The organism is Promicromonospora sp. NPDC057488 (assembly GCF_042802395.1).
Lineage (GTDB): Bacteria > Actinomycetota > Actinomycetes > Actinomycetales > Cellulomonadaceae > Promicromonospora.
In genome coordinates this window covers 1-57,671 of sequence record NZ_JBHVEG010000010.1, presented here as the reverse complement: position 1 = coordinate 57,671, position 57,671 = coordinate 1, and the positions used below count along the sequence as shown (strand labels likewise).

46 protein-coding genes and 1 pseudogene (1 of these 47 running past the window's edge) are annotated in these 57,671 nt (G+C 72.8%); 21 read left to right on the top strand and 26 right to left on the bottom strand.

What is annotated here, in order from left to right:
* From ACFU5G_RS03835 to glpK, 3 genes are all read left to right on the top strand, one after another.
* Nucleotides 1-1,160 carry the 3' portion of an FAD-dependent oxidoreductase gene (locus ACFU5G_RS03835; protein WP_377240952.1) on the top strand. It extends 586 nt beyond the left edge of the window, so 1,160 of the gene's 1,746 nt are visible here — the last part of the coding sequence; its start codon lies off the left edge, out of view; its stop codon occupies nt 1,158-1,160.
* 109 nt (nt 1,161-1,269) lie between these two features.
* Nucleotides 1,270-1,998, top strand: coding sequence for an MIP/aquaporin family protein (locus ACFU5G_RS03830; RefSeq protein ID WP_377240950.1), 729 nt, complete (start codon nt 1,270-1,272; stop codon nt 1,996-1,998).
* 47 nt (nt 1,999-2,045) lie between these two features.
* Nucleotides 2,046-3,560, top strand: coding sequence for a glycerol kinase GlpK (gene glpK, locus ACFU5G_RS03825; RefSeq protein WP_377240948.1), 1,515 nt, complete (start codon nt 2,046-2,048; stop codon nt 3,558-3,560).
* Nucleotides 3,561-3,632: 72 nt separating this feature from the next.
* On the opposite strand, the gene ACFU5G_RS03820 is transcribed toward glpK, so the two are convergent.
* Together ACFU5G_RS03820 and ACFU5G_RS03815 are read right to left on the bottom strand one after the other, a co-directional pair.
* On the bottom strand, nt 3,633-4,226 hold the full coding sequence (locus ACFU5G_RS03820; protein WP_377240946.1) for a TetR/AcrR family transcriptional regulator: 594 nt from the start codon (nt 4,224-4,226) through the stop codon (nt 3,633-3,635).
* On the bottom strand, nt 4,210-4,917 hold the full coding sequence (locus ACFU5G_RS03815; RefSeq protein ID WP_377240944.1) for a hypothetical protein: 708 nt from the start codon (nt 4,915-4,917) through the stop codon (nt 4,210-4,212). The genes ACFU5G_RS03820 and ACFU5G_RS03815 overlap by 17 nt, the downstream gene beginning before the upstream one ends.
* 92 nt (nt 4,918-5,009) lie before the next feature.
* On the opposite strand from ACFU5G_RS03815, the gene ACFU5G_RS03810 reads away from it, so the two are divergent.
* Entirely contained in the window at nt 5,010-6,314 is a 1,305-nt protein-coding gene (locus ACFU5G_RS03810; RefSeq protein WP_377240942.1) for an alpha/beta fold hydrolase, read from the top strand.
* A gap of 102 nt (nt 6,315-6,416) precedes the next feature.
* Here ACFU5G_RS03810 and ACFU5G_RS03805 read toward each other — a convergent pair whose 3' ends face one another.
* The 4 genes from ACFU5G_RS03805 to ACFU5G_RS03790 all read right to left on the bottom strand — a co-directional run bounded on the left by ACFU5G_RS03805 (nt 6,417) and on the right by ACFU5G_RS03790 (nt 10,996).
* Complete coding sequence (locus ACFU5G_RS03805) at nt 6,417-7,805, bottom strand: hypothetical protein (RefSeq protein WP_377240940.1); 1,389 nt, start codon at nt 7,803-7,805, stop codon at nt 6,417-6,419.
* Between the two features lie 62 nt (nt 7,806-7,867).
* Nucleotides 7,868-8,626, bottom strand: a complete 759-nt coding sequence (locus ACFU5G_RS03800) for a DUF2306 domain-containing protein (protein WP_377240938.1) — start codon at nt 8,624-8,626, stop codon at nt 7,868-7,870.
* Nucleotides 8,627-8,724: 98 nt separating this feature from the next.
* Entirely contained in the window at nt 8,725-9,399 is a 675-nt protein-coding gene (locus ACFU5G_RS03795; protein WP_377240936.1) for a hypothetical protein, read from the bottom strand.
* Between the two features lie 106 nt (nt 9,400-9,505).
* Complete coding sequence (locus ACFU5G_RS03790) at nt 9,506-10,996, bottom strand: helix-turn-helix domain-containing protein (protein WP_377240934.1); 1,491 nt, start codon at nt 10,994-10,996, stop codon at nt 9,506-9,508.
* A 188-nt stretch (nt 10,997-11,184) separates the two neighbouring features.
* Between ACFU5G_RS03790 and ACFU5G_RS03785 the strand changes: the two genes are divergently transcribed.
* On the top strand, nt 11,185-13,107 hold the full coding sequence (locus ACFU5G_RS03785) for a phosphoenolpyruvate carboxykinase (GTP) (RefSeq protein WP_377240932.1): 1,923 nt from the start codon (nt 11,185-11,187) through the stop codon (nt 13,105-13,107).
* 130 nt (nt 13,108-13,237) lie between these two features.
* On the opposite strand, the gene trpS is transcribed toward ACFU5G_RS03785, so the two are convergent.
* Complete coding sequence (trpS, locus tag ACFU5G_RS03780) at nt 13,238-14,395, bottom strand: tryptophan--tRNA ligase (protein WP_377240930.1); 1,158 nt, start codon at nt 14,393-14,395, stop codon at nt 13,238-13,240.
* Between the two features lie 285 nt (nt 14,396-14,680).
* Here trpS and ACFU5G_RS03775 point away from each other — a divergent pair, with 285 nt between their 5' ends.
* Together ACFU5G_RS03775 and ACFU5G_RS03770 are read left to right on the top strand one after the other, a co-directional pair.
* Nucleotides 14,681-15,652: a zinc-binding dehydrogenase gene (locus ACFU5G_RS03775; RefSeq protein ID WP_377240928.1), complete on the top strand. Its 972-nt coding sequence runs from the start codon at nt 14,681-14,683 to the stop codon at nt 15,650-15,652.
* A gap of 119 nt (nt 15,653-15,771) precedes the next feature.
* Nucleotides 15,772-16,251: a tRNA (cytidine(34)-2'-O)-methyltransferase gene (locus tag ACFU5G_RS03770; protein ID WP_377240976.1), complete on the top strand. Its 480-nt coding sequence runs from the start codon at nt 15,772-15,774 to the stop codon at nt 16,249-16,251.
* Between the two features lie 92 nt (nt 16,252-16,343).
* Here the strand turns inward: ACFU5G_RS03770 and ACFU5G_RS03765 are convergent, their stop codons facing one another.
* The 6 genes from ACFU5G_RS03765 to ACFU5G_RS03740 form a co-directional block, all read right to left on the bottom strand.
* Nucleotides 16,344-17,096 (bottom strand): hypothetical protein, encoded by a 753-nt coding sequence (locus ACFU5G_RS03765; protein WP_377240926.1) that lies wholly within the window; start codon nt 17,094-17,096, stop codon nt 16,344-16,346.
* 43 nt (nt 17,097-17,139) lie between these two features.
* Nucleotides 17,140-17,490, bottom strand: a complete 351-nt coding sequence (locus ACFU5G_RS03760) for a type II toxin-antitoxin system PemK/MazF family toxin (protein WP_377240924.1) — start codon at nt 17,488-17,490, stop codon at nt 17,140-17,142.
* Entirely contained in the window at nt 17,477-17,698 is a 222-nt protein-coding gene (locus ACFU5G_RS03755) for an antitoxin (protein ID WP_357482094.1), read from the bottom strand. Before ACFU5G_RS03755 ends, ACFU5G_RS03760 begins: the two co-directional genes overlap by 14 nt.
* Before the next feature lie 67 nt (nt 17,699-17,765).
* Nucleotides 17,766-18,434, bottom strand: a complete 669-nt coding sequence (locus ACFU5G_RS03750; RefSeq protein WP_377240922.1) for a ThuA domain-containing protein — start codon at nt 18,432-18,434, stop codon at nt 17,766-17,768.
* A 100-nt stretch (nt 18,435-18,534) separates the two neighbouring features.
* Complete coding sequence (locus ACFU5G_RS03745; RefSeq protein WP_377240920.1) at nt 18,535-19,506, bottom strand: NAD(P)-dependent alcohol dehydrogenase; 972 nt, start codon at nt 19,504-19,506, stop codon at nt 18,535-18,537.
* Nucleotides 19,503-20,051, bottom strand: coding sequence for a nitroreductase family deazaflavin-dependent oxidoreductase (locus ACFU5G_RS03740; RefSeq protein WP_377240918.1), 549 nt, complete (start codon nt 20,049-20,051; stop codon nt 19,503-19,505). Before ACFU5G_RS03740 ends, ACFU5G_RS03745 begins: the two co-directional genes overlap by 4 nt.
* Before the next feature lie 104 nt (nt 20,052-20,155).
* Between ACFU5G_RS03740 and ACFU5G_RS03735 the strand changes: the two genes are divergently transcribed.
* The gene (locus ACFU5G_RS03735; RefSeq protein WP_377240916.1) at nt 20,156-20,905 is read left to right on the top strand and encodes a TetR/AcrR family transcriptional regulator; all 750 of its coding nucleotides are present in this window, start codon (nt 20,156-20,158) and stop codon (nt 20,903-20,905) included.
* A gap of 25 nt (nt 20,906-20,930) precedes the next feature.
* On the opposite strand, the gene ACFU5G_RS03730 is transcribed toward ACFU5G_RS03735, so the two are convergent.
* Both ACFU5G_RS03730 and ACFU5G_RS03725 read right to left on the bottom strand, forming a co-directional pair.
* The gene (locus tag ACFU5G_RS03730; protein WP_377240914.1) at nt 20,931-22,169 is read right to left on the bottom strand and encodes an NAD(P)/FAD-dependent oxidoreductase; all 1,239 of its coding nucleotides are present in this window, start codon (nt 22,167-22,169) and stop codon (nt 20,931-20,933) included.
* 213 nt (nt 22,170-22,382) lie between these two features.
* Nucleotides 22,383-23,438, bottom strand: a complete 1,056-nt coding sequence (locus tag ACFU5G_RS03725; protein ID WP_377240912.1) for an aldo/keto reductase — start codon at nt 23,436-23,438, stop codon at nt 22,383-22,385.
* Between the two features lie 63 nt (nt 23,439-23,501).
* Here ACFU5G_RS03725 and ACFU5G_RS03720 point away from each other — a divergent pair, with 63 nt between their 5' ends.
* Nucleotides 23,502-25,664, top strand: coding sequence for a hypothetical protein (locus ACFU5G_RS03720; protein WP_377240910.1), 2,163 nt, complete (start codon nt 23,502-23,504; stop codon nt 25,662-25,664).
* Nucleotides 25,665-25,869: 205 nt separating this feature from the next.
* Here ACFU5G_RS03720 and ACFU5G_RS03715 read toward each other — a convergent pair whose 3' ends face one another.
* Together ACFU5G_RS03715 and ACFU5G_RS03710 are read right to left on the bottom strand one after the other, a co-directional pair.
* A complete protein-coding gene (locus tag ACFU5G_RS03715; protein ID WP_377240908.1) occupies nt 25,870-26,808 on the bottom strand; it encodes a glycoside hydrolase family 19 protein in 939 nt (312 codons plus the stop codon).
* Between the two features lie 278 nt (nt 26,809-27,086).
* The gene (locus tag ACFU5G_RS03710) at nt 27,087-28,133 is read right to left on the bottom strand and encodes a LacI family DNA-binding transcriptional regulator (protein ID WP_377240906.1); all 1,047 of its coding nucleotides are present in this window, start codon (nt 28,131-28,133) and stop codon (nt 27,087-27,089) included.
* Between the two features lie 308 nt (nt 28,134-28,441).
* On the opposite strand from ACFU5G_RS03710, the gene ACFU5G_RS03705 reads away from it, so the two are divergent.
* The 3 genes from ACFU5G_RS03705 to ACFU5G_RS03695 are packed head-to-tail and all read left to right on the top strand — an operon-like array spanning nt 28,442 to nt 34,519.
* Nucleotides 28,442-30,760, top strand: coding sequence for a discoidin domain-containing protein (locus ACFU5G_RS03705; protein ID WP_377240904.1), 2,319 nt, complete (start codon nt 28,442-28,444; stop codon nt 30,758-30,760).
* 49 nt (nt 30,761-30,809) lie between these two features.
* Nucleotides 30,810-32,291, top strand: coding sequence for a DUF1996 domain-containing protein (locus ACFU5G_RS03700; protein WP_377240902.1), 1,482 nt, complete (start codon nt 30,810-30,812; stop codon nt 32,289-32,291).
* Nucleotides 32,288-34,519: a discoidin domain-containing protein gene (locus tag ACFU5G_RS03695; RefSeq protein WP_377240900.1), complete on the top strand. Its 2,232-nt coding sequence runs from the start codon at nt 32,288-32,290 to the stop codon at nt 34,517-34,519. Before ACFU5G_RS03700 ends, ACFU5G_RS03695 begins: the two co-directional genes overlap by 4 nt.
* A gap of 67 nt (nt 34,520-34,586) precedes the next feature.
* Here ACFU5G_RS03695 and ACFU5G_RS03690 read toward each other — a convergent pair whose 3' ends face one another.
* From ACFU5G_RS03690 to ACFU5G_RS03675, 4 genes are all read right to left on the bottom strand, one after another.
* Entirely contained in the window at nt 34,587-36,182 is a 1,596-nt protein-coding gene (locus ACFU5G_RS03690) for a UxaA family hydrolase (RefSeq protein WP_377240898.1), read from the bottom strand.
* Between the two features lie 119 nt (nt 36,183-36,301).
* The gene (locus ACFU5G_RS03685; RefSeq protein WP_377240896.1) at nt 36,302-37,651 is read right to left on the bottom strand and encodes an ABC transporter substrate-binding protein; all 1,350 of its coding nucleotides are present in this window, start codon (nt 37,649-37,651) and stop codon (nt 36,302-36,304) included.
* A gap of 49 nt (nt 37,652-37,700) precedes the next feature.
* Nucleotides 37,701-38,681, bottom strand: a complete 981-nt coding sequence (locus ACFU5G_RS03680) for a carbohydrate ABC transporter permease (protein ID WP_377240894.1) — start codon at nt 38,679-38,681, stop codon at nt 37,701-37,703.
* Nucleotides 38,674-39,597: a carbohydrate ABC transporter permease gene (locus ACFU5G_RS03675; RefSeq protein ID WP_377240892.1), complete on the bottom strand. Its 924-nt coding sequence runs from the start codon at nt 39,595-39,597 to the stop codon at nt 38,674-38,676. The genes ACFU5G_RS03680 and ACFU5G_RS03675 overlap by 8 nt, the downstream gene beginning before the upstream one ends.
* A 282-nt stretch (nt 39,598-39,879) precedes the next feature.
* Between ACFU5G_RS03675 and ACFU5G_RS03670 the strand changes: the two genes are divergently transcribed.
* Genes ACFU5G_RS03670 through ACFU5G_RS03660 form a run of 3 tightly spaced genes read left to right on the top strand, consistent with a single transcriptional unit; the run spans nt 39,880 to nt 44,199 of the window.
* The gene (locus ACFU5G_RS03670; protein ID WP_377240890.1) at nt 39,880-41,916 is read left to right on the top strand and encodes a DUF6807 family protein; all 2,037 of its coding nucleotides are present in this window, start codon (nt 39,880-39,882) and stop codon (nt 41,914-41,916) included.
* Nucleotides 41,913-43,130 (top strand): Gfo/Idh/MocA family protein, encoded by a 1,218-nt coding sequence (locus ACFU5G_RS03665; protein WP_377240888.1) that lies wholly within the window; start codon nt 41,913-41,915, stop codon nt 43,128-43,130. The genes ACFU5G_RS03670 and ACFU5G_RS03665 overlap by 4 nt, the downstream gene beginning before the upstream one ends.
* Nucleotides 43,131-43,158: 28 nt before the next feature.
* Nucleotides 43,159-44,199 carry an AEC family transporter gene (locus ACFU5G_RS03660; protein WP_377240886.1) on the top strand — a complete coding sequence of 347 codons (1,041 nt, stop codon included), beginning with the start codon at nt 43,159-43,161 and terminating at the stop codon, nt 44,197-44,199.
* Nucleotides 44,200-44,342: 143 nt separating this feature from the next.
* Here the strand turns inward: ACFU5G_RS03660 and ACFU5G_RS03655 are convergent, their stop codons facing one another.
* The 4 genes from ACFU5G_RS03655 to ACFU5G_RS03640 form a co-directional block, all read right to left on the bottom strand.
* On the bottom strand, nt 44,343-45,743 hold the full coding sequence (locus tag ACFU5G_RS03655) for a Gfo/Idh/MocA family protein (RefSeq protein ID WP_377240884.1): 1,401 nt from the start codon (nt 45,741-45,743) through the stop codon (nt 44,343-44,345).
* A gap of 125 nt (nt 45,744-45,868) precedes the next feature.
* Nucleotides 45,869-46,909, bottom strand: coding sequence for a 3-oxoacyl-[acyl-carrier-protein] synthase III C-terminal domain-containing protein (locus ACFU5G_RS03650; RefSeq protein ID WP_377240882.1), 1,041 nt, complete (start codon nt 46,907-46,909; stop codon nt 45,869-45,871).
* Nucleotides 46,910-46,913: 4 nt separating this feature from the next.
* Complete coding sequence (locus tag ACFU5G_RS03645) at nt 46,914-47,528, bottom strand: SprT-like domain-containing protein (protein ID WP_377240880.1); 615 nt, start codon at nt 47,526-47,528, stop codon at nt 46,914-46,916.
* A gap of 124 nt (nt 47,529-47,652) precedes the next feature.
* Nucleotides 47,653-49,962: an LLM class flavin-dependent oxidoreductase gene (locus ACFU5G_RS03640; protein WP_377240878.1), complete on the bottom strand. Its 2,310-nt coding sequence runs from the start codon at nt 49,960-49,962 to the stop codon at nt 47,653-47,655.
* A 120-nt stretch (nt 49,963-50,082) separates the two neighbouring features.
* Between ACFU5G_RS03640 and ACFU5G_RS03635 the strand changes: the two genes are divergently transcribed.
* The 3 genes from ACFU5G_RS03635 to ACFU5G_RS03625 all read left to right on the top strand — a co-directional run bounded on the left by ACFU5G_RS03635 (nt 50,083) and on the right by ACFU5G_RS03625 (nt 54,341).
* Nucleotides 50,083-50,589 carry a MarR family winged helix-turn-helix transcriptional regulator gene (locus tag ACFU5G_RS03635; protein ID WP_377240876.1) on the top strand — a complete coding sequence of 169 codons (507 nt, stop codon included), beginning with the start codon at nt 50,083-50,085 and terminating at the stop codon, nt 50,587-50,589.
* A gap of 211 nt (nt 50,590-50,800) precedes the next feature.
* Nucleotides 50,801-52,918, top strand: a complete 2,118-nt coding sequence (locus ACFU5G_RS03630) for an adenylate/guanylate cyclase domain-containing protein (RefSeq protein ID WP_377240874.1) — start codon at nt 50,801-50,803, stop codon at nt 52,916-52,918.
* A complete protein-coding gene (locus tag ACFU5G_RS03625; RefSeq protein WP_377240872.1) occupies nt 52,911-54,341 on the top strand; it encodes a mechanosensitive ion channel domain-containing protein in 1,431 nt (476 codons plus the stop codon). Before ACFU5G_RS03630 ends, ACFU5G_RS03625 begins: the two co-directional genes overlap by 8 nt.
* Here ACFU5G_RS03625 and ACFU5G_RS03620 read toward each other — a convergent pair.
* Nucleotides 54,311-55,009, bottom strand: coding sequence for a FadR/GntR family transcriptional regulator (locus ACFU5G_RS03620; protein WP_377240870.1), 699 nt, complete (start codon nt 55,007-55,009; stop codon nt 54,311-54,313). The genes ACFU5G_RS03625 and ACFU5G_RS03620 overlap by 31 nt on opposite strands.
* Nucleotides 55,010-55,080: 71 nt before the next feature.
* Here ACFU5G_RS03620 and ACFU5G_RS03615 point away from each other — a divergent pair, with 71 nt between their 5' ends.
* The 3 genes and pseudogenes from ACFU5G_RS03615 to ACFU5G_RS03605 form a co-directional block, all read left to right on the top strand.
* Nucleotides 55,081-55,866, top strand: a complete 786-nt coding sequence (locus ACFU5G_RS03615) for a (Fe-S)-binding protein (RefSeq protein WP_377240868.1) — start codon at nt 55,081-55,083, stop codon at nt 55,864-55,866.
* Nucleotides 55,863-57,380, top strand: a complete 1,518-nt coding sequence (locus ACFU5G_RS03610) for a LutB/LldF family L-lactate oxidation iron-sulfur protein (RefSeq protein ID WP_377240866.1) — start codon at nt 55,863-55,865, stop codon at nt 57,378-57,380. Before ACFU5G_RS03615 ends, ACFU5G_RS03610 begins: the two co-directional genes overlap by 4 nt.
* Nucleotides 57,377-57,671, top strand: a pseudogene (locus ACFU5G_RS03605) (lactate utilization protein C); the annotation flags it as partial. The gene ACFU5G_RS03610 and the pseudogene ACFU5G_RS03605, both read left to right, overlap by 4 nt.

Here is a 57,671-nt window from a genome sequence, read left to right as displayed (position 1 = left end):
ACGGCGCGCACGCCGCGAGCCGCACCCAGGTGGTCAGCCTGACCCAGGGCGCGACGGGCGCGGTGAACGGCGCCGTGGTCGCGGACCTGGAGACGGGCAAGGAGATCACCGTCCGGGCGCGCGCGGTCATCAACGCGACCGGCGTCTGGACCGAGGACACCGAGGCCCTGGCCGGCTCGGAGGGCGGGCTGCGCGTGCTCGCCAGCAAGGGCGTCCACCTGATCGTGCCGCGGGAGCGCATCCGCGGGCACGCCGGGCTGATCCTGCAGACGGAGAAGTCCGTGCTGTTCGTCATCCCGTGGAGCCGGTACTGGATCATCGGGACCACGGACACGCACTGGAGCCTCGACCCCACGCACCCCGTGGCGACGAGCACCGACATCGACTACGTGCTCGACCATGCCAACGCGGTGCTCGCACATCCGCTCACCAGGGAAGACGTGATCGGCACGTACGCGGGCCTGCGCCCGCTGCTGCAGCCGGGCACCAAGGCCGGCACCAGCTCCGCGAAGGTCAGCCGCGAGCACACGGTCGCGTCGCCGACGCCGGGCCTGACCGTCGTCGCCGGCGGCAAGCTCACGACGTACCGGATCATGGCCAAGGACGCCGTCGACTTCGCGATCGGGCAGCGCGCCGCCGCGCTCCCCTCGATCACGCACCAGATCCCGCTCACCGGCGCCGTCGGCCTGCGGGCCGTGCAGCGCCAGGCGCGCACCTGGGGCAAGCGGTTCGGCTGGGCGCCCCCGATGCTGGACCACCTGCTGCACCGCTACGGCGCCAACCTCGCCGAGATCGTGGAGCTGTGCGACGCCGACCCGTCGCTCGCCAAGCCGCTGGAGCACGCGTCCGCCTACCTGCGCGCGGAGGTGCACTACGCGGTGAGCCACGAGGGCGCCCTGCACCTGGAGGACGTGCTCAGCCACCGCACCCGCCTGGTCTACGAGGTGCCGGACAGTGGCACGGCGGCCGCCGAGGAGATCGCCGCCGTCGTCGGCCCGCTGCTCGGGTGGGACGCGGCGGACGCCGAGCGCGAGGTCCACGCCTGGCAGGCGCGGATCGACGCGGAACGCCAGGCCGCGCAGGAGCCTGACGACGAGGGCGCCGAACGCGCGCGCCTGACCACACCGGACGTGGCGGCCATGCAGCCGCTCCGAAACTAAAGGGAAAGCGAAGGAACACACCTACTCACAAGCCGACGGGTCACCGTAGCGGGACCGCCGGGACTATCTCCGTACGCCGACAGAGCAGTCGGCAGAAAGCGAGTCAGCGATGAACGCATTCACGGACATCATGGTGCCGGAGTTCCTCGGCACGATGATCCTGCTCCTCGGCGGTGCCGGTGTCGTGGCCAACGCCATCCTCCCGAAGAACAAGGGCTTCAACGGCGGCTGGCTGATGATCAACTTCGGGTGGGGCCTCGCGGTGTTCGCGGGTGTCTTCGTGTCGCTGAAGTCCGGCGCGCACATCAACCCGGCCGTCACCCTCGGCATCCTGGCCAGCGGGGCCGAGGAGTTCGCCCCGGGGGTCGCCGCCGACTTCGGCAACATGCTCATCTACTGGGCCGCGCAGCTCTGCGGCGCCTTCGTGGGCGCGATCCTCGCGTACCTGGCGTACAAGCAGCACTTCGACCAGGACGCCGACCCGGCCGTGAAGCTGGGCGTGTTCTCCACGGGCCCGGCGATCCGCTCGTACACGTGGAACTTCGTCACCGAGGTCATCGGCACGTTCATGCTGGTCTTCGTCATCCTGTCGTTCGCCAACTGGCCCGGGGACATGGGGCCGCTGGCTGCTGCCCTCCTCGTGACCGGCATCGGTGCGAGCCTCGGTGGCCCGACGGGGTACGCGATCAACCCGGCACGTGACTTCGGCCCGCGGATCGCCCACTTCGTCCTCCCCATCCCGGGCAAGGGGTCGAGCGACTGGGCCTACTCGTGGGTCCCGGTTCTCGGCCCGCTGGTCGGCGGCGCGCTGGGCGGCCTGCTCGCCGCGTCGCTCTGAGCCGAACCCCCAGGCAGACCTCGACACAGACAAGGGAGTCAACTCCGATGGCTGACTACGTACTCGCGATCGACCAGGGCACCACGAGCACCCGGGCGATCGTGTTCAACCACGCCGGGACCATCGTGTCCAGCGGCCAGATCGAGCACGACCAGATCTTCCCCAAGGCCGGCTGGGTGGAGCACAAGCCGGACCAGATCTGGGACAACACCCGCCAGGTCGTGGGCCTCGCGCTGACCAAGGCGAACATCAACCACACCGACCTCGCCGCGGTGGGCATCACCAACCAGCGCGAGACCACGGTGGTGTGGGACAAGACGACGGGCAAGCCCGTCTACAACGCGATCGTCTGGCAGGACACGCGCACGCAGGCGATCGTCGACGAGCTCGCCGGCTCGGAGGGCGCGGAGAAGTACAAGGCGATCGTCGGACTGCCGCTCGCCACCTACTTCTCCGGCCCCAAGGTCAAGTGGATCCTGGACAACGTGGAGGGCGCCCGCGAGGCGGCCGACCGCGGCGACCTGCTGTTCGGCAACACGGACGCGTGGGTCCTGTGGAACATGACGGGCGGGGTCGACGGCGGTGTGCACGTCACCGACGTCACGAACGCGTCCCGCACCATGCTCATGGACCTGGACACCCTGTCCTGGCGCGAGGACATCGCGGCGGACATGACCATCCCGCTCTCCATGCTCCCCGAGATCCGCTCCTCCTCCGAGGTGTACGGCACCGGACGCCCCCGCGGCATGGTGCCCGGCGTGCCCATCGCCGGCATCCTCGGCGACCAGCAGGCGGCGACGTTCGGCCAGGCGTGCTTCGAGGTCGGTACCGCGAAGAACACGTACGGCACCGGCAACTTCATGCTGCTCAACACGGGCACGGAGAAGGTGCCGTCCGAGAACGGTCTGCTCACCACGGTCTGCTACAAGATCGGCGACAGCGCGCCGATCTACGCGCTGGAGGGCTCCATCGCCGTCACGGGCTCGCTGGTGCAGTGGCTCCGCGACAACCTGGGCCTGTTCACCGACGCCCCCGACGTCGAGTGGTACGCCCGCAAGGTCGAGGACAACGGCGGCGCGTACTTCGTGCCCGCCTTCTCCGGCCTGTTCGCGCCGTACTGGCGGCCCGACGCGCGGGGCGCGCTCGTGGGGCTCACCCGGTACGTCAACCGGAACCACATCGCGCGGGCCGCGCTGGAGGCCACGGCGTACCAGACCCGCGAGGTCATGGACGCCATGAAGGCGGACTCCGGCGTGGAGCTCACCGAGCTCAAGGTCGACGGCGGCATGGTCGCCAACGAGCTGCTCATGCAGTTCCAGGCCGACCAGCTCGGTGTCGACGTCGTGCGGCCCGTCGTCGCGGAGACCACCGCGCTCGGCGCGGCCTACGCGGCGGGCATCGCCGTCGGCTTCTGGAAGGGCGAGTCCGACGTCACCGCGAACTGGGCCGAGGACCGGCGCTGGACGCCGGACATGGACGAGAAGGAGCGCGACCGGCTCTACCGGAGCTGGAAGAAGGCCGTGACGAAGACCTTCGACTGGGTCGACGCCGACATCGGCTGACCGCACCACCCCTGTCAGACGCTCAGGTCACTCCCGTGACCTGGGCGTCTGACACGTTTCCGGGGCGGGCCGTCACGGCGCCAGGAACCGGCGCGCCGTGTCCACGAGCGTCTCCGTCTCGCCCTCCACCGTGAACCCCTCGTCGACCGCCACGCGACCCAGGAAGCCGTCGGTCAGGAGATACAGCCACGAGGTGATGCGGGCGGGCGTCAGGTCGGTCCGGATCTCGCCGGCCCGCTGGGCCCGCTCGACCCAGGGCCGGATCAGGTCCTGCTGGACGTTCGCGTCGTCGTCGAGCCGGGCCGCGACCTCCGGCAGGTGCATGACGCCGCCCACCGCGCGCACGAACCCGGGCATCCGGGGGTCCGCGGCGTCGTCGGCGCCCTGCCGCACGATGTCGAGGACGACGCCGAGGGCGTCCGTCCGGCCCGCGTACCGCGCCTCCGCCTCGCCGGCCTCCTGGGTGCCGAGCGTCAGGATCGCGAGCAGCACGTCCAGCTTGGTCGGGAAGTAGTGGAAGAACGTGCCCGACCCGATGCCGGCCTGCTTGCAGATGGCCGCGGTGGTGGTGCCGTCGTAGCCGCGCTCCGCGAGGACCGTGAGCGCGGCGTCGATGATCACCAGCCGGCGCGCCTCGTGCCGTTCGGGGTCAACGGTCCGTGCCACGCGCGCCCTCGGTCGTCGCCGTGCGGCGCACCTGGATCCGGTCGTCCCGGACGCGGGCCACCAGGCCGAGCGCGGCGAGGTCCTCGTCCGCCTGGCGGCGGGCGTCGGCGTCCTTGCGCTTCTCCAGCCGACGGCGGAGCGCCTCGTGCTCGGCGGCGGTGAACCCCGGGCGGCCGTCCACCCAGCGCTCGTAGTGCTGCTCGTGCGGGTCGGCGTCGTGCCAGGGCCAGCCGTGCCCGGTCAGCGCGTCGCGCACCTGCGCCGCCGACAGGGTGTCGGTGTCGAGGCGGGCGCGCAGGGCGCCGTCGGGCCGCAGGAGCACCAGGTCCGTCTTGTCGGGGAACGCCGCGCCGACGTCGGACCGCTCGATCCAGACCTCGCGCTCCTCCTGCCTGTGCTCGACGTGGTCGTCGGCGACGGAGAGCGCCGGCGCCTCCCCCACCGTCATGAAGGCGATGAAGCCGCCGCCCAGCAGGCCGAGCCCGCCCAGGATGCCGAGCGTCCAGGGCAGGGTCAGGGACTCGATCAGTGTGATCAGCCGCGGCACGGGCAGCGGTGTGGCGTCGATCAGTCCGGCCAGCCCGCCGGCCAGCGGCGCGGCGAACCAGCCGACCACGAGGCCGAGCGCGAGCACGCCCAGGCCGAGCACGACGGGGAGTGCGGGCGGCTGGCGTACCTCGGTGGTCGTCATGGCTCAATTATTAGAGCAGCCACTCCACTAATGCAATCAATATCGCGAACGCGGCGCTGCGGCGGCCCGGCGTGCGGTCGTAGGCTCGGCGCGTGCCCATCAGCTACACGCTTCCCGGTGTCCATGTCACCGACCACTCCGTCGACGTCCCGCTCGACTGGTCCCAGCCCGACGGGTCCCCCACGATCTCCGTGTTCGCGCGCGAGCTAGTGGACCCGACCCGCCGCACCGAGGACCTGCCGCTCCTCGTGTTCCTCCAGGGCGGCCCCGGTGGCAAAGGCCCCCGCCCCACCGGCCCGGACGGCTGGGTCGGCGCGGCCCTGAAGCGGTTCCGCGTCGTGCTGCTGGACCAGCGCGGGACCGGGCGGTCCACCGCCGTCCGGGCGGAGGCCCTGACCGCGATCGGCACGCCCGAGGAGCAGGCGGAGTACCTCGCGCACTTCCGCGCCGACAACATCGTGCGCGACGCCGAGCACGTCCGGAAGACGCTGTTCGACGGCCGGCGCTGGACCTCGCTCGGCCAGTCGTACGGCGGCTTCATCACGATGACGTACCTGTCGTTCGCCCCCGAGGGCCTGAACGCGAGCCTCGTGACCGGCGGCCTGCCGGGGCTGACGGCGTCGGCCCGGGAGGTCTACGAGCGCACCCAGCCGCGCGTGGTGGCCAAGAACGAGCGGTTCCGTGCGCGCTACCCGCACGTCACCAAGGCCCTGGGCCGCATCGCCGACCGCCTCTCGACCGGCGAGGTCACGGAGCCCGGCGGCGACGTCCTGACCACGCGGCGCTTCCAGACCCTCGGCATGGACTTCGGCATGCAGCCCGGGTTCGAGCGCGTGCACTGGATCGTCGACGAGGCGTTCGACTCCCTGCACGGCGGCCCGCTCAGCGACACGTTCCGCGCGACGGTCGCGGCCGAGACGTCCTTCGCGACCAACCCGCTGTACGCCCTGCTGCACGAGTCGATCTACGCCCAGTCCCACACGGGCCCCACCGCGTGGGCGGCCCAGTCCGTGCGCGACGCCGACCCGGCGTTCGGCGAGGACGCCCGGCCGCTGCTGCTGACCGGCGAGATGATCTACCCCTGGATGTTCTCCGAGATCAGCGCCCTGCGGCCGTTCGCGGCCGCCGCCGACGCCCTGGCGCAGCGGCAGGACTGGGGCGACCTGTACGACCTGCACCGGCTCGCGGACAACGAGATCCCGGTCGAGGCCGCCGTGTACTTCGACGACATGTTCGTCGACGCGTCCCTGTCGCTGGAGACGGCGGCGCACGTGGGCAACGTCGAGCCGTGGGTCACCAACGAGTTCGAGCACGACGGGCTGCGCCTCGGCGACGTCCTGCCCAAGCTCCTGGACCGGCTCGACGCGCGGGGCGGCCCGCTGACGTCGCCGAAGTAGCCGCTGGTCGATTACGAGGCGGCACCCCTCCCCTTCGAGGCCTAAGTTTCTTCGCTTTGCGGCGTCGCAGAGCGAAGAAACTTAGGCCTCAAAGGAGAGACGTCAGTACGTGTACGTGTTCAGCGTCCGCACCGCCGCGGCCGGGTCGCCGACGTCGTAGCGGTCCACCGCGACGAACGTCGGCTTCTTGCGGGCCGCAGGCTGGCAGAACCGCTGGGCCCGGTCCAGCAGCCGCTCGTTGTCGGTCCGGGCCGTCACCTCGACCGGCACGTCCCGGAAGTGGTTCATCACGAACAGCGGCCGGAACCCCGCCCCGGGGCTCGTGAGCGGGATGTTCGTGCCGGCGTCGTACCAGCGGCTGTAGCAGGCCCAGTCCGAGTCGCCGATGCCCGGGCCCATGGACCAGTAGTTCTCCACGGTCCACTCCCGCTGGTACATGACGCCGAAGCTCTCCCGGGTCAGGCCCGCGCCCTCGTCGGCGGACCGGCTGTGGTCGCTGAGGATCAACAGGCGGTCGTTGTCGGCGACGAGCCGGGACATCGTGGGCCAGCCGTCCTCGCGGACGCCGGTGCGGTCCGGCCGGTAGAGCACGTCCGCCAGCCCGTCGACGCGGTCGAGCTCGGCACGCAGCACGGCGGGCTCCACGTAGTCCTCCAGGAACACCGTGACGAACTGGTCCGGGTGCGCCTGAAGGAAGTCGACCATCCGCTGGAGGTCCACCCAGAGCGCGACGGGGCTGCTCACCAGGGTGCAGCTGTTGTGGCACAGGATCGCGCCGTCGCCGGTCTGGTGGATGTCGAGCTGGAACCCGCGGACGCCGTCGGCGAGCTGCTGCTCGATCCCCCGCGTCTGGTTCGGCGCGAGGTTCACGAACGGCGGCGCGAAGCCGCCGTCCACCCCGTTCGCGTACGCGTTGTGCGCGGTGAGGAACGTCATCTGGTCCAGCGTGCGCTGGTCGGCCGGCGGCAGCGGGCCGGTCACCGGGCCGACGGGCGTCAGGTACCACTGCGCGAGCGACCCGTCGCCGCCCACCGCGAGCTGGGCCGGGTAGTTCTCGCCGCCCGGCCTGGGGCTCACGGTGAGGTGGTCACCGGTGCCGGGAGCGCGGAGCAGGTACCGGTCCCCGCCCGCGTCGAGCACCTCCCAGGCGGCGTCGGCCTGGTCGCAACCGACCGTCCGCGCCTGCCCACCGGAGCGGCCCAGGCAGGTCCCGGCCGCATCGGTGCTCTCCAGGACGTGGGCCGATCCGGCGGCACGCAGGGTCCACTGCTGCCGGTCCTCGTCGCCCTTCGGCCGGTGCTGCTCGACGGCACCCCCGGCGTCCGCCGCGTTGAGCCCCGTCGTGGCGCTCTGCACGTAGTAGGTGCCGGACGGCGGCGCGGCCTCGGCCGTCACGGCCGCCGGGACAGCGGGTGCGGCCGCCGCCGTCGGCAAGCCGAGAGCGCCCGCGGCCAGTACCGCGACGACGAGCAGGGAGCGGGAGGTTCTCATGGGTGGGACCGTCCTCGGGGATCGCCGTGAGCCGCCGGCCGGACGCGCGGGGCCGGGTGAAATCACACCAGGCGGGCCCGCGCCCTGTCATCAGTGGTTCCCCCAACGGTCCGGCGGCGGCCCGGCCGCCGGCTCAGGAGCCACGCCTCCGCCACGACCAGCGGCACCGTCCAGCCGAGCCAGTTGGTCAGGGCCATCTCGGTCTGCATCATCGCGACCTCGCTGCCCTGGAACCAGGTGTCCACCCGGGGCCCGAGGACCGGCATCCACACGAAGTGCCACAGCCGGTTCGTGACGATCGACATCGTGAGCACGTAGCTGCGCACCATCCACTCGCGATGCTCGTCGAACCGGCGCTGCCGGGCGGCACGGAACCCGGCCACGGTGCACGCGAGCCACAGCACGGCGAGAAAGACGTGGCTCACGGCCGACATCGGACCGAACGGCGACGCCGCGCCGATGACTCCGGCGAGGATCGCCGCGGGGACCACCCCGCCGAGCACGTACACCCGCCCGAGGCGCCGGTGCGCTACCCGGAACCGGCGCCGGAACCAGGGCCACACCTGAAAGAGGCCGGTCGCCATCGCCACGGTCGCGAAGCCGATGTGGCTCACGAGCAGCACGTAGTGCCCCGGGAACGTGGACGGCACGAGGGAGAGCCCCGGATCGAGGACCAGGTACCGGGGCAGCGAGACCGCCAGGAAGGCGAGGACGACGACCGCCAGGACCGCCGTCCACGGGCGCCGCCACCACGGACGGCCGGGCGCACGAGGGCCCACGGAGCCGAGGGCGGGAGCATCTTTATGCAGGTCAGAGGGCATGCACCGACCGTAGGAACCTGGCGCTGCCCGACCTAGCCGGTGCACCCCCGGAGGCAGGTAGGGGCTGCCCTACCCCGCGGGCTCCGGGCCTGCGGGCGTCAGCGCAGGGACGGCAGCGACGCCACCACGTACCCGTCCACCTCGACGACGTCGCCGGGGCTCAGCTCCGGCTGCCCCGTCGGGAGGCAGAGGGTCACCTGGAAGCCGTCGGTCTGCACGCGGGCGGCGGTGAACCCCTGGCCGGTGCGGGAGACGGTGCGCTGCTCGATCGCCAGCACGACGCCGGTCAGGTGCGCGACGGCGTCGGTCGAGGCCGCGTACGCGCCCGTGGGCTCGAAGACCAGGCCGGACACGGCGGCGTCGGCCTGGCCGATGACCTGCACGGAGTTGCCGAGCACGACGATGGAGACCGGGCCGGTGATCGGGGTCTCCGCGTTGCCGAGCAGGGCGAGCTCCTCGAGCTGGCAGGCGATCTCGGTGATGACCTCGTCGTGCTGGTTCACGAGCTCGGCGAGCACCAGGCCGCCGTCGACCGCCTGCGGCTCGGAGATGATGGCGCCGGGCGCGGCGTAGAAGGTGGGCGTGACCACGCGCACCAGGTCGCCCTCGGTGGTGATGATCAGGCGGGCACCGGACACGTCGGTCCAGATGTGCACCCCGACCTCACCGTCCTTGGCGATCGTCTCGGCCTCCGCGCGTGCCGAGGCCACCAGGTCGCGAAATTCGCTACGTCGCCAGACGTCCAGTCCGATGCAAGCCAGGTTCGATGCCACGGTCGCCTACGCTAACCCGACGCCGCGCCGGGGACCTGACGGGGAGGTCATACGCGCGTGTCAGACGCACAGGTCACCCGAGGGACCTGTGCGTCTGACACGGGGGTCAGTCGGGGGCGTGCTTGTCCAGGAACGCGTACACCTCGGCGTCGTCAACACCGGGGAACGCGCCGCGCGGCAGGGCCGCGAGGATCTGCTGGTGCATGCGCCCGGACGGCCAGGCCTCGCCCGACCAGCGGTCGGTGAGCTCCGCCGAGGGCCGCTGGCAGCAGGCCGGGTCGGGGCAGGTCGAGACGCGCCGCACCTGCGTGTCCCGCCCGCGGAACCACTTGGCGTGCGCGTACGGCACCCCGACCGTGATCGAGAACGCGCCAGAACCACCGTCGGTCCCGCCCGCGGGCGACGTCGACCCCGTCTGGGTGGAGCACCAGAACGTCCCGGCCGGGGTGTCGGTGTACTGGTAGAACTCGGTGGCGCGGTCGCGGCGCTCGAACGCCTCGCGCGCCGCCCAGCGCCGGCAGATGAGCTGCCCCTCGATGGCGCCCGTGACGTCCTGCGGGAACGGCAGCCCGTCGTTCGCGTAGCCGCGGAACAGCGCGCCGTCGGCCCCCACGCGCAGGAAGTGCAGCGGGATGCCGAGGTGGTGCGTGGCGAGGTTGGTCAGCCGCATGGCGGCCGCCTCGTGCGTGATGCCGAAGGCGTCGCGGAAGTCCTCGACGGCCAGGTCGCGCTCCCGCTTGCGAGCCTCCAGGAACGGCACCGCCACGAACTGCGGCACCAGGCACGCGGCGGCGAAGTACGTGATCTCGACGCGCTGGCGCAGGAACTCGCCGTACGAGCGCGGCCGGTCGTGCTCCAGCACGCGGTGCGCCAGCGCCTGCAGCGCGAGCGACCGCAGGCCGTGCCCGCCCGGGGTCGACGCCGGGGGCAGGTAGATGCGCCCGTTGCGCAGGTCGGTCACCGAGCGGGCGGACCGGGGCAGGTCGCCCACGTGCAGCAGCGTGAAGCCCATCTGCTCGGCCATCCGCGCCACGGTTCGGTGGGTCAGCGCGCCGCCCGTGTACCCGGCGGCCTTGACCATCTGCTCGGCGACGGCCTCGAACTGCGGGTAGTGGTTGTCGCGGGCCTCCCGCTCCAGGCGCAGCTCGGTGTTGGCCCGCCGGGCCTCCTCGGGCGTGGCGATCGCCATCTGCTCGCGGCGGGCCAGCTCGTCGTGCAGGCCCACGAGCTGTTCGAGCACCGGCATGGGCAGCTTCTGGCTGGGTTTGACGGCCGGCACCCCGAGCGTGGTGAACAGGGGGCCGCGCTGCGCCCGGTCCAGCGCGATCTCCAGGGCAGCCCGGCGCGACGGCGGCTCGGCGCTCAGCAGCTCGCTCATGGGGACGCCCAGGGCCTCCGCGATCGACCGGAGCAGCCCGAGCCGGGGTTCGCGGCGGCCGTTCTCCACGAGGGAGAGCAGGCTCGGCGCCGAGCCGACCTTCTCGCCGAGCGCGTCCAGCGTGAGCCCCTGCCCGGTCCGCAGGTGCCGGATCCGCCGTCCGAGGGTGATCAGGTCCGTCTCGCCGCCCGACGACGTCGGCTCGCCTCCGGCAGGCATGTCGCCCTCCGCTCGTGGTCGCTTTCACCCGGTCGCTGCCCGGGACGGGCCAGCAAGAACCCGCTCCTTCACACTACGTGAAGATCGGCGATTCTTGACAGCCCATGGGCTGGAATTCGGGGCGATCCGCACGTGAAGGTGGAAACAAGCCCGCCACCGTGGCCCGCAGTCTGACGATCGGAGCGCACATGTCCGTCCTCGCGAACCCCCGCCGAACCCGGCTCGTCGCCGAGCTCGTGGCCGACGTGACCATCGGTCAGGACTCCACCACGGCAGACACCTCGGCGTCCACGGCCGCGAACGGCATCCCTGCCGCCGGAGACCTGGACGTGCGCGACTGGGTCGCCCGCGTCGCCGAGCTCACGCAGCCGGACGAGATCGTCTGGTGCGACGGCTCCGCCGACGAGAAGCAGCGCCTCATCGACCAGATGCTCGACGCCGGCACCCTTGTCGCGCTGAACCAGGAGAAGCGGCCGGGCTCGTACCTGGCGCGCTCCAACCCGGCCGACGTCGCCCGCGTCGAGTCGCGCACCTTCATCTGCTCCACGGACGAGGAGGACGCCGGCCCCACGAACAACTGGGTGGCCCCGGCGGACATGCGCACCGAGCTGAAGGGCGTCTTCGCCGGCTCCATGAAGGGCCGCACCATGTACGTGGTGCCGTTCTCGATGGGCCCGGTGGGCGGCCCCATCTCGCAGGTGGGCATCGAGATCACCGACTCGCCGTACGTCGTCGTCTCCATGCACGTCATGACCCGCGTCTCGGACGAGATCCTGCGGCTCATCGACGCCGGCCAGCAGTGGGTCCCCGCCGTGCACTCGGTGGGTGCGCCCCTGGCCGAGGGCGAGGCGGACGTGGCCTGGCCGTGCAGCGACACCAAGTACATCGTGCACTTCCCGGAGAGCCGCGAGATCTGGTCGTACGGCTCCGGCTACGGCGGCAACGCCCTGCTCGGCAAGAAGTGCTTCGCGCTGCGGATCGCCTCGGCGATGGCGCGCGACGAGGGCTGGCTCGCCGAGCACATGCTGCTGATCCGCATCACCTCGCCCGAGCAGCGCCAGTACCACCTGGCCGCCGCCTTCCCGAGCGCCTGCGGCAAGACGAACCTCGCGATGCTGCAGCCCACCATCCCGGGCTGGAAGGTCGAGACCCTCGGCGACGACATCGTGTGGATGCGCCCCGGCCCCGACGGCGCGCTGCGCGCCATCAACCCCGAGGCGGGCTTCTTCGGCGTCGCGCCGGGTACCGGCGTCGACACCAACCCCACCGCCGTGGCCACGTTCGACCGCGACACCATCTTCACCAACGTCGCGCTGACCGACGACGGCGACGTCTGGTGGGAGGGACTGACGGCCGAGCCGCCGGCGCACCTGACCGACTGGCAGGGCAACGACTGGACGCCCGACTCCGAGACTCCGGCGGCGCACCCGAACTCCCGGTTCACCGTGTCCGCCGCCCAGTGCCCGACCATCGCGGACACCTGGGAGGACCCGGCCGGCGTGCCGGTCGACGCGATCGTGTTCGGCGGCCGCCGCGCCAGCAACGTGCCGCTCGTGGCCGAGTCGTTCGGCTGGGAGCACGGCGTGTTCATGGGCGCCACCATCTCCTCGGAGCGCACGGCCGCCGCCGAGGGCGCGCTCGGCGAGCTGCGCCGCGACCCCTTCGCGATGCTCCCGTTCTGCGGCTACAACATGGCCGACCACTGGGCGCACTGGCTGGAGGTCGGCGCGGGCATCGAGGAGTCGAAGCGCCCGCGGATCTTCCAGGTCAACTGGTTCCGCCGTGGTGAGGACGGCCGCTTCCTGTGGCCCGGGTTCGGCGAGAACTCGCGCGTGGTCGAATGGATCGTGGGCCAGGTCGAGGCCGGCCGCGGCCTGCGCGAGGACACCTCGGTGGCCACGCCGGTGGGCAGCATCCCCGCCCCCGGCACGCTGAACCTGGACGGCATCGACGTGCCCGACGCCGACATGGCGGCCCTGTTCGACGTGCCGACCGAGCCGTGGCAGGCCGAGGCCGAGCTGACCGAGGAGTTCTTCGACCGGTTCGGCGACCACACGCCCGCCGCGCTGCGCAGCCAGCTCGACGCCCTGCGGGAGCGGCTGGCCCGATGATCTCGGGCGGCTGACGGCGCGACATCCACGGGTGGCTACCCGTCGCGCCGCCGGCCGTCCGGACAGGCTTCCCCGGCCGGGTTATTGAGGCATCCCGGCCGGGGATCTCTTTGTCCACAGGCCTGTGGACTCAGTACCGCATCCCCATCAGCCCGCGGACGTCGTCCAGGGTGCGGTCCGCGATCTCGTTCGCCCGCGCGTTGCCCCGGCCGAGCACCTCGTCGAGGTACCGCGGGCCGGCGGAGGCGAGCTCCCGCCGTCGGGCACGGAGGGGACGCAGGCCCTCCACGACCGCCTCGGTGACCAGCGCCTTGAGGCGCCCCGCGCCGGCGGAGCCGACCTCCTCGGCAAGGCGCTCCGGGGTGCTCCCGGTGAAGTAGGCGCCGATCTGGAGCAGGTTGGCGATCTCGGGCCGTCGCTCGGGCTCGTAGGTGATGGCACGCTCCGGATCGGTCTTCGCGCGCTTGAAGAACGTCGCCGTGTCGTCCTCCGAGGCGCGCAGCTCCAGCGCGTTGCCCCGCGACTTGGACATGCGGCGGCCGTCGTCGCCGAGCACGGTGGTCGACGGCGCGATCAGCGCGTCCGGCTCGGGAAAGTACGGCCGCGCGGCCGCGTACCGCTGGTTGAACCGCCGGGCCACGGTCCGGGTGATCTCCAGATGCGGCAGCTGGTCCACGCCCACCGGCACGAGGTTGCCGTGGCAGAACAGGATGTCGGCGGCCTGGTGCACCGGGTAGGTGAGCAGCAGCCCCGAGATGCCGCGCTTCTGCCGCAGCACGGCCGCCTCGGCCTCGGCCTTCACCGTGGGGTTGCGCTCCAGCTCGGCCACGGTGACCAGCGACAGGAACGGCAGCAGGAGCTGGTTGAGGGCCGGCACCGCCGAGTGCGTGAAGACGGTGCTGCGCGCGGGGTCCAGGCCCGCCGCGAGGTAGTCGAGCAGCACCTCGCGGACGGTCGCGGGCAGGTCGCCGGCGTCGTCCCGGTCGGTGATGACCTGGTAGTCGGCGACGATGAGGAACACCTCGACGCCCAGGTCCTGCAGGCGCACGCGGTTCGCGACGGTGCCCAGCAGGTGCCCCAGGTGCAGGGCCCCGGTCGGGCGGTCGCCGGTCAGCACGCGGTACTCCCCCGGGTTCCGGGCGATCCGGTCCTCCAGGACGGCGGTGCGCTCGCGCGCCGCGACGGCGGAGCGGGTGGTGGCGCGCTTCTCGCGGGCGGCGCCGAGGTCGTGAAGGGTGGCGGGGGCGGACGACGTCGGGGCCGCCTCGGGCGGCAGGGTCATGGACATGGTGGGTCTCCTTGGTCAGGGAGCCGCCCACGCACGGCGTCGGGCACAGAAAAGTCCCGGGCTGCGGCGGGCAGCTCGGGACTTCTGTGCGGGTGGGCGCGTCAGGTCACGGCTGCGGGTGCAGCCGCCACCAGTTCCGCCCGTGCGTCATGGGCCCAGGTTATGCGGGCGCGCGGGAGCGATCAAGGAGGGGCGGGCAACGGGCCTTGCCCTCAACTTTGGTTGAGGTTCTAGCGTGGCGACCGAGGCCGGCCACAAGGGCCGGCGCGGACGAGGGAGAGCCAGATGCGGGCGATCGAGGTGCGGGAGTTCGGCGGTCCCGAGGTGCTGGTAGCCCGGGAGGTCCCGGACCCGGTCGCGGGGCCGGGCCAGGTGGTGGTGCGGCTCGTCGCGGCCGACGTCATCTTTCTCGACACCCTCCTGCGCGGCGGATGGGGCGGCGAGATCTTCCCGCTGCGCCCGCCGTACGTGCCCGGGACGGGCGGCGCGGGCCGGGTCGAGTCCGTCGGGAGCGGGGTGGACCCCGCCTGGGCCGGGCGCCCCGTCGTCGTGCACGGGCCGGGGTACGCCGAGCGGGTGGTCGGCGACCTCGGGGACGTCGTCCCCGTGCCGGACGGCCTGGACCTGACCCAGGCCGCGGCCCTCATGACGGACGGCGTGACCGCGCTGCGGCTGACCCAGCACGCCCCTGCCGGGACCGACGGGGCGCCCTGGGTGCTGGTCGCGGCCGCGGCCGGCGGCGCCGGGTCGCTGGCCGTCCAGATCCTGCGCGACGCCGGGGCACGCGTCGTCGCCGCGGCACGGGGCGAGGCCAAGCTGGCCCTGGCCCGCGAGCTGGGCGCGGAGGTCGCCGTCGACTACTCCGAGCCGGGCTGGGCGGAGCGGGTGCGTGCGGCGACGGGCGGACCGGGCGTCGCGCTGGCCCTGGACGGAGCAGGCGGCGCGCTCGGGGCGGAGGTCTTCGAGACCGTGGCCGACGGCGGCCGGTTCGTCACCTACGGCACCGCCAGCGGCCAGTTCACCGAGATCGACCCGCGGGTCGCCGAGCAGCGCCGGATCGAGGTCATCAACGAGCTGGCCGGCGGCCCGCCCGCACCGGAGCTCGTCCGGTCCCTGCTGGAGCAGGTGCTGAAGCTGGCGGCCGCGGGCCGGATCCGCCCCGCCATCGGCGCGACGTTCCCCCTGTCCGACGCCGCCGCAGCCCACGTCTCGCTGGCCGAGCGCGCGACGGTGGGCAAGTCGCTGCTGCTGACCTGACCGGACCGCCGGAGGCCGGGTCGGCCCCGGCCCCGGCCGCCGGCTGGTGCCACGGCGGGGACGACGCCCCGCCGTCGGGCAGCGAGAATGGACCCGTGCCGCACCCTGACGCCCCCGAGCTGCCCGAGAACCCCCTCGCCCACATCGTCTACTTCGAGCCGCGCATCCCCGGGAACACCGGGTCCGCGATCCGGCTCGCCGCCGTGACGGGGGCGCGGCTGCACCTGGTGGAACCACTGGGCTTCGACCTCTCGGAGGCCAAGCTGAAGCGCGCCGGGCTGGACTACCACGACCTCGCCGTCATGGACGTGCACCCGTCGCTCGACACCGCCCTCGACGCACTGCCCGAGGCCCGGGTGTTCGCGTTCACGACCCGCGCGACCACGCGCTTCACCGACGTCGAGTACCGGCCGGGCGACGTGCTGCTGTTCGGCCCCGAGCCCACGGGCCTGCCGCCCGAGGCGCTGAAGCACCCCCGCGTCACCGACGAGCTGCGCATCCCGATGCTGCCCGGTCGGCGGTCGCTCAACCTGACCAACGCGGCGTCGATCGCGGTCTACGAGGTATGGCGCCAGGCGGGGTTCGCCGAGGGGGCGTGAGACGAGGGTCAAGAGCCTCGATCGATCGCAGAAGTGATACTGAGATTCTCGCAAAAGTGATATCGCGATAATTGGCAGGACGTTCGAGTGGGCTACGCCCGCACCACCAGCACCCGGCCCGGGGCCAGCTCGTACCGCCCGGGCACGACGCCGGGGCTCGCCGGTCCCGCCTGGGCGACCACGGTCACAGGCGGCTCGCCCACCACGCGGTCCGACGTCGGGAACCAGGTGCGGCCCACGCTGACCAGGATCAGCATGCCGTCGATGTGCCCGGCCGGGCTGAACGTCGCCGACCCGTCCGGGTAGCGGCCGATGCCGGCCTCGGTGAGCCGGTCCGCGGCGTCCACGACGTCGGGCACCGCGACGCCCACCTCGCTCACGGACAGCAGGTCGCCCGGCCCGAACGGTTCTGACGGGCTTGGCTGGGTGCCGGGCACGGGCAGGCTCGAGGCCTTCGCCCCCGCGCCGCGTCCGGCACCCAGGTCGCGGGGAAGATCACGGCGCGCGATGACCTCCAGGACGGAGCGGTCCGGTCCCGGGAAGTAGAGCGACCGCGCGTTCCAGGCGTCCTGCGCCTCGAACTCGGTGCGGTCGCCGTCGCTCAGCAGACCGGGCCCCGCCGCCAGGAACGCGCGGGCGGCGTCGAACCGCGCGTCGTCGATCAGGAACGCGTAGTGCTGGTCGCCCGCGGCGTCGGCGTCCTCGCGGAAGCGCAGGACCGTGCGCCCGACGGTGACCTCGACCGCGCCGATCTCCTTGCTGACCGGCAGGCCGAGGACCGTCTCGTAGTACGCGGCGGTCTCTGCGAGCGAGCGGGTCACCGTGTCGACGCTGATGATCTCCATGCGGCCCAGCCAACAACCTCAACAACGGTTGAGGTCAAGCGGATCAGGAGATCCCGAGGTGCACCAGCAGGGCGTCGTCGAGCGCCGCCTGCTCGTCGGTGGACAGCTTGCCGACGCGGTTGACCAGGCGGCTCATGTCGACCGCCCGCACCTGCTCGGCCTGCGCCTTGGAGTCGACCGCGAGCCCCGAGCCCCGCTTCGAGACCAGCACCTGGAACGAGAGCACGCGCTTCACGTTGCTCGTCAGCGGCACGACGGTCAGGACGCCACGGCCGAGTCGCCGGGCTGCCGCGTTGTACGCGTCGTTCGACACGATGACGACGGGCCGGACCTTGTTCGCCTCGGAACCGCGCACCGGGTCGAGGTCCGCGTACCAGACCTCACCGCGATACATCGGACTCCAGGCCGTCGGCGACCGTCACGTCCCAGACCTCGGCCTCACCCGAGTCGTACCACTCGGAGATGGCCTGTTCGGCTTCCAGCGTGAGCGCCATCTGCCGCAGGGCGCCGATCGCCTCGTGGACACCGGCGGACCGCGAGCCGAGCCCGTTGTCCACCACGTAGTCGTCCAGGAACCGCAGGTCCTGTTCCGGAATGCTCACACTCACCTTCATACCTTCGATCCTACCCTGGGTGATGGATCCCGGACCAGAGGTAGCACTCTTCGTGCTACGCCAGCAGCCAGGAAGCAGCGCGGCGCAGGAGCTCCTGGTGCCCCTCCGACTCGAAGGAGCGGACGTCGTGGCCCAGCCCCGAGTAGGCGCTGCGGCCGCCGTGCGCCTCGTTGACCCAGACGACGGGGTGCGGCTTGCCGTCGTCGTCCAGGGTGGTGCCGAGCACGCGCGTCTCCGGCGCGACGCTCAGGCGGCAGTACCGCTCGTCGAAGGCCTCGACCGCGCGCAGGTCGTCGGTGACCGGGTGGCCCTGGACCAGCTCGAAGCGGGCGGTGCCGATCGGCGGGTGCATCGACTCGCCGGGGATCCAGCGGCCCCCGAGCACCGCCGCCCAGTCGGGCGCGTCGTAGAAGGTGTTCGCGGCCTGGTGCAGCCCGAGCACGGCGCCCCCGGCCCGCGCCCAGCCGGACAGCCGGTCGTGGACGGGTCGCCAGTCGTCGTCGGACCCGTCGAAGTCGGCGTCGCGGCGGCCCGTGCCGCCGTTGACGACCAGCAGGTCCATGGAGTCCAGGTCGTCCAGCGCGTCGCGGAACAGCCCGCGTACCTCGACGGCCCCCAGCTCACCGAGGATCCCGGCGGCCACGTGCGACGTCGCCGCGTGGTCGTGCCAGGGGTCCTCGTAGCGTCCACGGCCGGAGAGGATGAGGATGCGGCGTTGCGTCATGCGCCCGATCCTGCCATCTAGGCCATGGGCACCGAGCGTAGGGTCAGTCGCCGGAACAGCGCTCATGCCGCGACGATCCCTACGTTCGACGGCGGCTCGCCTATGGGGTGAACACGAGCTTGCCGCGGGCGGCGCCCGTGGCCAGGCGGCGGAACGCCGCCTGCACCTCGTCCAGGCCGTAGCGGCGGTCGACGACGGGCCGCACGGCGCCCGAGGCGAGCAGCGCCGCCAGCTCGTCCAGGTCCGCCCGCCGGTTCGGGTGCCAGGCGAACGTGCCCATCCGGGTCCCGGTCAGCCTGCCGACCACCGGGCCGAGCAGCGCCTTCTCCGCGAAGGACCCGATGCGCCGCGCGATCAGCACGTACCGGCCGCCCGGCGCGAGGCAGCGGCGCAGCGCGACGAGGGACCGGGTGTCGGCGATGTCCAGCACCACGTCGAACCGCCGGCCGGAACGCGTGACGTCGTCCTGGCGGTAGTCGAGCACCTCGTCCGCGCCCACCTCCCGGAGCAGGTCCAGCTTGTCCCCGTGGTCGACGGCGGTGACCACCGCGCCGCGCGCCTTGGCGATCTGCACCGCGAACGGCCCCACGCAGCCGCCCGCGCCGTTGACCAGCACCCGCTCGCCGGCCCGGACCGGCCCCGCGGCGCGCAACCCCTGGAGCGCGAGCGAGCCCGAGTGCGGCACCGTGGCGGCGTCCTCGAACGAGACCTGGTCCGGGAGCGGGGCGAGGGCCGACGCCGGGACGCACACCCGGTCGGCCAGCGATCCCTGGCCGCTGTCGAAGAGGTCGGCCCAGACGCGGTCGCCGGGGCGCAGGCCGGTTGCGTCCGCACCGACGCGCTCGACCGTCCCGGCCACGTCGAGCCCGACCCTGAGGTTCGCCGGGCGCACCAGGCCCGTGGCCAGGCGGGCGAGGCGCGGCCTACCTAGCAGGTGGTCGACGTCGGCCATGTTCAGCGATGCGGCCTCGACCCGGACGACCGCCTCGCCCGGGCCCGGCTCGGGCGCGTCGAGCGTGGTGACCCGCAGGACGTCGGCCGCCCCGTACCGGTCGCGGACGACGGCCCTCACGCCGTGCCGCCCGTCTCGGTCGTGCCCGTGCCGGCCGTGCTGGACGCGCCCTCCGTGCCCGTCGCGCCGACCGGCGCGCGGCGCAGCGCGAGGAAGTCGGTGACCTTGAAGAGCCGCGCGACCCGCCGGTCCGCCCCGCTCAGGTAGGGCAGCGCCTCGGCCGGCTCGACGATCTCCGGGGTCACCACGTAGGCCCGCCCGTCGACCAGCAGCTCCGCGGAACCGGCCGCCCGGACGTTGCGCAGCCAGTCCACGCCGGTGCCGTACGGCAGGTAGACGAGGAAGTCGTCGTCCATCGGGTACACGCCGATCGGCGTCGCGTACCGCACCCCGGACCTGCGCCCGACGTGCCGGATCAGGTCGTTGGACGAACCGGCCTTCCCCGCGTCCCGCAGCGTCCGGCGGTTGGTGACCCGGCGGTTGAACCGGCGGACGACCGCGAGGCCTCGCCGGTTCTTGGTGCGCATGACCAGCACCAGTGCCACGAACGCGGCGAGCCCCAGCACGAGAAGAGCCCCTACCGCCCACAGGATCCAGCTCCACATGACGCACCGCCTTCCGGAGGAGGCTTACGGCGTAAGCCTTACGTCGTAAGGTAGGACCGTCCCCAGGCTCCGTCAAGGGTTCACGGACGTAGGATCGCGAGACCATGACTTCCCCGCAGACCACAGGCACACCACCACGGACCGCACTCACCCGCGCCCGGGTGCTGGAGTCGGCGGTCGCCCTGGCGGACCGGGACGGCCTCGGGTCACTCACCATGCGGAGCCTGGCCCGCGAGGTCGGCATCGAGGCCATGTCGCTCTACCACCACGTCGCCAGCAAGGAGGACCTGCTGGACGGCGTGGTGGACGTCGTCGCGGCGGAGATCCAGGACGCGGTCGCCCTGCTCGACCCGCTGCCGGACGACGCGCCCCCGTCGGCCTGGAAGCCCGCGATGCGCCGGCAGATCCTCACGGCGCGCGCGGTGCTGCTGCGCCACCCCTGGGCGTCGACCGTCCTGGAGTCCCGGACGTCGTTCAGCCTGCACATCGTCCGGTACTGCGACTCGCTGCTGGGGCTGATGCGGCGCGGCGGCTTCTCCTGGGACCTGGTGCACCACGCGATGCACGCCCTGGGCAGCCGCGCGTTCGGGTTCTCCCAGGAGCTCTTCGAGCCCGACGGCGCGACCGCGGGCTCGGCCGCCGACGGCGGAGCCAGGGAGGGCGCCGACGACGAGGCGACCGCGATGCTCCAGCAGATGGCCGACCAGGTGCCGCACATGGTGCAGATGCTCGCCGAGGTGGCCCACGACGAGCCGGGCGCCACCCTGGGCTGGTGCGACGACCAGACCGAGTTCGAGTTCGGCCTCGACCTGATCCTCGACGGGCTCGACCGGCTGGCCGGGCGCGGGGCCTGACGCCGCCGGCGCCCGGCGCCGGAGGTCAGCGCAGCGGGTCGAACGGCCGGATCTCCTCCGGCGTCTCCCCCGTCGTGATCTGAGTCGCCAGCGCGCGGCCCGTGGCCGGGCCCAGCACCATGCCCCACATGCCGTGGCCGCCGGCCACGTAGACGCCGGGCGCCGCCGTCAGGCCCACGAGCGGCAGACCGTCCGGCGTCACCGGCCGGGAGCCCACCCACTCGTCTGTGCGCGAGTCCAGGTCGACGCCGTCGAACAGCCCCCGGACCGAGTTCACGATGGCCCGGATGCGGCGCGGCTGGAACGGCTCGTCGGGCCCGCGGAACTCCATGGTCCCGGCGATCCGCAGCCGCCCCTGGTACGGGGTGCAGGCCACGCGGCGGGCGGGGAAGTAGACCGGGTGGTCGATCGGCGGGCCCGAGACGGGCACGCTGAACGAGTACCCGCGCCCGGCCTGCACCCGCGTGCGGACGCCGAGCTGCCGCGTCAGGTCCGGGAGCCATGCGCCCGTGGCGACCACGACGGCGTCGGCCCGCAGTGGGTCGTGGCCCGCCACGTGCACCTCGGAACCGCCGTCGGGCAGCGGCCGGACCTCCGTGACGCGGGCGTCCGTGAGCACCTTCGCGCCCCGCGCGCTGACCGACGTCGCCAGCGCCTGCACGTACGGGCCGGGCTCGATGTACCGCTGCCCGTCCAAGTTCCAGATCTCCTTGACGGCCCGGGAGAGGTGCGGCACGCGCACGCCGTCGGGCAGCCGGGACAGCCGGACCTCCTGGCCGGCCCGGGCCACGCCCCGCAGCTCGTGCACGAACGGGCGCGACTGATGCTCCCGCTCGAACCCCACCACCCAGGGACTCGGGTACGACGTCGCGTGCACGCCGCCGGACTCGAGCTCGTCGTACGCGTCGAGCGCCACGCGGTCGATCGGCGTCAGAGCCGCCATCGCGCGCTGCCACGCGGACGGCGTCGCGTGCGTCATGAACCGCGCGACGAAGCCCCAGAGCGCCCGGTCGAAGCGGAACGGCACGCTGAGGGCGGCGTCGGGGTCGAGCATCGCCTTCGGGCCGTACGCCCAGAGCGACGGGTCGGCCAGCGGCATGGCCATGCCGGGCGTGAGCCAGCCGGCGTTGCCCCAGGAGGAGCCGGCAGCGACGCCGTGCCGGTCGAGGACCGTCACCTCCACGCCACGTTCCTGCAGGTGCCAGGCGGTGGACAGGCCGACCATGCCGGCCCCGACGACGATCACGGACTTGGTCTCGGTCACGCTGGTGCTCCTTCTCGCGAGTGCAGTACCTCTCAGTACCCCTCCCCGTCGAGCGGCGACCCCCTCATCGTCCACCGGACGGGTCGATTCGGCGCGACGGCCTCGTGAAGTGCGGTGGAACTCGGGGTGTGGAGCCGCCGACGAGGTAGGCCGAGCCCCGCCGCCCGGCAGTCGTGCCGGGTCGGCGGGGCTCGGCCCGGCGGATCTGGCCGCTCAGCCCAGCGGACGGGCCAGGGGCTCGATCGCCGCGATCTCGTCCGCGGACAGGGGGCCCGCCGCGAGCGCCGCGACGTTGTCCTCGAGCTGCGCCACCGACGAGGCGCCGATGAGCGCCGACGTCACGCGCTCGTCCCGCAGCACCCAGGCGAGCGCGAGCTGCGCGAGCGTCTGGCCGCGGCCGGCGGCGATGTCGTTGAGCGCCTTGGCCCGGCCGAGGTAGTCCTCGGTGAGCGCCCGGTCGGAGAGGAACGGCGAGTCGGAGCGCGCGGCCCGCGACCCGGCCGGGGCGGCTCCGGCGAGGTACTTGCTGGTCAGCAGGCCCTGCTGGAGCGGGGAGAACACGATGGTCCCGACGCCCAGCTCGCCGACGACGTCGAGCAGCGACTCGCTCTGCACGCCGTCGTACCCGTCCTCGTGCGCGGGGTTCTCGATGTGCCGGTTGAACATCGAGTAGGACGGCTGGTGGATGAGCAGCGGCACGCCCAGGTCGCCGAGGATGCGCGCGGCGTCGCGGGTGCGCGCCGGCGAGTAGTTGGAGACGCCCACGTACAGGGCCTTGCCCTGCTGGACCGCGGAGGCGAGCGCGCCCATGGTCTCCTCGAGCGGGGTCGAGGGGTCGGGTCGGTGGTGGTAGAAGACGTCGACGTAGTCGACGCCCATCCGGGTCAGCGACTGGTCGAGGCTGGCCAGCAGGTACTTGCGCGAGCCGTGGTCGCCGTAGGGCCCGGGCCACATGTCGTAGCCGGCCTTGGTGGAGAGGACCAGCTCATCGCGGTACGGCTTGAGGTCGGCGGCGAGGTGCCGACCGAAGTTCGCCTCGGCCGCCCCGTAGGACGGGCCGTAGTTGTTCGCGAGGTCGAAGTGCGTGACGCCCAGGTCGAGCGCGCGGCGCAGGATGGCGCGCTGCGTGTCGAACGGGCTGGTGTCGCCGAAGTTGTGCCAGAGCCCCAGGGACAGCGCGGGCAGGTCAAGACCCGAGCGGCCGGTGCGGCGGTACTGCATGGTGTCGTAACGGTCCTCTGCTGCGAGGTACCGGGATGCGAGAGGCATACGGCCATCGTGGCACGGGAAACCTGTGCGTCCGGACCACGGTTCCCTGCCATGATGCGCGTCATGCCCGCACAGATCTTCGACCTGGTCGTCCGCCGGACGTGGCGCGTCCCCCGCACGGAGGTCTCGGCCGGTGACGCCGCCTCGGTCGCCCGGCGGTTCGACGGCGTGCTCCTCACCTCGGGTTTCAAGGCGTCCGGTCGCCTGCTGGGCTACCTGGGCGGGCTGGCGCCGCAGGACGCGCGGCTAGTGGCCGTGCGGACGCTCGCCGTCGTGGGTGAGGCGCTCGGCGACCACGTGCGGCACAACGCGTACTTCAAGGATTTTCCCGCGAACGTGCCGGACACCGACGACTTCTGGGTCTCGGCACTGGAGGACGCGCTGCGTGGCACGCCGCAGGAGGGGCAGGCGGCGGAGCTCCTGACCCGCGGACCGGTCGACCTGCTCGGGCTGCCGCGTTACGGCCGCTACCAGCACACCTACGAGGAGATGGTCGCGGCGCACGACGCGTTCCTCCCGGCCCTGGGCGACCGGCGCACGGTGCTCGACGTCGGCGGCACGCTCGACGAGGAGGCTCACCGGCTGTACCTGCACCTCGCGGGCAGCACGACGCCGCTGTCGGACACCGACCTCGCCGCACTCACGCTGCTGGCCGGGCACTGCGGGGGCATGGCGCAGCCCGCGGTGGTTCCCCTGCGGTCGGCGCGCGCGATCGTCAACGCCACGCACGTCCTGTACGGCCGCGAGCCCGAGGTCGACACGGTCACCGACGTCCTGCGGCTGGCCTGCGCGCTGTCCGGCGGGGACGTGACGCTGGAGACCGCAACCAGGTTCCGGTCGCTGCCCCGGCCGGTCCGGCGCGTGCTGCTGGGCGCGCTCGACCGTGTGGTGGCGGCGTCGCCCGCGAAGCTCGGTGACGTCGCGGCGCACCGGGAGGCGTGGAAGCGGCTCGGCGAGCGGCTGCACCCGCACGAGCACGGGGCCCTGTCGTCGGCCGCCCGGGTGTTCGCGGTCGCCCGCGGGGACGAGGACGCGCCGTCGCTCGCCGCCCGGGTCGAGCGCTCGCTCGCGACCGGCGCGCGGGACGACGCCCTGCGCCTGCTCTCGGCGTCCCCCGGGACGCTGGTCCGGCGGGTCGACCACCTGCTGCGGTCGGCGTCCGACGAGGCAGAGGCCGCCGCCGTCGTCGACGCGGTGGAGCGGACGCTGCCGTCCGTTTCCGGCCGGGTCGTGCTCGGGCTGCGCGAGCACCTGGAGAACCGGCGCCGGGCGGACGGCGACCGGCGCGTCTTCGTCAACCGGCAGGGCGGCGCGTGGGCCGTGCCCGACGAGCGCGCGGGCCTGCCCGCGGACGCCCTGGCGGCACTTGCCCGGGCGTGCGACGCCGAGGTGCTCCGCCGGGTGCCGAGGCAGCAGGACCTGGTCGTCGAGCCCGACTTCCTCGACGTGGCCCTCCCCCTGTCCGCGCGGGCCCGGCCGGACGGCGCCGGGGTGCTGCCCCGCGGTTCGCGCACCCGGGTGTCCGGAGAGCTGCTGCGGTTCTTCGTGCACTGGCGGCAGCAGAGCGCCGACACGGACCTCGACCTCTCGTGCCTCCTGCTGGACCGCGACTTCGCCGACGCCGAGCACGTGTCGTGGACCCGGCTGCGCGGCGGCGGCTTCGTGCACTCCGGCGACCTCACCGAGGCCCCGGAGGGCGCCACGGAGTTCGTCGACGTGAGGCTGTCCGGGATCCGGCGGGACGTCGTCGTGCCGGAGGTGCACGTCTACTCCGGCGAGGGGTTCGACCAGGTCGCCGAGGGGTTCTTCGGGTTCATGACCCGCGCCGTCGCCCAGGCGGGGCTGCCGTTCGAGCCGGCGACGGTCCGCCTGAAGTCCGACCTGGCCGGCTCCGGCAAGGTCGCGGTCCCGGCGGCCTTCCTGCGGGCCGACGACGGCTGGGAGGCGCTCTGGCTGCACCTGAACCTCCGCGGGAGGTCGAGGTTCAACACCGTGGAGGGGCACCGCGTCACCACGACGACGCTGGTCAGGGACATCGCGGCGCGCCGGTACCTCACGGTGCGCTACCTGGTGGACCTGCTCCGCGCCGACGGTGTGAAGGTGCACCACGAGGTGCCGCAGGGTGCGGGGCCGGTGACCTACCTCGGGTTCGGCGCCCCGGAGGAGCTGCCGGAGGGCTCGCGCGTGGTCACGCCGCAGAACCTGCTCGACCTGGTGCCCGCCTGACGTCTAGGGTGTCGCCGGGCGAGGCCATGCGGCGGCTTCCTTCTCACTCTTGGATGAACCTAGTCGCCGCGCTCTCCTCGCCCGCCTACTTGCCCGACGTCGATGACGGGCGTCGACCACAGCAGTTGCTGCCAGGACGGCCGTGCTCCTGGCAGCAACTGCTGTGGTCAACGGATCTGGCCCCGTCGGGTCAGCCGGCAGCGGGTCAGCAGTAGAGGTTGCCGCCCGGGTCGACGCCGAGGGCGCTCGTGAAGCGCAGGTAGGTGTCCACGCGGCTCTGCACCTGGGCGGGGTTGCCGCCGTTGCACTCGATCGAGCCGTTGATGCTGCGGATCGTCTCGCCGAACCCGGCGCCGTTGACGATGGCGTTGTGCGGCGTCATGGTGCCCGGACCGTTCTGGGTGTTCCAGTACCAGAGGCCGGTCTTCCAGGCGATCGCCGAGTTCGTCGAGACCAGGCTCGGGTTGTTCAGCAGGTCGATGCCGAGCGCGTCGCCCGCGGCCTTGTAGTTGAAGTTCCAGCTGAGCTGGACGGGTCCGCGGCCGTAGTACTGGTCGTTGCCGGCCGGGCAGCCGTACGGCTGGGACGTGTCGCAGTAGTGCGGGTAGTTCGCCGTGTTCTGCTCGACGACGTAGACCAGCCCGCCGGTCTCGTGCGAGACGTTGGCGAGGAACGCCGCCGCCTCCCGCTTCTGCACGGTCTCGCTGCCGCTGTTGGCGAACCCGGGGTACGCGCTGAGCGCGTCGACGAGCCCGGCGTAGGTGTAGAACGAGTTCCGGTTGGGGAAGAACGAGTTGAACTGGGCCTGGCTGACCGGGAAGTCCTCGGCGCCCGGCGGGTCGACCGGCGGCTCGCCGCCGTCGCAGGTACCGGTCCGCTCCCAGACGCCCCACTCGCCGGTGGTGCCGGGCGTCTCGCCCTGCGTCCACCACTTGGCGCGCCACGAGGCGCCGGCGTGGGTCACCAGGCTGCCGCCCACGTAGACGGCACTGCTGCTCCAGGCGGCAGCGCTGCAGCTGGCGACCGCGGCGGGCGCGGCCGTATCGGCGGCGGGTGCGGCCGAGCCGGGGACTGCGACGACCCCCGTCGTCAGGAGTGCGGCGACAAGGGTTGCGACAAAGAGCGGTACGCGACGAGCTCTCACGGGGAACCACCTCGATTCGGGTCCTGGGCCGTCGTCGACACCGACGACCGATTTGTTCAGGAACCTAGCAAGATGCTCCCAGCCGGGTCGTGAGGGATTCCCACACGGGTACCCGTACGTCCGGGGCCTCGGGTGGGGGCGTCGGGCCACGTGCAACCTGTGAGCCCATGTGACTTCGGTCGGCTGTATTCAGATCGGTCGGTCAATTGACCGGTCTCAAGACAACCGACCGAAGTCAGGACCTGAGCGGGCAGGGTGCCTCAGCCAGGCCCGTCCACTCACGCCGAGTCGCGGACCACCAGGATCGGCTCGAAGATCGCCGAGCGCACCGCCGGCTCGTCGGCGTCGATCTGCTCCAGCAGCATCCGCGCCATCTCCTCCGCCATCTTCTCCACGGGCTGGCGCACCGTCGTCAGGCGAGGGCGCGCCTGCACCGCCACGGGGCTGTCGTCGAAGCCGACGATCGCGACGTCGTCGGGCACGCGCCGCCCCTGGGACTGGAGCACGTGGATCGCGCCCTGGGCCATGAGGTCGTTCGACACGAAGACGCCGTCCAGGCCCGGCGACGCGGCGAGCAGCTCCGCCATCGCGGACTCCCCGCTCTCGAACGTGAACGAGCCCGCCACGCTCGGGACGAACGCGTGCCCGCGCCGTGCCGCGGCGTCCCGGAAGCCGTCGAGCCGGTCCCGCGCGGACGGGACGTCGAGCGGCCCGGAGATGACGCCGAGCGTGCGGCAGCCACGGTCGAGCAGGTGGTTCGCGGCCAGGCGGGCGCCGTCGGCGTTGGCGAGGTCCACGTAGCTGGCCGGGATCGCGTGGCCCGGCCGGGCGAACAGCACGATGGGGCGGCCGGTGCCGATGAGTTCCTCCGGCAGCGGGTCGTCGGCGTAGGTGGAGACCAGCAGGGCGCCGTCGGCGTTCCCGAACCGCAGGTAGGACGTGACCTGGCCGCGGGTCTGCGCGTCGTCGGCGAACATGAGGACCGGGTGCACGTCGTGGGGTCGCAGGGTCCGCACCAGGGAGCCGACCACCCGGCCGAAGAACGGGTCGGAGAAGACGCCGGACAGGTCGAGCTCGCCCTCGGGGTCGGCGTCCGCGCCCGAGATCACGACGGCGACCGTGCCCGTCCGGCGCGTGACCAGGGACCGCGCGGCCCGGTTCGGCACGTAGCCGGTCTCGGCGACGGCCTCCAGCACGACCTCCTGGACCGCGGGCGCGACCTTGCGCTTGCCGTTGATGACCCGGGACACGGTCGCGCGGGAGACGCCGGCGACCTTCGCCACGTCCTCCAGGGTCGGCGCCGCGCGCCGCAGATCCTTGCTCACAGGCCGACGGTAACAGAGTAAGAGCGCTCTCCCACGGAGGCAGCGCGGATGAGATCCGGGCGGCGTGGCGCCGGGCCGCCGTCGAGCCAAGCACCTGCTAACCGCTCTATCACTGGGAAAATAGCGCCAAGAAGCAGACGAAAATCAGCGCCCGAACCCTTGACGGTCCACCAAGAGCGGGTCAAGGATGGGCGGCGTAAGAGCGCTCTCCCAACTCGCGGCGCACCGGAGCGACGCGAGCGCAGGCTCAACGACGAACCGCGCCCCGGCCGCCGCACCTGGCCGACGAGCGGACGGAGAGGACCACCATGACCACCACCGGATCACCCGGCGCCCGGACGCGACGGCTCAGGCGCGGGGCACGCGCCGGGGCCGCCACCCTGGCGACCGGCCTGCTCGCCGCGGCGGCGCTCGTCGCGCCCGCCGCCTCGGCGCCTGCGGCACCAGCCCCCGCGGCACCAGCGCCCGCAGCACCCGCGCCCGCAGCACCCGCACCGGCCGCCGCGCAGGCGGACCCGGTCCTGCTGTCGCAGGGCCGGACAGCCACCGCCTCCTCCGTGGAGAACCCCGACTACACACCCGCGAGCGCCGCCGTCGACGGCGACCTGACGACCCGGTGGGCCAGCGAGTTCAGCGACCCGCAGTGGATCCGGGTCGACCTGGGCCGCTCGGCCACCCTGGACCACGTCGAGCTGGTCTGGGAGTCGGCGTACTCGAAGAGCTACCAGTTCCAGGTCTCGGCCGACGGGTCTTCCTGGTCCACCGTGTACTCGACCACCTCAGGCGACGGCGGCACCGACACCTTCGACGTCGACGGCACGGCGCGGTACGTGCGCCTGCTCTCGACCGCGCGCTCGGGCGGCTACGGCAACTCGCTGTGGGAGCTGCGGGTCTTCGGCGCGGCCGGCGGCAGCACCGACCCGGGCGACCCCGGCGACCCGGACTACGTGAACCCCGGCCACCCGAACGTGCCGGTCCGGGACTCCGGCGCGAGCACCGTCGAGGTGGTGGGCGGCGACGGCGCCTGGGACCTGGAGGTGGACGGGCAGCCGTACACGGTCCGCGGCTTCACGTGGGGCCCGGCGTTCAGCACGGCCGACCACTACATGCCGACACTCACGGCGATGGGCGCCAACACGATCCGCACCTGGGGCACCGGGGCAGACACCCGCCAGCTCCTCGACTCGGCCGCCGCGCACGACGTCCGCGTGGTGATGGGCTTCTGGCTGCTGCCCGGCGGCGGTCCCGGGTCCGGCGGCTGCATCGACTACCGCACGGACACGAGCTACAAGTCGACGACCAAGGCCGACATCCTCGCCCAGGTCGCGGCGTACAAGGACCACCCGGGCGTGCTCATGTGGAACATCGGCAACGAGTCGCTCCTGGGCCTGCAGAACTGCTACTCGGGCACGGAGCTGGAGGCGATCCGCAACGCGTACGCGGCCTTCGTCAACGAGGTCAGCGTGGCCGTGCACCAGGCCGACCCGAAGCACCCGACCACCAGCACCGACGCGTGGGTGGGCGCCTGGCCGTACCTGGAGCGCAACGCCCCGGACCTGGACCTGCTGTCGGTCAACGCGTACGGCGACCTGTGCAACGTGCCAGCGGCCTGGGAGGCCGGCGGCTACGACCGGCCGTACATCATCACCGAGGGCGGCGCGGCGGGTGAGTGGGAGGTGCCGGACGACGCGAACGGCGTCCCGGACGAGCCCACCGACCTGGAGAAGGAGCAGGCCTACGTGGACTCGTGGCGCTGCCTGCGGGAGCACGACGGCGTCGCGCTGGGCGCCACGTTCTTCCACTACGGCATCGAGGGCGACTTCGGCGGCGTCTGGTTCAACGTCCTCCCGGGCGACAACAAGCGCCTCGGCTACTACTCGATCGCACGGGCCTGGGGCGTCGACACGTCCGGGATGAACACCCCGCCGCGCATCACCGCGATGAACGTGGCGGGCGCGACGGCGGTGTCCGCGGGCGAGGAGTTCACCGTGAGCGTGGACGTGACCGACCCCGACGGCGACCCGATCGACGCCAACGTGATGCTGAACAGCAAGTACGTCAACAACGCGGGCGGCATCGCGCAGGCCGACTTCGACCAGACGGCGCCCGGCACGTTCCGGGTCACGGCGCCCGAGATGCTCGGCGTCTGGAAGGTCTACGTGTTCGCCGAGGACGGCCACGGCAACGTGGGCGTGGAGACGAGGTCGTTCCGCGTCGTAGCGCCCCCGGTGGACGGGACGAACATCGCGCGCGGCAAGACCGCCACGGCGTCGAGCTTCGACCCGTGGAACGGCGACTGGACGCCGGGCCGCGCCGTCGACGGCGACGCCGCCACGCGGTGGGCCAGCGAGTGGGGCCCGACCGCCTGGTACCAGGTGGACCTGGGCTCGGTGCAGTCGTTCGACCACGTGCAGCTCGTCTGGGAGACGGCCTACGGCAAGTCCTACCAGGTGCAGACGTCGAACGACGGGAGCACCTGGACCACGGTACGCACGGTGACGGGCGGCAACGGCGGCGTCGACAGCCTGGACGTGGCCGGTACGGGCCGGTACGTGCGGCTCAACCTCACCGAGCGCGGCACGGAGTGGGGCTACTCGCTGTACGAGGTCGGCGTCTACCAGCAGTGAGCACGGCAGTGACGGGTCAGCAAGGCACACCACCACCGAAGGAGGAACCATGCGCACAGCACTCAGCACGCCACGCGGCTCCGCACCACGCGGCCGCACACCCGGCGGCCGCAGACCTCGCAGCCTCTCGCCCCGGATCATGGGCGGCCTGGCCGCCACCGCACTGCTCGCCTCGACCCTGAGCGCGGCGGGCGCGATCGGCGCCACCACCGCCGTCGCCGATCCGAACACCCTGCTCTCGCAGGGTGCGCTCACGGCGGCGTCCAGCTCGGAGTCCGGCGGCCTCGGGCCGCGGTTCGCGGTCGACGGCGACCGCACCACCCGCTGGGCAAGCGCCCCCACGGACGACGAGTGGATCCGGGTCGACCTGGGCCGGTCGTACGCGCTCGACCACGTGGCCCTGGAGTGGGAGGCCGCGTACGGCGCGGCGTTCACGCTCCAGGTCTCGTCCGACGCCCAGAACTGGACCACCGTCGTGACCGAGGGCGCCGGGACCGGCGGCACCGAGGTCTACGACATCACCGCGACCGGCCGGTACGTGCAGCTCGTGGGCACCGCCCGCGGCACCGGCTACGGCTACTCGCTCCTGGAGCTCCAGGTGTTCGGCGACGGCGAGGCCGGCGGGCCGGAGGACCCGCCGCCGTTCCCCGGCGACGAGGTGACGCACCACGAGTTCCAGGCGAACTGCGAGTTCTCGCACTTCCTGCCGGACGACTCGATCGTGTACCCGAACCAGCCGGGCCGCTCGCACCTGCACACCTTCATCGGCAACCGCTCGACGGACGCGTTCACCACGCCGACGAGCCTGAACGCGATGCCGGAGAGCACCTGCACGGTGCCGCAGGACCACTCGGCCTACTGGTTCCCCGCCATCACCAAGGGCGGCGTGCCGGTCGAGCCGAACATCCCCATGACCGTCTACTACAAGTCGGGCATCGACGACTACCAGGACGTGGTCCCGTTCCCGGAGGGCCTCCAGTTCGTGACCGGCGACATGATGGCCACGGTCGAGGAGTTCCGCACCGCGCCGGGCGCCGTCGAGGGCTGGGAGTGCGGCGACATCTCCAAGAGCTGGGAGATCCCGGCCCACTGCCCCGAGGGCACGCAGCTCAACATCCGGTATCAGGCACCGAGCTGCTGGGACGGGATGCACCTGACGCCGGAGGAGTCGGCGCACATGGGCCACGGCTCGCACATGGCGTACCCCGAGGCGGGCCAGTGCCCCATGAGCCACCCGGTCGCGGTGCCGATGCTGGAGTTCAAGATCGCGTGGCCCGTCAGCGGCGACATGTCCGACGTCGCGCTCGTGAGCGGGTCCGACCAGTCGTGGCACTACGACTTCGTGAACGCCTGGGACCCCGAGGTGCTGCGCCGGCTGGTGGAGCACTGCATCAACGGCGGCCTGCAGTGCAACCCGCGCGGCTACGACCTCTACAAGCCGCACCGCGGCACCGTGCTCGACGAGAACTACGAGCTCGTGCCCGAGACCACGGCCGCATCCACGGCCGCACGCGAGGAGGTGGCCTCATGAGGGCGGGCCGGGTCTGGCTGGCGGCCGCGGCGGTCGCGGCCTGCGTCGCGGCTCCGCTGACGGCGGCGGCCGCGCCGGCACCGGCCGGGTCGGCATCGGCGTCGAGCGGCGCCCCGGCGTCGGGCCTCGCGTCCGGCCCGGACCGCGCGGCGGCCGCCGCCTGCGGCACCACGAACGCGGCCCTCGGGCGGACGGCGACGGCGTCGTCCACGGAGGGGCCGTTCGGCGCGGCCTCCGCCGTCGACGGCGACCCCGGCACGCGCTGGGCCAGCGAGTTCAGCGACCCGCAGTGGATCCGCGTCGACCTCGGATCGGTACAGGACCTGTGCCGGATCGAGCTGTCCTGGGAGGCCGCGTACGGCAAGGGGTTCCGGATCGAGGCGTCCGACGACGGCACCACCTGGCGCACCCTGAAGACGGTGACGAACGGGACCGGCGGCAACCAGTCGCTCGACGTCGCCGGATCGGGCCGGTACGTGCGGCTCACCGGCACGGAGCGCGGCACCGGGTACGGCTACTCGCTCTGGGAGCTCAAGGTGTTCACGGGCGACGGCGGCACCGTGCCCGGCGACCCGATCCCGGGCGGCGGCGACCTCGGGCCGAACGTGCACGTCTTCGGCCCGGACACGCCGACGGCCGAGGTTCAGGCGGCGGTCGACGCCGTCTACGACCAGCAGGAGGCGGACCAGTTCGGCGACGGGCGGCACCAGTTCCTCTTCGAGCCGGGCACCTACCCGGTACACGTCAACTCCGGTTTCCACACCTCGATCTCCGGCCTCGGGACGAGGCCCGACGACGTGAACATCACCGGCGGCGTCTGGGCCGACGCCGAGTGGTTCGAGGGCAACGCCACGCAGAACTTCTGGCGTTCGGTCGAGAACCTCGCGGTGACGCCGTCGGGCGGGGACATGCGGTGGGCCGTGTCGCAGGCGGCACCCATGCGCCGCGTGCACGTCAAGGGCAACCTCATGCTGCACTCGTCGCGGTACGGCTGGGCTTCCGGCGGGTACATCGCCGACTCCGTGGTCGACGGCGAGGTCCGCGCCTGGACCCAGCAGCAGTGGTACACCCGCGACTCGACGCTCACGGGCGGCTGGGCCGGGACGCTGTGGAACATGGTGTTCTCCGGCGTGAAGAACGCCCCGCCGACGTCGTTCCCGGAACCCGCGGTGACCACCCTGGACACCACGGGCACCATCCGCGAGAAGCCGTACCTCTACCTCGACGGGGACGACTACGCGGTGTTCGTGCCGTCGGCCCGGTCGGGCACGCGCGGCGCGACCTGGGACGGCGCCACGACGTCGGGCACCTCGATCCCGCTCGACGACTTCTACGTGGCCCGGCCCGGGGACTCCGCGGAGCGGATCAACCAGGCCCTCGACCAGGGCCTGCACCTGCTGCTCACGCCCGGCTTCTATGAGACGACGGGGACGATCGAGGTGGACCGCGCCGACACCGTCGTGCTCGGTCTGGGGTACGCCACGATCGTGCCGACGGCGGGCCAGACGGCGATGCGCGTGGGCGACGTCGACGGCGTCCGCGTGGCGGGCGTGCTGTTCGACGCCGGCGCGGCCGAGTCGCCGTCCATGCTCACCGTGGGCACCGCGGGGTCGACGGCAGACCACGCGGACGACCCGATCTCGCTGCACGACGTGTTCGTCCGCGTGGGCGGCGCACACGCCGGCCGGGTGGACCAGGCGATCGTGGTCAATGCCGACGACACGATCGTGGACCACATCTGGTCGTGGCGCGGCGACCACGGCGACGGCATCGGCTGGGACGTGAACACCGCGCGCAACGGGCTGGTGGTCAACGGCGACGACGTGGACGGGTACGGGCTCTTCGTGGAGCACTACCAGGAGTACAACACCCTGTGGACCGGGGAGCGCGGCCGCACGATCTTCTACCAGAACGAGCTGCCGTACGACCCGCCGAACCAGGCGGCGTGGAACCACGACGGGGTCCGGGGCTGGGCGGCGTACAAGGTCGCGGACGGCGTGACGCAGCACGAGGCGTGGGGGCTGGGATCGTACTGCGTGTTCACCTCGGACGCGTCGATCACGTCGGACAACGGGTTCGAGGTGCCGGTCACGCCGGGCGTGCGGATGCACTCGCTGCTCACCGTGTCGCTGGGCGGCGTGGGCACGTACGAGCACGTGATCAACGGCGTCGGGCCGCGCGCGGCGGGCACGGAGACGATCCCGGCGAAGGTGGTGAGCTACCCGTAACCACCAGGAACGTGTCAGACGCTCAGGTCCCTCGGGGGACCTGAGCGTCTGACACGTGCGGGAGGGGTCAGGTGACCGCGCCGATGTGCCAGGGGATGAACTCCTCGGCGCCGATCTCCAGCTCCTCGCTCACGGTCTGCTCCCCCGACGCCACCGCGAGGATGCGGTCGAAGATCTGCCGCCCCACCTCGGCCACGGTCGCGGTGCCGTCCACGACCACGCCCGCGTTGACGTCCATGTCCTCGGACATCACCGAGTACATCGGGGTGTTGGTGGCCACCTTGATGGACGGCGTCGGGCGGCACCCGAACACCGAGCCGCGCCCCGTGGTGAAGACGACGACGTTCGCGCCGCCCGCGACCAGCCCGGTCACCGACACCGGGTCGTAGCCGGGGGTGTCCATGAAGCCGAACCCGCGCTCGGTGATGGGCTCGGCGTACTCGTACACGGCGCCGAGGTCGGCCTGCCCGCCCTTGGCCACGGCCCCGAGGGACTTCTCCAGGATCGTGGTCAGCCCGCCGGCCTTGTTGCCCGGCGACGGGTTGTTGTCCAGCGTGCCGCCGCCCGCGGCCATGTAGGTGCGCCACCAGTCGATGCGGTCCAGCAGCTTCTTGGCCACGGCCGGCTCGGCGGCACGCGCGGTGAGCAGGTGCTCCGCGCCGTAGACCTCGGGCGTCTCGGCCAGCACGGACGTGGCGCCGTAGGCGACCAGGCGGTCCGAGGCCCAGCCGAGCGCGGGGTTGGCGGTGATCCCGGAGTAGCCGTCCGAGCCGCCGCAGTTCAGCGCGAGGACCAGCTCGGACACGTCGCACTCGACGCGCTCACGCTGGTTGACCAGCGGCAGCATCTCGCGGATCGCGGCGACACCGGCCCGCACCGAGGCCCGCACGCCGCCGGCCTCCTGGATGGTCAGGGAGCGCACCACGGTGTCGTCCGAGATGGCGGCCAGCAGGCCGGACCGGGTCTCGTCGGGGGCCCCGATCCCGGGCATCCCCAGGTCGGCGACCTGACCGGAGCGGGCCGACAGCGCGGCGCCCGGCACCATCTCGCAGCCCAGCCCGAGCACCAGCAGGCCCGCGACGTTCGGGTGCGCGGCGTAGCCCCGCAGGGTGCGCAGCAGGATCTGCCCGCCCTCGGAGTCCGGCACCAGGCCGCAGCCCGAGGTGTGGGTCAGGGCGATGACGCCGTCCACGTTGCCGAACTCGTCCAGCGCGGCACCGCGGAACTGGTCGGCGATCATCTTGGCCGTCGAGGCCGAGCAGTTCACGCTGGTCAGGATCGCGATGAAGTTGCGGGTGCCCACGCGCCCGTCGGCCCGGCGGTAACCGCGGAAGGTGGGCCGGGCGCCGTCGGGCACGGGGAGCTCGGTGTGGGTGCCGCCCAGGGGCGTGTCGCGCTCGCCCTCCTCGAACCCGAGGTTGTGGGAGTGCACGTGGTCGCCGGGGGCGATGTCCGTGGTGGCGACCCCGATGAACTGCCCGTACTTGCGCACGTGGCCGCCCGTGGGCACGGCTCGCAGGGCGATCTTGTGCCCCCGCGGCACGGGCTGCCGGACGTCGACCGGGCCGGACCCGGAGGGCTCGGGCCGGTCGCCCGGGCTGAGGTCCCGCGTGGCGACGGCGACGTCGTCGCCCTCGCGCAGTACGAGCAGATCTTGTGACACCTGTGGCACCTCTCCTCTGAACCGATCGATCGTATCCAGCCGCGACACCGCCGAGTGCGGGGTATTCGTGGAGTGGACAGATCGCCACCCACGAACACCCCGCACTCGGCAGGCTCGGGTCAGCCGGCGATCGCGGCGTTGACCTCGTCGATGAACTGGGTGGCGGCCTCGTCGGGCGTGATGCGCTCGAAGAGGACCTCCGTGTTGATGCGCTCCATGATGTCGGAGAGCTCGGCGGAGCCGTGCGGCGGGACCGACGGGTTGTCGACGATCTCGTCCTCGATGTCCGCCATGAAGTCGGCGACCTTCTGGTCCGTGGGCGACAGGTCGTCCAGGATCGCCTCGCGGACGTCGGTGTTCGCCGGCAGGCCGCGGTCGGTCAGCATGATCTTGGCGGCCTCCTCGGAGTTGAGCAGGAAGTCCACGAACTTGGCGGACGACTCCGGGTACTGCGTGTCCGCGGAGACCGAGTAGAACATCGCCGGCTTGTAGTACATGCCGGTGCGGTCGCCCTCGGACTCGCCCGGGAGGCGCAGCAGCTCCAGCTCGTGACCCGACGAGTCGGACAGTGCGCCGAGCTGGTTGGTCCACCAGACGCCCATGGCGCCCTTGTTGGTGCCGAGCAGGCCGCCCTCGGGGCCGGCCGCCTGGTACTCGACCGTGCGGGCGGCGTCGGGCTGGCCGCCGCCCTCGACCAGGTCGAGGGAGACCTGGAAGAAGTCGGCGACGGTCTGCTCGGAGACACCCAGCTCGCCCTCGGGCGTGAACAGGGTCTCGCCACGCTGGCGCGCCATCACGTTCAGGCCGGCCTCGTTGAAACCGTAGTCCTGCGTGCCCCAGACCTTGTCACCGGAGCCCTCCGCGACCGCGTTCGCGGTGGTCACGTAGTCCTCCCACGTCCAGGTGGTGTCGTCCGGCACGTCGACGCCGGCGTCGGCGAACAGCTCCGGGTCGGCCACGAGCGCGTAGGCGTTGATGCCGGTCGGGATGCCGTACTGGGTGCCGTCGATCTGGCCGCCGGCCAGCACGCCGTCGTCCACCTTGGCGGTGTCGATGTCGAGCGTGCCCAGGTCGGCGAGCACGTTCTTGGTCGAGTAGTCGGAGATGTAGCGCTCCTCCTGGGTGATGACGTCGGGGGTGTCGCCCGCGGCCACCGAGGTGGCGAGCTTGTCCCAGTAGCCGTCCCAGTCGGTGAAGTCGGGGACCACCGTGATGTCGGGGTTCTCGGCCTCGAACGCCTCGATGATCTGCTGCGTCGCCTCGTGGCGGCTGTCCGAGCCCCACCACGCGAAGCGGATCTCGCAGGGGCACTCCTCCGCGGCGGCCGGCGCGTCGTCGCCGCCCCCGCCGATGCCGGAGTCGCCGCCCCCGCAGGCGGCCAGGGTCAGGGCGACGGCCGCGATGCCCGCGGCCGAGCCGGCGAGCCGCTTGCCGCGCCTCGTGTTCGGTCGGTTGCCGGTGGTGCTCATGTGTTTCTCCTTCGGTGACGTTGACGTCGTTGTCGCATCGCGGGTGGAGCTACTTGATCCCGGTGGTCGCAATGCCCTTGACCAGGTACTTCTGTCCGAACAGGAAGGCGATGAAGACGGGGATCAGGGAGACGATCGACATCGCGAACAGCGAGCCCCACGAGCTCTCGCCCGTGGAGTCGACAAAGGTGCGCAGCGCGATCGGCACGGTGTACATCTCCGGCCGGGTGAGGAAGATCAGCTGGCTGAAGAAGTCGTTCCACGTCCAGATGAACGTGAAGATCGCGGTGGTGGCGAGGGCCGGCATGGACAGCGGCAGCATGATCTGCAGGTAGATGCGCAGGTGGTTGCAGCCGTCGAGGGTCGCCGCCTCGTCCAGCTCCCGTGGGATGCCGCGGAAGAACTGGACCATCAGGAAGATGAAGAACGCGTCGGTCGCCAGCAGCTTGGGCACGATCAGCGGCAGGAACGTGTTGATCCACTCGAGCTGGGAGAACAGCACGTACTGCGGCACGATCACCACGTGGATCGGCAGCATGATCGACATCAGCATGATCGCGAACCACAGCCGCTTGCCCCTGAACTCCAGCCGCGCGAACGCGTAGGCCGCCAGGGAGCACGACAGCAGGTTGCCGAGCAGCGACCCGAGCACCACCAGCGCCGAGTTGATCAGGTAGTGGCTGAACGGGTGCAGCAGCGCGTTCCACCCGTCCGTGTAGTTGGACAGGTCGATGTCGGTGGGGATGAGGCCCGGCTCGCGGAAGATCAGCGCGTTCGGCTTGAACGAGCTGGCCAGCATCCAGAGCAGCGGGTAGAGCATCACGAACCCGAAGGCGATGAGCCCCGCGTGCTTGAGCAGGCTGATCACGCGGGCCTGCGCGCGCCGGCCGCGCGGTCGGACGGCGACCGGGCGGTCGGTACGCCCGCCCGTCCCCCGGGAACCGGAGGCGGTACCGGCGTCCGACGGCGGCCGGACCGCCGTCGTCGTCGTGGTCTGTGCGGTCTGTGTGGGCGTCGAGGCGTCAGTCATCGTAGAAGACCCAGTACTTGGAGGCGAGGAAGTTGACGACCGTCATGCCGCCGATGATCAGCAGCAGGAACCAGGCCATGGCCGAGGCGTAACCCATGTCCAGCGAGCCGAACCCCTTGAGGTAGAGGTAGAGCGTGTACAGCAGCGTCGAGTCGGACGGGCCGCCGTTGCCGCCGCTGACGACGAACGCCCGCGTGAAGGACTGGAACGCCTCGATGAGCTGGAGCACGAGGTTGAAGAAGATGATCGGCGTCAGCAGCGGCACCGTGATGCTGCGGAACTGCCGCCAGCGCGAGGCGCCGTCGATCGCGGCCGCCTCGTAGTACATCTGCGGGATCTGCCGCAGGCCGGCCAGGAAGATGACCATGGGCGCGCCGAACGTCCAGACGTTGAGCGCCATGAGGGTGCCGAGCGCGTAGTCCGGGTGCGAGACCCAGCCCTGCCCCTGGATCCCGAAGATCGCCAGGACCTGGTTGACCAGGCCGTCCGCGCCGAAGATCTGGCGCCACAGGATCGCGATGGCCACCGAGCCGCCCAGCAGGGACGGCAGGTAGTACACCGAGCGGTACAGCGCGAGGCCGCGCAGGCCCTTGTCGAGCAGCAGCGCCAGGCCGAGGGCCGCGGCGAGCTGCAGCGGCACCGAGACGAACACGTAGGTGAAGGTGACGCCGAGGGACGTCAGGAACCGCGGGTCGTCGAACATCCGCGTGTAGTTCTCGAGCCCCACCCACTGCGGCGCCGAGAGCAGGTCGTAGTCCGTGAAGGACAGCCAGAGCGACGCCCCCATGGGCCCGGCCGTGATGAGCGCGAGCCCCACGAACCACGGCGCGAGGAAGAGCAGCGCCCAGCGGCCGTCGCCCTTCTTGCGGGCGGCGCCGGCCTGCTTGCCGCGCGAGAGCTCCTGGATCACTGACATGGGTTCACCCCCGCACGGACGGGGCCCGTCGGGGCGGGCGGGGGCTCGGACCGCCAGGGTCCGGGCTCGCGGGTCGGGTGGCGCATCGCGTTGTCCTCCGGATCGTCGTCGATCCCCGGCATCATCGGTGAGAAACCGGTCTCTGGTGGAGGAACGTACCACATGAGGAACCGGTTTCCCATGGTGTACGGTCACATCGGGAAACCGGTAACGCGGGCCGCGCCGACGAAGGCGCGGAACCACGCGGGATCCGGTCGGACGAAGGTCACGGACGGAGAGCACATGGGCAGCGGCAGCGTTCGAGGGGCAGGTCAGCGCCGCGTTACGGCCACGATCGGGGACGTCGCGACGGCGGCGGGGGTCTCGCGCGCCACCGTGTCGCGCGTGATGAACGGGCGCAGCACGGTCGACGCCGCGATCGCCGAGCGCGTGCGGAGCGCCGCCGCCGAGCTCAGCTACCGGCCGAGCAACGCGGCCCGCAGCCTCGCGCTCGGCCGAACCCAGACCGTGGCCCTGGTGGTGCCGGACCTGGGCAACCCCGTGTTCCAGCAGATCCTGCGCGGCGTGATGGACGGCGCCGCCGAGGACGGCTACCGGGTGCTGGTCGCCGACACGGTCGAGGACGACCAGCAGGAGGGCGCGATCGCGCTCGAGGCCCGCATGCGGTGCGACGCCCTCGTGCTCGTCTCCCCGCGCGTCGGGGACGCCGAGCTCAGCGCGCTGATCGCCGACGTCGAGCCCGTGGTGCTGGTCAACCGGGAGACCAACGGGGCCGCGCCCAGCCTGGTCGTGGACTACGAGCACGCCGCCGTCCAGGTGGTCGAGCACCTCGTGGCCCTCGGCCACCGCCGCATGGTCTACCTGGGCGGGCCGGTGCGCAGCGCGTCGGACGAGATGCGCCGCACCGGCCTGGACCGCGTCCGGGCGCGGCACACCGACCTCGAGATCCTCGACCTGCCCGCCGGAGGCGACATCCAGGCGGGCCACGCCGCCGCGCCCGCCGTCCTCGCCACCCGCGCCACCGCCGCGGTGGCCTTCAACGACCTCGTCGCGTTCGGCCTGCTCGCCGGGCTGAACGAGGCCGGGGTGGCCGTGCCCGCCGACATCTCGGTGGCCGGCTTCGACGACATCGAACTGTCCCGCTATGCCACACCCGCGCTGACGACGGTCGCGGTGCCGCAGGCCGAGCTCGGCCGACACGCCTGGAGGGAGCTGCACGCCGTGATCGACGACGACGCCCACCCCGCACGCTCTGCACGATTCACGCCCAGCCTGGAGGTGCGGGGCAGTACCGGACCCGTGCCCCAGGGCCCCGAGCGGGTGCACATCACGGACGACGACCTCGTCGTCCGGGAGCCGGAGGAGCTGCCCACCGTGCCGCCCACGGCCGCGCCCGTCTGGTCCGTGCCCGCCGACCCCGCCGCCGACGCCGTGGTGCTGACCTGCGGCGACGGCCTGGAGCTGGTGCGCCGCGACGGCGGCGACCGGATGCCGAAGGTGCACGCCCGGCGGCCCTACCTGCACCCCGTGCACACGCTGGCCGGCGTGCCGCTGACCGACGTGAGCCCGGTGGACCACCGGCACCACTACGGCGTCGGCATCGCGGTGCCGGACGTGAACGGCACCAGCCACTGGGGCGGCCGCACGTTCATCGAGGACGTGGGCCCGACCCTCCTGAAGAACCACGGCCGCCAGACGTCGGCGGGGATCCGCGTGGAGCCGGGCGTCCGTGGCGCCGTGGGCACCGCGGGCGAGACCCTGGTCGAGGACGTGGTCTGGTCCGACGAGCACGGCGAGCCGCAGCTCCGCGAGGAGCGCCGCATCTCGGCGCGCCTGCTCCCCGTCGCACCCGGGTCCGGTGCCGCCCCCGGCTGGGTGCTCGACTGGCGCTCCACGCTGCACGCCGACCAGGGCCCGCTGGAGATCCGCTCGCCCGCCACCAACGGCCGGCCGGGCGCCGGGTACGGCGGCCTGTTCTGGCGCCTGCCGATCGCCGAGAGCACCACGGTCCTGTCGGCCGCGGGCACCGGCGAGAACCGGGCGCACGGCAGCACGTCGCCCTGGGTGGCGTTCGTGCAGCAGCAGGGCGGCCGGTCGACGACCCTCCTCCTGGTGCAGCCGGGCCAGGTCCGGCCGTGGTTCCTGCGGTCCGCCGAGTACCCCGGCGCCTGCCCCGCGCTCGCCTGGGACGCGCCCCTGCTCGTGCCCGACGGCGGCTCCGTGCGGCTCGACCTCGTCGCCGTGCTGCTGGACACGGAGCTCACGGCGGACGCGGCAGCGGGCCTGGCCTCGGGCCTGACCGACGGCGGCCGGCGGTGAGCCTGCCGGGGGCGGGCCGGCTGGAAGTGGGCCGGCCGGAGGCGGGCGTGCCGGCGGCGGGCGTGCCCAAGGTGGCCGTGGTCGGTATCCACGGCCACGGCGGCTCGCACCTGCGCGCCGTCGCGGACCTGGCGGAGCGAGGGCTGGCGCGGCTGAGCGCCGTCGTCGACCCGCGGGAGCCGGACGACGCCCCGGCGCCGTGGTTCGCGAGCCTGGGCGACCTGCTGTCCGCCGACGCCGGCGCGCTGCCCGACGTCGTCGTGCTCGCCACGCCGATCCACACCCACCTGCCGCTCGCGCGCGCCGCGCTGGGGGCGGGGATCGACGTGCTGCTGGAGAAGCCGACCACCGCGTCGCTCGCGGAGCACGCCGAGCTGGTCGCCGTCACCGAGCGGACCGGGCGGCTGTGCCAGGTCGGCTTCCAGACCTTCGGGTCGCACGCGCTGCCCGCCGTCGCCGACATGATCGCGCGCGGCGAGGTGGGGCAGGTGACCGGGATCGGCGCCGTCGGCACCTGGGTGCGGACCGCGGCCTACTGGACGCGCTCGCCGTGGGCAGGGCGGCGCCGGATGGGCGACCGTGCCGTTGTCGACGGCGTGGTGACCAACCCGCTGGCGCACGCCGTGGCGACCGCGCTGTGGGTCGGCGGCGCCCGGACCGCCGCCGACCTCACGTACGTGAACACCGACCTGTGGCGCGCCAACCCGATCGAGGCGGACGACACGTCCGCGCTGCGGGCCGTCGGCACCGACGGGACGCGGTACGGGTTCGGGCTCACGCTGTGCGCAGCCGTGCGCACGCCCGCGCGGGTGATCGTGCAGGGCACGGCGGGCGAGATCGAGCTGGAGTACGAGCACGACCTGGTGCGGCTGCGCGCCGGGAAGGTCGTGGCCGAGAAGCGGTACGAGCGCACCGGCCTGCTGGAGAACCTGCTGCGCGCCCGGACCGGCGAGGAGCGGCTGCTGTGCGACGTCCGGGACACCGGCGCGTTCATGCGGGTGCTGGAGGCCGTGCGCACCGCCGCGGACCCCGCGCCGATCGGGGACGACTTCGTGGACTGGGTGGACGGTGTGGATCTCGGCGTCGGGCAGGGAAATCCCGAGGGCGACGCGCGGCACCCGGTGGTGCACGACGTCGCCGCGTGGTGCGAGCGCGCAGCGCGCGAGCAGCGCACGTTCACCGAGCTGGGCGCCCCGTGGACGGTCGGGACGTAGCTCCCCCGGGTCGTGACATGGTGCTCGGGTGCTGCCCGTCCTGACTGCCATCGGTTCCATGGCCTGCGTGGTCGCGCTCGGCTGGGTGATCCAGCGGACCGGTCTGCTGGCCGGCCGCGGCCTTCCCCGCGGGATCGCGCGCGACGGGGCGGGTGACGGCGGGGCCGGCGCCCGGCAGACCCTGGCGACGCTGTCGTTCACGATCTGCGCGCCGGCGCTGATGTTCAGCACGCTCGCCTCGACCGACCTCGCGCACGTGCTCTCCCGCGGCGCCGCCGTCACGTGGATCACGACGGCGGTGCTCGGCCTGGCGACGGCCGCCGCGGCGCGCTGGCTGCTGCGCCTGCCCGCGGGTCCGGCGGCCGTGACCACGCTGGCCGCGGTCTACGTGAACGGCGGCAACATCGGGCTGCCGCTGGCGGTCTACCTGTTCGACGACGCCCTCGCCGTGGTGCCGACGCTGCTGTTCCAGCTCCTGGTGCTGGCGCCGCTGACGCTCTCCGCCCTCGACCGGGCGACGGCGTCCGCCGACGGGCCCGCCGCCCGGTCGGGCTGGCGGTCGATGGGGCAGGTGTTCCTCGCGGCGTTCCGGAACCCGATCACGCTCGGTACGGTCGCGGGCCTGCTCGTCGCGGTGGTGAGCGAGCTGACCGGCGCGCGGCTGCCCGAGGTGGTGCTGCTGCCGTTCGACCTGATCGGCGCCGCGGCGCCGCCGCTCGGCCTGCTCACGTTCGGCATGACGCTCGCCGTGCCGATGCCGGCCGCGGACGCCGACCTCGGCGTGGCCGCCGGGCGGGGCCGCCGGCTGGTGGGCTGGGTCATCGCGATCGCCGTGCTGGTGCGCAACGTGCTGCACCCGCTGGCGGCCTGGGCCCTGGGCTCGGCCGTGGGGCTGGACGCGCCCGCCCTGGCGCTGGTGGTGACGATGGCCGCGCTGCCGACGGCGGTGAACGTGACGACGTACGCGACGCGGTACGGGGTGTTCGACGGCGTCGCGGCCCGCGCGACCGTCTGGACGACGGCCCTGTGCGTCCCGGTGCTGGTGGTGATCGGCGCGCTGCTGGTCTGACGCGGCGGCCCTGGGGCGCGACATCGCCGCGGGCCCCGGGGCGCCGTCGGGCCGATCCCCTTTGAGGCCTAAGTTTCTCCGCTTTGAGCCGGCTCAAAGCGAAGAAACTTAGGCCTCGAAGGAGAGGGGGACAGTCGGGATCGTCAGATGCCCAGGTTCAGGTCCTCGATGCGGACCGGGTCGCCCGTCTCCAGCGAGCGGTTGCCCGCGTAGCCCACCGACGACGCGCGGACGCCGTCGACGTAGCCGGCCGCGCGGGCCAGCGGGTCGGGCTCGGCCGACGGCTTGAACACGTCGGCCAGCAGCAGCGCGTCGCCGCCGCCGTGCCCGCCGCCGCCGCGCACGATCGGCCGCTCCTCGGCGCGCTCCCAGTGCCGCTGCACCACGAGCCGCTCGCCGATGGGGCGCACCACGTCCTCCTCGAACACCTCGGTGGCGCTCGGGTCGAGGATCGCGGCCCGGCCGTCGCCGAACTCCACGGAACCGCGCTCGACGACCTCCAGCTCCGCCCGGCCGCGCGTGCCGTTGACCACCACGCGGTAGCCCTCCCACGGCGAGTGGGCGGTGAGCGAGTAGGTCATCAGCGCGCCGCCCTCGTACTCGACGACGAGCCCGAGCGTGTCCTCGGTGGTGATGCCCGCGTCGAAGACCGAACGGTTGCGCACGTAGCCGTCCACCGCCTGCGCCTCGGGCCCGTACAGCGTGGACAGCCACTCGTTGTCCTCGACGGAGAGGTGCCACGGGTCGACGCCGAGGTCGTTCAGGGCGCGCTCGCCGGCCGTGGGCTCGTAGTCCGTCTCGTGGGCGCCGTCGTCGCCGTAGAAGCGCCGGCCGCCGGAGGCGAAGACGCGCTGCGGCACGCCGTCGATCCACCAGTTGACGAGGTCGAAGTGGTGGCTCGACTTGTGCACCAGCAGGCCGCCGTTGTTCACCTTCTCGCGGTGCCAGCGGCGGAAGTAGTCGGCGCCGTGCACGGTGTCCAGCGCCCAGTCGAAGTGGACCGACAGCACCTTGCCGATCTCGCCGCTCGCGATCACCTCGCGCAGCGCGCTGTTGCGGGGCGAGTAGCGGTAGTTGAACGTCGTGACCAGGTCGCGGCCCGTCTCGGCCACGGCGTCCACGATCTGCCGGGCCTGGTCGGGGTGCGCCGCGATGGGCTTCTCCACGACGACGTCGGCGCCGGCCCGCAGGGCGCGGGTGACCAGGTCGGCGTGCGTGCGGTCGATCGAGGTGACGATCACGCGGTCCACGGAGTGCTCCGCGATCGCCTTCTCCAGGTCGTCGGGCTGGTACACGGGGCGGATGCCGCCGAGCGCGGCGGCGACCCGCGCTTCGTAGGCCGCGGCGCGCACGGGGTTGGGCTCGACCCAGGCGACGATCTCGCCGTCCGGGGCGTGCGTGCCGATCAGGGCGTCGACGTACATCGACGCGCGGTGCCCCGTGCCGACCACCGCGTAGCGGCGGCGGCCCTCGGGCAGCGGCCCCGACGGCGGAACGGGCTCATGGGTCGGACCGGTGATCGGCTCGGTGGTCGGCTCAGGCATCGGTGGAGAGCTCCTTCGGTCGTCGTCGACGTCGGGTGGATGGGATTGAAACGATACGACGCCGGGAAAGCGCTGTCCATGCCCTCCGCGCGGTAGCTGCCCCGCTACCGAGCCAGCCCGCCGGCTCACCGCTCCGGCGTCAGCACCACCTGGCCGGCCCACGCGAACCCGCCGCCGAACCCGAACAGCAGCGCGGGCACGCCCGCCGGGATCTTGCCCGCGTGCCACCACTTGGACAGCCCCAGCGGGATCGACGCCGCCGAGGTGTTCCCCGACTCCGTGATGTCCGTGACGACGACCTTGCTCTCCATGCCGAGCGCCTTGGCCAGCGGCTCGATGATCCGCAGGTTGGCCTGGTGCGCCACGAGCACCTCGATGTCGTCGAGGCTCAGCCCGGACGCCGCCACGACGTCGCGCGCCCGGTCGGCGGCCCGGGTGATGGCCCACTTGAACACCGAGCGGCCGTCCTGCTGGAACTTGACCTCGGGCGCCTCGATCCGCACCGCGGGCGTGAGCTCCGGCTCGGTGCCCCACACCACGGGCCCGACGGCGGGCGCGTCCGCCGCCTGCAGCACGGCCGCGCCCGCGCCGTCGGCCGTGAGGATGCACGTCGAGCGGTCGGTCCAGTCGGTGTACGCCGTCAGCTTCTCGGCACCGATGACCAGCGCGGTGCGCGCGGAACCGGTGCGGATGGCCTGGTCGGCCACCCCGATGCCGTGCGCGAACCCGGAGCACGCCACGTTGAGGTCCAGCGCCGCCGGCCCCACGACGCCGCGCAGGTCCGGCGCCTCCTCGCCCTCGGGCGTGGAGGCACCCGGCTGGACCCCGGTGTGCAGCGCGTAGGCGACCCGGCCGGCCGTGTTCGGCGAACGGTCGTCGTTCGTGGCGGTCGCGACGATCACCAGGTCGACGTCTTCCGCGGTCAGGCCGGCGTCCGCCAGCGCGTGCTCGGCCGCCGCCGTCGCCATGTCGGCGACGGTGACGTCGTCCGCGGCGACGTGCCGCGTGACGATGCCGGTCCGCGACCGGATCCACTCGTCGTTGGTCTCGACCCGCTGCGCGATGTCGTCGTTCGTCAACGTCTGCGGTGGCTGGTGGTGCCCCAGACCGATGATGCGGGAGCCGGCAGCGCCGGGCGGGAGCGTGAGAGCGGACGACGTAGCCATGGGCTCAACGTAGCGCGCCGAGGTCGAACGGCTCCATGACCGTCCCGGCGTCCCGCTCCCGCGCCAGCCGCGCCACGCGCTCCTCGGCACCCGGCCCGGTGGCCGGCGTCTCGCCCACCTCGCGGAACGCGCCGCGCAGCTGGCTGTCGTACCGCTCCCCCATCGCCGCGTTGCGCCCCTTGTAGGTCCAGGCGATGAGGTTCGCCACGGTGAACCGCGGCCCGCACGAGCGGCAGGACATGATGCCGGACGGCCGCCGGAACCGGGTGGCCCGGTGGCCGTCCGGGCACGTGCCCACCCACGGCCCGTCGATCGACGGCGCCGACGGGTCCACGCAGCGCCGCCCGGAGCACCCGATCCGCACCGCCACCTCGCGCCAGGCCGGCCCGTGCTTGGCCTTGGGACCCGCGAGCGCGTGCGCCACCTCGTGCAGGATCGTGTCCCGCACCTCGCGCTCGTCGTGGATGCGGGTGAGCGGTGCGGACAGGCTGATGCGCTGTTTGCCGTAGCTGCACATCCCGGCGCGCCGCACGGCGTCGTCGAACTCGAACGTCCAGGCCTTCAGCCCGTGCTGGTCCATCAGTTCGCGCGCCAGGCGCGAGGCGGCGACAAGGTTCATGGGTTCCCCTGCGGTGGTGTGGCGGTCAGATCGCGTCCGGCTGAACCGGACGCGATCGAACCTACGGGTTCTCACCCACACGCGGGTGAAGTTATCCACAACCGTGCGTGACAAGGCGGACGAGTCAGGCCTCGCTCCCCGAGGAGACCTCCGCCGGGTCGGCCGGCGGGATCGGGAAGTTCGTCCGGAACACGTTCGACGGATCGTAGACCGCCTTCACCTGGCGCAGCCGCGTGAGGGTCGGCTCCGGGAACGCCTCCAGCAGCCGCTCGGGCCTGCTGTCGGTGTCGAAGGACAGGTACGAGCCGTCCATCACGGGCCCGATCTCGCCGTCCCACGCCTGGTTGAGCCGGTCCTGGCTGGACCCCAGCGCCGAGAGCGCGAAGTTCTGGTGCCGGTGGGCGTACGCGGTCGCGTCCGGGGCGACGTCGTTCCCCGCCCCGCCCGTCGCCCGGATCGAGGTGAAGTACGACTCGCCCGAGGCGAGCAGGCGCTCGATCGCGCGGCTGGTGCCCTGGTCCAGGTGCGTGAGCAGGCCGGACCGCGCCGACGGGTCGCCGCCGCCGGAGTGGTGGGCGTCCTCCTTGCGCACCACGCCCGAGTACGGCAGGAGCTGGGCCTGGTGGCCGAGCAGCGGGCCGGCGTCGGCCAGCAGCTCGAGCTGGGCGATCGCCTCGTCCGGGTCGGCGTCGGCGCCCTCCGCGGCGAACACGGTCAGGAGCTGCGCCATCGGCGGCTGACCGCGCCGCCCCGAGCCCAGGATCATGAACGACGTGAGCCCGTGCGGCGCCGCCTCGACGGTGGCTCCCCAGCGCTCCAGCAGGCCCGCGGTGTCGGTGGCGTCGAGCGTCATCTGCGAGAACACCACGTTCCCGACGGCGCCGGCCTCGATCTCGATCCAGGTGACCACGCCCATGTTGCCGCCGGCGCCGCGGAGCGCCCAGAACAGGTCGGGGTGCTCGTCGCGGGAGGCGTGCAGCACCCGTCCGTCGGCCGTGACCACCTCGGCCGCGACCACATGGTCGATCGTCAGGCCCTGCAGCCGGCCCAGGAACCCGATGCCCCCCGTCGTGGCGAGCCCGCCCACGCCGACGCCGCCGTAGTCGCCCGAGGTGATGGCCCAGCCGCGCGGCGCGAGCACCTCGGCGACCTCGCCCCAGGTGGCCCCGGCGCCGATCCGCACCCGGCGCGTGGCCTCGTCGACCACCTCGACCGAGCGCATCCGGCTGAGGCTGAGCACCACGCCGCCGTCGTTCGTGGACCGGCCGGAGATGCCGTGCCCCGCGGAGCGGACGGCGAACTCGACGTCCTGCTTCTGCACCCACGCGAGGCCGGAGGCGACCTCGTCCACGCCCTGTGGCCGCAGCACCAGGCCCGGCGCGCCGGAGCGCAGGTAGTTGTGCCGCACCGCGCCGTACTCCCGGTCCCCGGGCTCCACGGCGTGCGCCGCGAGCTCCGGCGGGAGCGAGTCGTAGTCGACCCCGTCGCGGCGCGCGGCCAGGGCCGCGGTCCCCCGGCGGGCGGCCGCCGGCGTCGTGCCGCTGGACCGGCGCTCGGCCGCCACCGCCTCGCGGACGGCGGGCGCGACCTCCTGCGCGAAGGCGCGGATCTGGTCGGGGTCGTCCCCCATGGCGATGAACCCGCTGACGCCGTCCTCCAGCGCCATCAGGGTGAGCTCCTCGACCCACTGGTCGGCCGGGCCCTGCAGCGGGCCGGTGGAGCGGTCGGTGATGGTGCCGCCCAGGTTCAGCAGCCGGCGGATCGCGCTCGGCGAGCGCCCGGCCTCCTCGGCCGCCTCGTCGATCGTCGCGTTGCCGCGCGCCAGGTCGCCGTCCTTGAAGTAGGGCAGCGAGGGAAGCCAGCCGTCGGCCTTGGCGCCGGTGAGCCGGAGCATGCGCTTCTTGTACGCCCCGAGCCAGATCGGGATGTCGTGCGCGGGGGCCGGGCCTCGCTTGGCGCCGTCGACGTGGTGGAACTGCCCCGGCACGCGCAGCGGCGTCCGGTTTCCGGCGTCCCAGATGCCGCGCATGATCTCGATGCCCTCCTCGAGGGCGGTGACGCCCTCGCCGGGCGTCCGGCGCGTGGCGCCCATCGCGACCATCGCGTCCCAGAAACCACCCGTGCCCACGCCCATCTCGAACCGGCCGCCGCTGAGCAGGTCAAGGCTCGCGGCTGCGCGCGCCAGGTGTGCCGGCGGGCGCATGCCCAGGTTGAGGACGTTGCCGGAGAGGTGGATGCGCTCGGTCTGGGCGGCCACCCACGACATGAGCGTCCAGGTGTCCAGGAACGACGGCTGGTACGGGTGGTCCTGGAACGTGACCAGGTCCAGGCCGAGCTGCTCGGAGAGCTGGGCGAGCCGGACGGGAACCTGCGGGTCCGTGTTGGTCGGGGTGATGAACGTGCCGAAGAGCAGGTCGTGCCCGTAGTCGGTCATGCGTGCGGTGTCCCTCGTTGTCGCTCTGCGCCTGCCGCGCGTCACGGCAGATCGTCTGTCTAGCAGACGATATTACTCACAACTCTTCTTGATCGCCGCACATTCCCGTAGGATGTGGGCATGAGCACCGTCCCCACCGAGACCCGCACGGGCCGGCACTCCCTGTTCGGCTGGTCCCTCGCCGCGCTCCTGCGCGAGTGGAGCGCACGGGTCGACGCCGCCGCGGACGACCTGCCGCAGGGCACGCGCGGCTACCAGCTGCTCACCGCCGTGGTGCACGGCCACCTGCCGAGCCAGGCCGCGCTCGCCGCCTCGCTCGGCATCGACCGCACGGTGATGACCTACCTGCTGGACGCCTTCGAGGGCTGCGGGCTCGTGGAGCGGCAGCAGGACCCGGCCGACCGGCGGGCCCGCCGCATCGTCGCGACGGACCGTGGCCTGGAGGTGCTCGCCGCGATGGACGCGCGCGTCGCCGCCGCGGAGGAGGAGCTGCTCGCCGGGCTCGAGCCGGCCCAGCGCGCGGTGCTCCGTGAGCTGCTGGAGCAGGCGGCGTCGGGCACCGGCCCGGAACATGACCCGTGCCGCACGGTGGTCCAGGCGACCAGGGCGGCGGACTCGCCCGCCTGAGGCTGCGTCTCGCGCAGACACCCAGACACCGCCGGGATACCCGGACAAGATCCCCTTGATCACCACATACCGAGGACTCGACCACTCCCCGTCCGGCGCTTGACCGAATCTCGATCTAGCCTCCGGTAAGGGACGACGTCAGGGGGCGGACGGTTGACCCATGCCGTGGCACCCCTCTGAGTCCGTACGGAGGGGACCAAGGATGACGGAAGTGCCACCCGATCGCCGTCGGGCCGGGATGTCCATCCTGTCGAAGCTGCTCGCCATGCTCCTGGGGGTCAGCCTCCTGTCGGCGCTCGTGGCCGGGATCGTGGGGTACCGCAACGGCACCGACTCGCTCCGGACGGCCGCGACCGAGCGCATGATCGAGGTGCGCGAGTCCCGCGCCCGCGAGATCGAGGCGTACATGGACGGCCTGCGGCACACGATCATCCTGGACAGCCGCGGCATCGCGGCCCAGGCCGTCCCGGAGCTGCACGACGCGTTCCACGAGCTGGACGAGCAGCCCGCGTCGGCGTCCGAGAAGGCCGCCGTCCGCGCGTACTACGAGCGGGGCTTCGTGCCCGAGCTGGAGGCCCGGCAGTCCGGCGAGGCCGACGTCGAGGCGCTGCTGCCGGCGTCGAACGCCGCCTGGCACCTCCAGGCGAGCTACACGGCCGCCGACGAGGACTGGGACGCCCGTCTGGCCACGGACGACGCGGGCGACGGGAGCGACTGGTCGGCCGCCCACGCGAAGTACCACGACTTCTTCCGCGAGACGGTGCAGCAGAAGCAGTACGAGGACATCCTGCTGCTCGACGACGAGGGCAACGTCGTCTACTCCGCCTACAAGGGCGTGGACCTCGGCACCAACGTGCTGACCGGACCGCACACGGGCGGCGCGCTGCAGGACGTGTTCGAGGAGGCCTCCCGCGCGACCAGCGTGGACACCATGGCGATCAGCGACCTGGACCGGTACACGCCGTCGGAGGGCAAGCCGACCCTGTTCGCGGCGTCACCCGTGGGCTCGGGCGGGCAGACCACCGGCGTGCTGGTCTACCAGGTCCCGATGGGCGAGATCGACGGCATCATGACGTCGGGCGGCGCGTGGGAGAAGACCGGCCTCGGGGCCACCGGCGAGACCTACCTCGTGGGCCCCGACCACCTGATGCGCTCGGTCTCCCGCGGGCTGCTGGAGGACCCGGAGGAGTACCGCGACCAGGTCGTGGCGAACGGGACGCCGCGCGAGACGGCCGACCGCCAGGTGGCGGTCACCGGCTCGGTGCTCCTGCAGCCCGTGGAGTCGCGCGCGGTGGACGAGGCGCTGCGGGGCCGCTCCGGCACCGGGGTGAACACGGACTACCGCGGGCACGAGACGCTGGCCGCGTGGATGCCGCTGGACATCCCGGGCCTGCAGTGGGTGCTCGTCGCCGAGCTGGACACGACGGAGGCGTTCGAGCCCGTGCGGGACTTCACCCGGCACCTGCTGATCAGCGTCGCCGTGCTGGTCCTGCTGGTGTCGCTCGCATCCTTGCTCCTGGCCCAGGTGTTCGTCCGGCCGGTGCGGCACCTGGTGACAGGGGTCCGCGAGGTGGCGGGCGGCAACCTCGACGCCCGGGTGAACGCCACCAGCCGGGACGAGTTCGGCGAGCTGGCCGGCGCGTTCAACGACATGGCCCGGTCGCTGCAGACCAAGGCGGACCTGCTGGACGAGCAGCAGGCCGAGTACGAGCGACTGCTGCACACCCTCATGCCCGAGGCCGTCGCCCGCCGCTATCAGGACGGCGAGGAGACCATCGCGGAGTCGCACTCCGACGTGACGGTCGTGTACGCCGAGGTGGTGGGGCTCGACGACCTCACCCGGAGCATGTCGTCGGACGAGGAGCTGGAGACCGTGAACCTCCTGGTCCGCGGGTTCGACGAGGCGGCGGAACGGCTCGGCGTGGAGAAGGTGCGCACCCTGCGCTCCGGGTACCTGGCGAGCTGCGGGCTCGTGGTGCCCCGGGTGGACAGCGCCCGGCGCTCCCTGGAATTCGTCCGCGAGATGCAGCGGGTCGTCGCGGCGTTCGACGCCCAGCACGACGCCGCCCTGCGGCTGCGCGCGGGGCTCGACACCGGGACGGTGACCAGCGGGCTCGTCGGCCGCCAGAACGTCGTCTACGACCTCTGGGGCGACGCCGTGAACCTCGCGTTCAGCCTGCCGCGGACCAGCGACCGGCCGGGGGTCTTCGTCTCCGCCGCCGTCCACGACCGACTGCGCGACCAGTACGCCTTCCGGGAGGCCGGCACCGTCGAGAGCGGGTCCGGCACGGAGCCCGTCTGGGAGCTGGAGGAGGACCGCCGTGGCTGACCTCACCGCACAGCCGTGGTTCTGGTGGGCGCTCGGCGTCGCCGTCGGCCTGCCCGTGGTGCTGCTCGCCCTGACCGAGCTGCACGCGGCCCTCGCCCGGCGGGACAGCCCGGCGGCGCGGCCCGTCGCGTTCCTGCGCACCTACGTGGTCCCGGCCGTGGCGCTCCTGCTGCTGGTGACCCAGGCGTCCCAGGTCTCGGCGGAGGTCACGTGGGTGCGGATCATCGCCACGGTGGCCGGTCTGCTGGTCCTGCTCGTGCTGCTCTCCGGCCTGAACGTGGCACTCTTCAGCAATGCCCGGGAGGGCACCTGGCGGGCGCGGATCCCCTCGATCTTCGTGGACATCTTCCGGGTCGGGGTCGTCGCCGCGGGCCTGGCGGTGCTGTTCTCGTGGGTCTGGGGCGCCGACGTGGGCGGGCTGTTCACCGCGCTCGGCGTGACGTCCATCGTGCTCGGCCTGGCGCTCCAGAACGCGGCGGGCTCGATCATCTCGGGCCTGCTGCTCCTGTTCGAGCAGCCGTTCAAGATCGGCGACTGGCTGGACACGGGCTCGACCCGTGGCCGGGTGGTCGAGGTGAACTGGCGAGCGGTGCACATCGAGACCGGCGACGGCATCCGCGTGGTGCCGAACGCCTCCCTAGCGGGCGCCGAGTTCACCAACCTGAGCGTGCCGAGCACGGAGCACACCGACACCCTGACCGTCGCGTTCGCCCCCGCCGACGCACCCGACCGGGTGCGGTCGGTCCTGCTGCGCACGGCCGAGCGGCTGCCCGCGCTCGTGCCCGGCGAGCGGCCCGGGGTCAGCGTGCTCGGCGGGGGCAGCTACGCGGTGGCCCTGCCGCTGCCCACCGTCACCGCGGTCGCCGCGACCCGCTCGCTGTTCCTGGGAACGCTCTGGTACGCGGCCCGGCGGGAGGGACTGCACCTGGACGGCGACGCCGGCTGGGGCAGCCCGCTGCCGGACGGCGCCGACGCGCTGCGCCGGCTCGCCCCGACCCTCCGGCTCGACGACGAGCAGGTGGCCACGTTCGCGGACGCCGTGGTGGTGCAGCGGTTCGGCGACGGCGAGGTGACGCAGCCGTCCGGCGTCGTGCCGGACGCGATGAGCGTGCTGCTCGACGGCGCCGGGTACCTCTCGCTGCCCGCGCCGCCGGGCGAGACCCGGTCCGTGCTGGAGCTCGGCCCGGGCGACCTCCTCAGCCCGACCGTGCTGACCCGCGAGCCGTCCGCGCTGGTCGGGGTCTCGGTGGGCGAGTCGACGGTGGTCCGCATCCCCGTGGACACGGTGCGAGAGATGGTGCGCCGGCGCCCCGACCTGGCCCGCGACGTAGGCGCCGAGATCGACCGCCGCCGGGACGCGGCCGGGCTGGGCCGGGCCGCCGCGAGTCCGGTTCAGCGCTCGCCCAGGCCCGCCTCTCGGTAGAAGCCCTCGATGTGCTCGCGCATGAGGCGGTCCGCCTCGGCGGCGTCACGCCGGGCGACGGCGTCGACGATCCCCTCGTGCTCGGCGCACAGCCGCGCCGCCGTCCGCGGCCAGTCCGCGACCGCCTGGGCCCCGGTCGCCACGTAGGAGGCGACGGCGGCGCGCATGCCGCTCAGGATCGCCTCGACGAGCTGGTTGCCGCCCAGCCGCGCGATCCCCAGGTGCAGGTCCTGGTCGTGCTCCAGGAACTCGTCGATGCCGAGCCCGGGCACCGCCATGGCCGCGAGGTGTGCGCGCAGGGGCGCCAGGTCGGCGTCGCCCCAGCGGCCCTCCGCGGCGTCGCGCACGGCGCTCGCCTCGAGCAGCACGCGCGTGCGGACGACGTCGGACACGGGCAGCGTGCCGGAGGCGACGTGCAGGCGCACCGCGGCGCCCAGGCCGGCCGCGGGCCGGTCGATCACGGTGGCGCCCGCGCCGGGACCCGAGCCGACGGCGGTCCGCACGATGCCCATCGCCTCCAGGATCCGGATGGCCTCGCGCACCGACGGGCGGGACACGCCCAGCTCCTCCGCGAGCGCCCGCTCGGCCGGAAGACGTTCGCCGAGGGACCAGGTGCCCGCGGCGAGGCCCTCCTCGATCCGGGCCAGGACACGCTCGTGGGTTCTCACCGCTGCATGGTACGTGGTGTGGTCTGTCCACAGTGGGCTATGGTGTGGTCAGACCTCGAAGGAGAGTGCCCATGCGCATCGCCCTGGCCGCCACCTGCATCGCCGACGCGATGTTCCCGCAGGCCCCGAAGGCCGTCGTCACGCTCCTGGAGCGGCTGGGGCACGAGGTCGTGTTCCCCGCCGAGCAGGCGTGCTGCGGCCAGATGCACGTGAACACCGGCTATCTCGCCGAGGCCGTGCCCGTGGTGCGGAACCACGTGCGGACGTTCGCCCCCGTGGCGGACGGCGAGTGGGACGCCGTCGTGGTGCCGTCCGGATCGTGCACGGGCTCGATCCGGCACCAGCAGAAGATGGTCCTGGAGCGCGCGGGGCTGGACTCCGAGGCGCGGACGGCGACGGCCGTCTCGGCGCGCACCTACGAGCTCTCGGAGCTGCTGGTCGACGTGCTCGGCGTGACCGACGTCGGCGCCTGGTTCCCGCACCGCGTCACCTACCACCCCACCTGCCACTCGCTGCGGATGCTCGGCGTCGGCGACAAGCCCGAGCGGCTGCTGCGCGCCGTCGAGGGGCTGGAGCTGGTGCCGCTGGAGCAGGCCGAGGGCTGCTGCGGGTTCGGCGGCACGTTCTCGCTGAAGAACGCCGACACGTCGGCGGCGATGCTCGACGACAAGGTGGCGAACGTGGTCGGCACGGGCGCCGAGGTGCTCACCGCGGGCGACTGGTCGTGCCTGATGCACATCGGCGGCGGCCTCTCGCGCGGCGGCACGGGCGTGCGGCCCATGCACCTGGCGGAGATCCTGGTCTCCACGCGCGAGGCGCCCGTGGTGCCCGGCGCCCGTCAGGAGGTGGCCCGATGAGCACGTTCCTCGGCATGCCGGCCACGCGTGCGGGCCGCGGTCCCAGCCCGGACGCCGCGCCCGGCACCCTCGGGGGTGTGGGCCGCCCGGAGGACCCGCTGCACTGGGGAGCGACCTTCCCGCACGCCGCCAAGGCCGCGCTGGAGAACGAGCAGCTGCGCCGCAACCTGGGCAACGCGACCGCCACCATCCGGTCCAAGCGGGCCCGCGTGGTGGGCGAGGTGCCGGACTGGGCGGCCCTGCGCGACGCCGGGTCCGCGCTCAAGACCGACGTCATGGCCCGGCTGCCCGAGCTCCTGGAGGAGCTCGAGCGCAACGTGACCGCGCGCGGCGGCGTCGTGCACTGGGCGCGGGACGCCGCCGAGGCCAACCGGATCGTCGCCGACCTGGTGCGGGAGAAGCAGACCGACGAGGTCGTCAAGGTCAAGTCCATGGCCACGCAGGAGATCGGGCTGAACGAGGCGCTGGCCGAGGAGGGCATCGCCGCGGTCGAGACGGACCTCGCGGAGCTGATCGTGCAGCTCGCCGACGACATGCCGTCGCACATCCTGGTGCCCGCGATCCACCGCAACCGCACGGAGATCCGCGACATCTTCCTGGAGCGGATGGCGGACGCCCCGCCGGACCTGACGGACGTGCCGCGCGAGCTCGCGATGGCGGCCCGCGCGCACCTGCGACGCAAGTTCCTCTCGGCGAAGGTCGCGATCAGCGGCGCCAACTTCGCCGTCGCGGACACCGGGACGCTCGCCGTCGTGGAGTCCGAGGGCAACGGGCGCATGTGCCTCACACTGCCCGAGACCCTGATCACGGTGATGGGCATCGAGAAGCTGGTGCCCACCTATCGCGACCTGGAGGTGTTCCTCCAGCTGCTGCCGCGCTCCTCGACGGGCGAGCGGATGAACCCGTACACCTCCATGTGGACGGGCGTGACCCCGGGCGACGGCCCGCAGGAGTTCCACCTGGTGCTGCTCGACAACGGCCGCACCAAGGTGCTCGCCGACGAGGCCGGGCGCTCGGCCCTGCACTGCATCCGCTGCTCGGCGTGCCTCAACGTCTGCCCCGTGTACGAGCGGGTGGGCGGGCACGCCTACGGGTCGGTCTACCCCGGCCCGATCGGCGCGATCCTGACGCCGCAGCTCACCGGCGAGAAGTCCGACCTGCCGTACGCCTCCACGCTGTGCGGCGCGTGCTACGAGGTGTGCCCCGTCAAGATCGACATCCCGTCGATCCTGGTCGAGCTGCGGGCGCGCGAGGTCGAGCTCGCCGGTTCCTCGCCCGACGCTGCGGACCGGGTGTGGAAGGCGGCGATGAAGGCCGCGTCCTTCGCGATGGCCGACGGCGCCCGGTTCCGCCGGGCCGCGCGGGTACCGCGGGCGCTGCGGGCGATCTCGCGGAACGGCGTGATCAAGCGGCTGCCGTTCCCCGGCTCGCTCTGGACCCGCTCCAGGGACCTGCCGGAACCACCGAAGCAGACGTTCCACGACTGGTGGGCCGAGCGGGAGGACAAGCGATGAGCGACGCCAGGACCGAGATGCTGTCGCGGATCCGGACGGCGCTGGGGGCCTCCACGCCGGAGCCCGCGTCGGTGCCCCGGGAGTACCGGGCGGCCGGGGAGCACGCGCCTGGGTCCGACGTCGTGCTGGAGCTGCTGGTGGACCGGCTCGTGGACTACAAGGCGCACGTGCACCGGGTCGCTGCCGCCGACCTGCCGGGGCTGCTGGCGGACCTGCTGACGCCGGGTGAACCGGAGGCCGATCCCGGGCGGTCGGCAGAACGTCAGGTGGTCGGCAGCTCGGAATACCGAC

Bases quoted from the DNA above. Each gene is read 5' to 3' on its own strand.
- ACFU5G_RS03830 (WP_377240950.1), top strand. From the start codon at position 1,270: ATGAACGCATTCACGGACATCATGGTGCCGGAGTTCCTCGGCACGATG.
- glpK (WP_377240948.1), top strand. From the start codon at position 2,046: ATGGCTGACTACGTACTCGCGATCGACCAGGGCACCACGAGCACCCGG.
- ACFU5G_RS03815 (WP_377240944.1), bottom strand. From the start codon at position 4,917: ATGACGACCACCGAGGTACGCCAGCCGCCCGCACTCCCCGTCGTGCTC.
- ACFU5G_RS03805 (WP_377240940.1), bottom strand. From the start codon at position 7,805: ATGAGAACCTCCCGCTCCCTGCTCGTCGTCGCGGTACTGGCCGCGGGC.
- ACFU5G_RS03800 (WP_377240938.1), bottom strand. From the start codon at position 8,626: ATGCCCTCTGACCTGCATAAAGATGCTCCCGCCCTCGGCTCCGTGGGC.
- ACFU5G_RS03790 (WP_377240934.1), bottom strand. From the start codon at position 10,996: ATGCCTGCCGGAGGCGAGCCGACGTCGTCGGGCGGCGAGACGGACCTG.
- ACFU5G_RS03785 (WP_377240932.1), top strand. From the start codon at position 11,185: ATGTCCGTCCTCGCGAACCCCCGCCGAACCCGGCTCGTCGCCGAGCTC.
- trpS (WP_377240930.1), bottom strand. From the start codon at position 14,395: ATGTCCATGACCCTGCCGCCCGAGGCGGCCCCGACGTCGTCCGCCCCC.
- ACFU5G_RS03775 (WP_377240928.1), top strand. From the start codon at position 14,681: ATGCGGGCGATCGAGGTGCGGGAGTTCGGCGGTCCCGAGGTGCTGGTA.
- ACFU5G_RS03765 (WP_377240926.1), bottom strand. From the start codon at position 17,096: ATGGAGATCATCAGCGTCGACACGGTGACCCGCTCGCTCGCAGAGACC.
- ACFU5G_RS03760 (WP_377240924.1), bottom strand. From the start codon at position 17,490: ATGTATCGCGGTGAGGTCTGGTACGCGGACCTCGACCCGGTGCGCGGT.
- ACFU5G_RS03750 (WP_377240922.1), bottom strand. From the start codon at position 18,434: ATGACGCAACGCCGCATCCTCATCCTCTCCGGCCGTGGACGCTACGAG.
- ACFU5G_RS03740 (WP_377240918.1), bottom strand. From the start codon at position 20,051: ATGTGGAGCTGGATCCTGTGGGCGGTAGGGGCTCTTCTCGTGCTGGGG.
- ACFU5G_RS03735 (WP_377240916.1), top strand. From the start codon at position 20,156: ATGACTTCCCCGCAGACCACAGGCACACCACCACGGACCGCACTCACC.
- ACFU5G_RS03725 (WP_377240912.1), bottom strand. From the start codon at position 23,438: ATGCCTCTCGCATCCCGGTACCTCGCAGCAGAGGACCGTTACGACACC.
- ACFU5G_RS03720 (WP_377240910.1), top strand. From the start codon at position 23,502: ATGCCCGCACAGATCTTCGACCTGGTCGTCCGCCGGACGTGGCGCGTC.
- ACFU5G_RS03705 (WP_377240904.1), top strand. From the start codon at position 28,442: ATGACCACCACCGGATCACCCGGCGCCCGGACGCGACGGCTCAGGCGC.
- ACFU5G_RS03700 (WP_377240902.1), top strand. From the start codon at position 30,810: ATGCGCACAGCACTCAGCACGCCACGCGGCTCCGCACCACGCGGCCGC.
- ACFU5G_RS03695 (WP_377240900.1), top strand. From the start codon at position 32,288: ATGAGGGCGGGCCGGGTCTGGCTGGCGGCCGCGGCGGTCGCGGCCTGC.
- ACFU5G_RS03685 (WP_377240896.1), bottom strand. From the start codon at position 37,651: ATGAGCACCACCGGCAACCGACCGAACACGAGGCGCGGCAAGCGGCTC.
- ACFU5G_RS03680 (WP_377240894.1), bottom strand. From the start codon at position 38,681: ATGACTGACGCCTCGACGCCCACACAGACCGCACAGACCACGACGACG.
- ACFU5G_RS03675 (WP_377240892.1), bottom strand. From the start codon at position 39,597: ATGTCAGTGATCCAGGAGCTCTCGCGCGGCAAGCAGGCCGGCGCCGCC.
- ACFU5G_RS03670 (WP_377240890.1), top strand. From the start codon at position 39,880: ATGGGCAGCGGCAGCGTTCGAGGGGCAGGTCAGCGCCGCGTTACGGCC.
- ACFU5G_RS03655 (WP_377240884.1), bottom strand. From the start codon at position 45,743: ATGCCTGAGCCGACCACCGAGCCGATCACCGGTCCGACCCATGAGCCC.
- ACFU5G_RS03650 (WP_377240882.1), bottom strand. From the start codon at position 46,909: ATGGCTACGTCGTCCGCTCTCACGCTCCCGCCCGGCGCTGCCGGCTCC.
- ACFU5G_RS03645 (WP_377240880.1), bottom strand. From the start codon at position 47,528: ATGAACCTTGTCGCCGCCTCGCGCCTGGCGCGCGAACTGATGGACCAG.
- ACFU5G_RS03640 (WP_377240878.1), bottom strand. From the start codon at position 49,962: ATGACCGACTACGGGCACGACCTGCTCTTCGGCACGTTCATCACCCCG.
- ACFU5G_RS03635 (WP_377240876.1), top strand. From the start codon at position 50,083: ATGAGCACCGTCCCCACCGAGACCCGCACGGGCCGGCACTCCCTGTTC.
- ACFU5G_RS03615 (WP_377240868.1), top strand. From the start codon at position 55,081: ATGCGCATCGCCCTGGCCGCCACCTGCATCGCCGACGCGATGTTCCCG.
- ACFU5G_RS03610 (WP_377240866.1), top strand. From the start codon at position 55,863: ATGAGCACGTTCCTCGGCATGCCGGCCACGCGTGCGGGCCGCGGTCCC.